Source organism: Prevotella sp. CAG:255 (assembly GCF_000431195.1).
GTDB classification, from domain to species: domain Bacteria; phylum Bacteroidota; class Bacteroidia; order Bacteroidales; family Bacteroidaceae; genus Prevotella; species Prevotella rara.
On record NZ_HF986761.1, the window covers coordinates 1 to 57,671 of the forward strand.

Annotated in this window: 41 protein-coding genes, 1 tRNA gene and 1 pseudogene (1 of these 43 running past the window's edge); 34 read left to right on the forward strand and 9 right to left on the reverse strand. The window is 50.8% G+C overall.

Features of this window, described 5'->3' with window-relative positions; translation table 11 throughout:
* Positions 1-272: 272 nt before the first annotated feature.
* The gene (locus tag QVO66_RS00490; RefSeq protein ID WP_021853400.1) at positions 273-5,147 is read right to left on the reverse strand and encodes a RecQ family ATP-dependent DNA helicase; all 4,875 of its coding nucleotides are present in this window, start codon (positions 5,145-5,147) and stop codon (positions 273-275) included.
* Positions 5,148-5,554: 407 nt separating this feature from the next.
* The gene (locus tag QVO66_RS00495) at positions 5,555-5,863 is read right to left on the reverse strand and encodes a macro domain-containing protein (protein WP_288172397.1); all 309 of its coding nucleotides are present in this window, start codon (positions 5,861-5,863) and stop codon (positions 5,555-5,557) included.
* Positions 5,864-6,358: 495 nt separating this feature from the next.
* Here QVO66_RS00495 and QVO66_RS00500 point away from each other — a divergent pair, with 495 nt between their 5' ends.
* From QVO66_RS00500 to QVO66_RS00525, 6 genes are all read left to right on the forward strand, one after another.
* Positions 6,359-6,670, forward strand: a complete 312-nt coding sequence (locus tag QVO66_RS00500; RefSeq protein WP_021853402.1) for a hypothetical protein — start codon at positions 6,359-6,361, stop codon at positions 6,668-6,670.
* Positions 6,671-6,930: 260 nt separating this feature from the next.
* Positions 6,931-7,362: a MarR family winged helix-turn-helix transcriptional regulator gene (locus tag QVO66_RS00505; RefSeq protein ID WP_021853403.1), complete on the forward strand. Its 432-nt coding sequence runs from the start codon at positions 6,931-6,933 to the stop codon at positions 7,360-7,362.
* 256 nt (positions 7,363-7,618) lie between these two features.
* Positions 7,619-8,950: a TolC family protein gene (locus QVO66_RS00510; RefSeq protein WP_021853404.1), complete on the forward strand. Its 1,332-nt coding sequence runs from the start codon at positions 7,619-7,621 to the stop codon at positions 8,948-8,950.
* Positions 8,951-8,962: 12 nt separating this feature from the next.
* Positions 8,963-9,997, forward strand: a complete 1,035-nt coding sequence (locus QVO66_RS00515) for an HlyD family secretion protein (protein ID WP_021853405.1) — start codon at positions 8,963-8,965, stop codon at positions 9,995-9,997.
* 5 nt (positions 9,998-10,002) lie between these two features.
* Positions 10,003-11,595 (forward strand): MFS transporter, encoded by a 1,593-nt coding sequence (locus QVO66_RS00520; RefSeq protein WP_021853406.1) that lies wholly within the window; start codon positions 10,003-10,005, stop codon positions 11,593-11,595.
* Between the two features lie 476 nt (positions 11,596-12,071).
* Positions 12,072-13,016, forward strand: a complete 945-nt coding sequence (locus tag QVO66_RS00525) for an NAD(P)H-dependent flavin oxidoreductase (protein ID WP_021853407.1) — start codon at positions 12,072-12,074, stop codon at positions 13,014-13,016.
* Positions 13,017-13,213: 197 nt separating this feature from the next.
* Here QVO66_RS00525 and QVO66_RS00530 read toward each other — a convergent pair whose 3' ends face one another.
* The 3 genes from QVO66_RS00530 to QVO66_RS00540 form a co-directional block, all read right to left on the reverse strand.
* Entirely contained in the window at positions 13,214-14,638 is a 1,425-nt protein-coding gene (locus tag QVO66_RS00530; protein ID WP_021853408.1) for an MATE family efflux transporter, read from the reverse strand.
* An 888-nt stretch (positions 14,639-15,526) separates the two neighbouring features.
* Positions 15,527-16,162 carry an FKBP-type peptidyl-prolyl cis-trans isomerase gene (locus QVO66_RS00535; protein ID WP_021853411.1) on the reverse strand — a complete coding sequence of 212 codons (636 nt, stop codon included), beginning with the start codon at positions 16,160-16,162 and terminating at the stop codon, positions 15,527-15,529.
* Positions 16,163-17,704: a glycine--tRNA ligase gene (locus QVO66_RS00540; protein ID WP_021853412.1), complete on the reverse strand. Its 1,542-nt coding sequence runs from the start codon at positions 17,702-17,704 to the stop codon at positions 16,163-16,165.
* Between the two features lie 912 nt (positions 17,705-18,616).
* Here QVO66_RS00540 and QVO66_RS00545 point away from each other — a divergent pair.
* The 6 genes from QVO66_RS00545 to QVO66_RS00570 all read left to right on the forward strand — a co-directional run bounded on the left by QVO66_RS00545 (position 18,617) and on the right by QVO66_RS00570 (position 26,248).
* On the forward strand, positions 18,617-21,352 hold the full coding sequence (locus QVO66_RS00545; RefSeq protein ID WP_021853413.1) for a DNA gyrase/topoisomerase IV subunit A: 2,736 nt from the start codon (positions 18,617-18,619) through the stop codon (positions 21,350-21,352).
* Entirely contained in the window at positions 21,339-22,223 is an 885-nt protein-coding gene (locus QVO66_RS00550) for a DUF3316 domain-containing protein (protein WP_288172398.1), read from the forward strand. Before QVO66_RS00545 ends, QVO66_RS00550 begins: the two co-directional genes overlap by 14 nt.
* Complete coding sequence (locus QVO66_RS00555) at positions 22,220-23,233, forward strand: S41 family peptidase (RefSeq protein WP_021853415.1); 1,014 nt, start codon at positions 22,220-22,222, stop codon at positions 23,231-23,233. Before QVO66_RS00550 ends, QVO66_RS00555 begins: the two co-directional genes overlap by 4 nt.
* Entirely contained in the window at positions 23,230-24,039 is an 810-nt protein-coding gene (locus tag QVO66_RS00560; protein WP_021853416.1) for an ABC transporter ATP-binding protein, read from the forward strand. The genes QVO66_RS00555 and QVO66_RS00560 overlap by 4 nt, the downstream gene beginning before the upstream one ends.
* Positions 24,040-24,194: 155 nt before the next feature.
* Positions 24,195-24,881 (forward strand): response regulator transcription factor, encoded by a 687-nt coding sequence (locus QVO66_RS00565; protein WP_021853417.1) that lies wholly within the window; start codon positions 24,195-24,197, stop codon positions 24,879-24,881.
* Positions 24,878-26,248 carry a HAMP domain-containing sensor histidine kinase gene (locus QVO66_RS00570; protein WP_021853418.1) on the forward strand — a complete coding sequence of 457 codons (1,371 nt, stop codon included), beginning with the start codon at positions 24,878-24,880 and terminating at the stop codon, positions 26,246-26,248. The genes QVO66_RS00565 and QVO66_RS00570 overlap by 4 nt, the downstream gene beginning before the upstream one ends.
* 32 nt (positions 26,249-26,280) lie before the next feature.
* Here QVO66_RS00570 and QVO66_RS00575 read toward each other — a convergent pair whose 3' ends face one another.
* Entirely contained in the window at positions 26,281-26,973 is a 693-nt protein-coding gene (locus QVO66_RS00575; RefSeq protein WP_021853419.1) for an MgtC/SapB family protein, read from the reverse strand.
* 200 nt (positions 26,974-27,173) lie between these two features.
* Between QVO66_RS00575 and mgtA the strand changes: the two genes are divergently transcribed.
* From mgtA to QVO66_RS00665, 18 genes and pseudogenes are all read left to right on the forward strand, one after another.
* On the forward strand, positions 27,174-29,819 hold the full coding sequence (gene mgtA / locus QVO66_RS00580) for a magnesium-translocating P-type ATPase (RefSeq protein ID WP_021853420.1): 2,646 nt from the start codon (positions 27,174-27,176) through the stop codon (positions 29,817-29,819).
* A 4-nt stretch (positions 29,820-29,823) separates the two neighbouring features.
* On the forward strand, positions 29,824-30,873 hold the full coding sequence (locus QVO66_RS00585) for a hypothetical protein (RefSeq protein WP_021853421.1): 1,050 nt from the start codon (positions 29,824-29,826) through the stop codon (positions 30,871-30,873).
* A gap of 809 nt (positions 30,874-31,682) precedes the next feature.
* Positions 31,683-32,627, forward strand: a complete 945-nt coding sequence (locus QVO66_RS00590; protein ID WP_021853422.1) for a DUF362 domain-containing protein — start codon at positions 31,683-31,685, stop codon at positions 32,625-32,627.
* A 190-nt stretch (positions 32,628-32,817) separates the two neighbouring features.
* Complete coding sequence (locus tag QVO66_RS00595) at positions 32,818-34,686, forward strand: TonB-dependent receptor plug domain-containing protein (RefSeq protein WP_288172399.1); 1,869 nt, start codon at positions 32,818-32,820, stop codon at positions 34,684-34,686.
* A 165-nt stretch (positions 34,687-34,851) separates the two neighbouring features.
* Entirely contained in the window at positions 34,852-35,028 is a 177-nt protein-coding gene (locus tag QVO66_RS00600; RefSeq protein ID WP_021853424.1) for a Sec-independent protein translocase subunit TatA/TatB, read from the forward strand.
* Positions 35,025-35,795 (forward strand): twin-arginine translocase subunit TatC, encoded by a 771-nt coding sequence (gene tatC, locus QVO66_RS00605; RefSeq protein WP_021853425.1) that lies wholly within the window; start codon positions 35,025-35,027, stop codon positions 35,793-35,795. The genes QVO66_RS00600 and tatC overlap by 4 nt, the downstream gene beginning before the upstream one ends.
* A 26-nt stretch (positions 35,796-35,821) precedes the next feature.
* Positions 35,822-37,327: a 4Fe-4S binding protein gene (locus QVO66_RS00610; RefSeq protein WP_021853426.1), complete on the forward strand. Its 1,506-nt coding sequence runs from the start codon at positions 35,822-35,824 to the stop codon at positions 37,325-37,327.
* A gap of 47 nt (positions 37,328-37,374) precedes the next feature.
* Positions 37,375-38,778, forward strand: a complete 1,404-nt coding sequence (locus QVO66_RS00615) for an aldo/keto reductase (RefSeq protein WP_021853427.1) — start codon at positions 37,375-37,377, stop codon at positions 38,776-38,778.
* Positions 38,771-39,184, forward strand: coding sequence for a DUF1893 domain-containing protein (locus tag QVO66_RS00620; RefSeq protein WP_288172400.1), 414 nt, complete (start codon positions 38,771-38,773; stop codon positions 39,182-39,184). The genes QVO66_RS00615 and QVO66_RS00620 overlap by 8 nt, the downstream gene beginning before the upstream one ends.
* A 31-nt stretch (positions 39,185-39,215) precedes the next feature.
* Complete coding sequence (locus QVO66_RS00625) at positions 39,216-39,734, forward strand: hypothetical protein (RefSeq protein WP_021853429.1); 519 nt, start codon at positions 39,216-39,218, stop codon at positions 39,732-39,734.
* A 657-nt stretch (positions 39,735-40,391) separates the two neighbouring features.
* On the forward strand, positions 40,392-40,784 hold the full coding sequence (locus QVO66_RS00630; RefSeq protein ID WP_021853430.1) for a hypothetical protein: 393 nt from the start codon (positions 40,392-40,394) through the stop codon (positions 40,782-40,784).
* 217 nt (positions 40,785-41,001) lie between these two features.
* Positions 41,002-43,050 carry a TonB-dependent receptor plug domain-containing protein gene (locus QVO66_RS00635; protein ID WP_021853431.1) on the forward strand — a complete coding sequence of 683 codons (2,049 nt, stop codon included), beginning with the start codon at positions 41,002-41,004 and terminating at the stop codon, positions 43,048-43,050.
* 67 nt (positions 43,051-43,117) lie between these two features.
* Positions 43,118-43,390: pseudogene (locus tag QVO66_RS13705) on the forward strand (heavy-metal-associated domain-containing protein); the annotation flags it as partial.
* Between the two features lie 430 nt (positions 43,391-43,820).
* Positions 43,821-45,323: a cobyric acid synthase gene (locus QVO66_RS00645; protein WP_021853433.1), complete on the forward strand. Its 1,503-nt coding sequence runs from the start codon at positions 43,821-43,823 to the stop codon at positions 45,321-45,323.
* Complete coding sequence (locus QVO66_RS00650) at positions 45,316-46,359, forward strand: aminotransferase class I/II-fold pyridoxal phosphate-dependent enzyme (protein WP_021853434.1); 1,044 nt, start codon at positions 45,316-45,318, stop codon at positions 46,357-46,359. The genes QVO66_RS00645 and QVO66_RS00650 overlap by 8 nt, the downstream gene beginning before the upstream one ends.
* A gap of 21 nt (positions 46,360-46,380) precedes the next feature.
* The gene (gene cbiB / locus QVO66_RS00655; RefSeq protein ID WP_021853435.1) at positions 46,381-47,313 is read left to right on the forward strand and encodes an adenosylcobinamide-phosphate synthase CbiB; all 933 of its coding nucleotides are present in this window, start codon (positions 46,381-46,383) and stop codon (positions 47,311-47,313) included.
* A 223-nt stretch (positions 47,314-47,536) separates the two neighbouring features.
* Positions 47,537-47,618, forward strand: a tRNA-Leu gene (locus tag QVO66_RS00660).
* 403 nt (positions 47,619-48,021) lie between these two features.
* Entirely contained in the window at positions 48,022-48,534 is a 513-nt protein-coding gene (locus QVO66_RS00665; RefSeq protein WP_021853436.1) for a hypothetical protein, read from the forward strand.
* A gap of 241 nt (positions 48,535-48,775) precedes the next feature.
* Here the strand turns inward: QVO66_RS00665 and QVO66_RS00670 are convergent, their stop codons facing one another.
* From QVO66_RS00670 to QVO66_RS00680, 3 genes are all read right to left on the reverse strand, one after another.
* Complete coding sequence (locus QVO66_RS00670) at positions 48,776-49,528, reverse strand: LytR/AlgR family response regulator transcription factor (protein WP_021853437.1); 753 nt, start codon at positions 49,526-49,528, stop codon at positions 48,776-48,778.
* 21 nt (positions 49,529-49,549) lie between these two features.
* Positions 49,550-51,508 carry a tetratricopeptide repeat-containing sensor histidine kinase gene (locus QVO66_RS00675; RefSeq protein WP_288172401.1) on the reverse strand — a complete coding sequence of 653 codons (1,959 nt, stop codon included), beginning with the start codon at positions 51,506-51,508 and terminating at the stop codon, positions 49,550-49,552.
* 896 nt (positions 51,509-52,404) lie between these two features.
* A complete protein-coding gene (locus QVO66_RS00680; RefSeq protein WP_021853439.1) occupies positions 52,405-53,415 on the reverse strand; it encodes an aspartate-semialdehyde dehydrogenase in 1,011 nt (336 codons plus the stop codon).
* A 137-nt stretch (positions 53,416-53,552) separates the two neighbouring features.
* Between QVO66_RS00680 and QVO66_RS00685 the strand changes: the two genes are divergently transcribed.
* The 4 genes from QVO66_RS00685 to QVO66_RS00700 form a co-directional block, all read left to right on the forward strand.
* A complete protein-coding gene (locus QVO66_RS00685) occupies positions 53,553-55,676 on the forward strand; it encodes a cation:proton antiporter (protein WP_021853440.1) in 2,124 nt (707 codons plus the stop codon).
* 48 nt (positions 55,677-55,724) lie between these two features.
* Entirely contained in the window at positions 55,725-56,492 is a 768-nt protein-coding gene (locus QVO66_RS00690) for an ABC transporter ATP-binding protein (RefSeq protein ID WP_021853441.1), read from the forward strand.
* A 66-nt stretch (positions 56,493-56,558) separates the two neighbouring features.
* Positions 56,559-57,404 carry a CvfB family protein gene (locus QVO66_RS00695; protein WP_021853442.1) on the forward strand — a complete coding sequence of 282 codons (846 nt, stop codon included), beginning with the start codon at positions 56,559-56,561 and terminating at the stop codon, positions 57,402-57,404.
* A gap of 81 nt (positions 57,405-57,485) precedes the next feature.
* Positions 57,486-57,671, forward strand: partial view of an NAD(P)-dependent oxidoreductase gene (locus QVO66_RS00700; protein ID WP_021853443.1) — the start only. It continues 708 nt past the right edge of the window; 186 of the gene's 894 nt are visible here — the first part of the coding sequence; it begins with the start codon at positions 57,486-57,488; the stop codon falls past the right edge of the window.

Consider the following 57,671-nt stretch of genomic DNA (forward strand, 5'->3'; position numbering starts at 1 on the left):
CTTTTTTTTCTTTCCCCACTATTTATCGGGTGAGCCGAAATAACTCCCTAAACCTGGGTAAAGATAAATACAATATTTCAAAGCTGAAATATTTTGCCTGGTAAATCTTATTATTTTAATGTTTTTTAAATTTAACATTTATAGCATTTTTAATTGCAATATGCTATACTTTGTACATATTTATTTACAAACTGAAAAAGGCATGAATAGGCTTTTCTGCCCATTTCTCAATACGACAGCACACATAAAATCGACAAATGGGGCACACAATATCACAAAGAAAGAATCATGTCCGCCAGCAGAACGGCAGTCTCAGCTTCATCCCTCGGAGCATCCTTCGGTTTCCATGCAACAATGAATCTTACCGATGCCGACCTGACACTGTAACCTCTGCTCTCCCACTCCGCAAGCGTTTTCTGCATATTGACAGACAACTTGGCCACAGGCATGCCGGCCGCATTATACAGAAAATGATTACCATATGTAAGCCTGTCGCCGCTACGCAAGGCAAGAACTTCGCTTTTACGGCCTTTGAAGAACTGCAGATACACATCTTTGTGAGAAAGCTGCAAGGCTATCTCCTCGGGCATGGCATACTGCTCTCGGTCTGTCATGTGGCAGTCAGCTCTCAGACGGTCAAAACAGTTGCCGTTGGTATAGACAAAGAGTCGCTGCTTAGCCCGCGTCATTCCTACATAATAGCGGCGCATCAGGCAGTCGTCTTTCGCATAATTGCCGGAGATAAGCATATACACATCGTCAAACTCACGGCCCTTTGCCTTGTGTATTGTCGATACAACGACATCGGCCCCAGACAGGTCGCAGAAATCTTCGACAGAAGACTCAAACACAAACTCCTTGAAATCGCTTAGATATTTAGTCTTGCTGGTCTGCTCAAAAAGTTCGATGCAACGCTTCAGATACACCAAACTTTTACTTCTTTCATAAAACGAGAATGTTTTCTGTTTGGCATTTTCCCATAAGTCATCCTGAATCAGCGGTGAAGTAACATGCTTGCTTATGTATTTCATGAAGTATCTCACCTCTACCATGTTCCAGAAGAGCATGCCTTCCATCGACTGTATCAGTTTACATCTTATGCCGTGTCTGCGCAGAATGGCGACAAGCGTAACCGTTTCTTCGTTTGTCTGTGTGAGTATGCACGACGAACCTTTGCCCTTATGCGACATCAAGCAGTCCACAAGCGGCTTATACATATACAAAGAATTGCAGTGGACGACCTCTACCCTACCGTCGCTTTCTTTCATCGACTTTATAGGCGTTACCTTCATTCTCCGGCTTACGTTACGCAAAAAGTCGTTAGAGAAATCAACCAAATGACGCTCACTGCGGTAATTCTCTGTCATTTCTATAAAACGGCTCCCCTCTTCCTTTGTCAACTGATACATATATTTAGAGTCAGACCCGCGAAACTCGTAAATGTTCTGGTCGTCATCACCAACGGCTATCACGCGCATGTCATCATTGGCATCCATCAGTGCCTTTACAAGTTTATATTCGTCGCCACTCATATCCTGCGCCTCGTCTATAACAAGCACCGTCTTGCCTATCTTTGACGGCTCCACCTCACCGTCGACAATCATCTGGGCCGCACGCCCAACGACATTGTCAACATCATCAAGATTGCCGATACGTCCTAACAAGTCAAAGCAATAAGAATGGAATGTCTTTATCTCAACAAAGTGGGCTGCGTTGCCAATCAGCTGCATCAGCCGCTGCTTAAATTCTGTCGCCGCAGCCCTCGAGAAGGTCAGCATCAAGAGCTGCTCATGCTTCACATCTTCAAGCAACAAAAGCGATGCCAGCTTATGAACGAGCACACGCGTCTTGCCGCTACCCGGACCGGCAGCCACGACAATACAGCGCGACTCTTTATCAGAAATAATTTCCATCTGCCGTTCCGACAGCTGTCCGAAAAGTTGCTTGTATTTCTTTGGCGTAAGATTGCGCTGCAGATCGTTAACTCTCTCACCCTTGAAATATTTTGATATAAACTTTTTATAATCCATCCGGAAATAGTCGCTGACATACTGCAAAGCCGCGTTATAGTCTTTCACCATCAGGTTGGCATACTCGCCGACGATATGCACCTGCTGTATCTTCTGCTTGTAAAACTCATTGAGCATGCGGTAATCTTCCTGCTTGAACCTCGATTTGGTGTCCTTTATTCTTTGTATGTTCATCGCGTTATAAAGAACAAGAAATCCTCCTTCAAGCTTGAGCGCGCCTATCCTCGACAGATACAGCAGAGCCTCTTCCACGTCATCTAGCTTTACATTATCTAACTCGGTGAAAAACGACTTTTGTTTTTGCTTTATATAATTAAGGAGTCCCACAACAGAGAACATAACCGGTTTGCTGCCCGACTTGTCGCCGTCTTTATCATCCACCTGTCCGTAAAGCCATTCTATCGCAACCTGGCATATCTCCATACGCTTTTCAAGACGCTTAATGGTCGACTCCATATCGCCCACACGCCTCAACTCCATGTTATGCTGTGCGTCCTCCTTCTTGCGCACATATCCTTTCACTGTCAGAAAATAAAGTAAGGTGCGTATGTCTTTCTCTTTAGACGTGGTTATGCCATAGTTCAAGGCATTGTCGTTAAACTGCTTGCACGATATGCGCAGCGGCTCATCGGGCAGACAGCTCAATATGTATTTCTCAAGTTTTTCAAATCTCGTCAGCAACAACATTGCCTTACGCTCTGAATCGCCTGCGTCAAGCAGGTATGCCGAGATGTCCCTGCTGTCGGCCAAGATGCCGGCCTGCCGCATACGCTCAACAACAGACACCACTTCGCTCTTGTTCAGTCCTAATATGTCTGCCAGATAGTCAATGCGCGACTCGCCCTCAGCGTCTCCGGCCTTGGCTATGTTTTTCTGCGATATAAGTGACTTTATTATTCTCACGGCTGTCTCCGTTTCGTCGCTGCCGAACAATACCGACGATGTTATGCGCTCTCTTGCCTCGTCCATGTTTTTCACGGTGATGCCTGTAGCATAAACATGCGGCACGTTGTTGCCCCTTATCAGATATCCGCTCTGCTCCAGCGTGGCGAGAGCCGTGCGCACGCGTGTTTCTATGTCATACACCGAATCGTCCCATCCGGCGCAACGAGCTATCTCCAATGCCGAACAGCTAACCTTAGTGCGGTGCTTTGTAAGATTCTTCACGGCTCTCCACACCTGTTGGATTTCGCTGATGCTCAGCTTTGTCTGATTAAGCAATATGAAATGCTTGTCCAGGTCGTTGTCATTATACAGCACGTAGCAGCGTGCCGTCAGTTCGGGGTCGCGCCCAGCCCTGCCGGCTTCCTGAACATAATTTTCAAGCGAGTCGGATATGTCGTAATGCACGACAAGCCCCACATCTTTCTTGTCAACTCCCATTCCGAAAGCCGAAGTTGCCACTATTATGCGCACCCTGCCGCTCATAAAGGCATCCTGATTGCTTATCTTCTCATCGGCATCCATCTTGCCGTAGAAAGGCAAAGCCTTCAGTCCGTCGGAAGTCAGCTTGCGCGCAAGGTCGACAGTGCGCTTTGTGCGCGACACATATACTATCGCAGGACAGTTGAATTCAGACACCAGCGACCTGAGCTTCAGATATTTGTCATTGTCGGTTTCGGCATATATAACCGAATAGCGCAGATTGGTTCTTGAGGCATTAGAGGCAAAAAGTTCAAGATTGATGTTCAGCGTCTTGCTGAAATAATCGCAGATGTCCTGTATCACTTTCTGCTTTGCCGTCGCAGTAAAGCACGACACGGGTATAGGCGTCTTGCACCTTTTTCTTTTCTGATATTCGCTGATAAACTTGCCTATGTAGAGATAGTCAACCCTAAAGTCCTGCCCCCATGAAGAGAAGCAGTGAGCCTCATCGATGACAAACCTTACCACATTGCGTGCTGTCAATATCTTTTCGATTGTCTTCGACCTTAGAGTCTCGGGAGAAATATACAGGAGTGAAGCGTCGCCGTCCTGCACTCTTTTTATTGCCAGCGAGCGCGATATAGGGTCAAGCAGTCCGTTAATGGTAACGGCGTCAGTTATGCCACGGTCAGCAAGATTGTCCACCTGGTCTTTCATCAGCGACTGCAAAGGCGAAATTACTACAGTCAGTCCGTGAACGGAACGGCCCTGCATCAGTGCCGGCAACTGAAACGTAAGCGACTTGCCTCCGCCTGTAGGAAATATGGCAAGCAGCGACTTGCCGTCTATCGCAGCCTTGGCAGCCTGCTCCTGAAGCGGCACTCCGTCGTAAGTGCGAAAACCGTCGTATCCGAAGAAAGTCTTCAGGTTATATCTCACGTTGAGCTTTGTGTTGCAGTAGTCGCAGCCTTCGCTACAGCTTGTCTCACGCAGCAACTTCATGACAAACTCAACGGCAGGATAATTCTTAAGCACCCATCCGGGAGTAACCGAACGATGGTCTGTAGTATCTATCAGCGCCAGCGCATACGCCAGTTCGCAGGGATACAGTCTTATCATAATGTCTATGTCTGCATTGCCGCAAATCATTCCTTTATATATGCTGCGCACAAGGTCTGCAGGTCTGTCGTCGACAGCCGTTGCACCAACCATCTTGAAAAATCCTTCAAACTCACGTTTATCTTTCAATAACGACGCAAACAGAATGCGCTTTTCTTCAGACAGCGAATTCCATTGTGCCACTTCGTCCATCAGCAAGTCTCTTGCCTTCTCGCAGTCGTTCACGGGATTGTTCATCTGCTCGCTCACCAGCTTGTCGTCTTTCACAAGTCTGTGATACGGACGCTCGGGAAAAAGCAACGGCGAAACATAGAGCGTGTCTACCAAAATCCATGGGCACGGCTCGTCTTCAAACAGATATTTTATGTCATGGTGTATGATGTTATGGCCGCACAGATAATCGACATCTTTCAGAAAACCGAGCAGTTCGCTTTTGGATGACTTATGAAACACGCCACCGTCATGGCGCAGCGCACCAATATCATGCACCTTATGGTCATTAAGCCCAATCTCAGTATCTATCACGGCATAACGCGGAGCATTATTATATGTTTCGGATGCAGTTTTTTGACTGAAGATTCCATTCTTATCCTCAGCCTTAATTCCCCGTATTAGTCTTTCCCATATTTTCATGCTTTCCAACCGTAAAAAATTTGTCAACGGTGCAGTCTGACGGCATCATCAATATGCCTCTATCTGCAAATATCCAATTATCAAGGTTACACTTATCTGATTGCAAGACTTGCAATAATTCTTTACAAAAATACAAAAAACTATTTTATTCACATTAATTCAACAAGATTTTATTCGAATTAATGCTACCTGCGCAAATTAACTCAAGCTGCTGCAATAACAGCTAATAATACTTATTATAAAAACCTATGCGAATAAAAATCAACAGGAAACCATGTTGCGTTATCTGAATTTACGAAACATCATACTGCCATATCCTGCCTTTCGAGAAACAAGATATGGCAGTATTATTTATAGAAGAGAGATGCTTTATTAGTAATTTCCGAATCAATTATGCAACCTATTGCTCATTCTCCCCCTTGGTAAGCCTCAACCACATATAAATCAACCATAGGATAACTACTTGCCACACGCTCGATACATCTCTTCACGTCATCCCACTTTAAGCCTCCTAATCCGGCACCTATCGCCGGCATGGCTATTGCCTTAACATCATTACAGACGGCCAAGTAAAGCATTCTGTCTAACGAACCTTCAATATACTCAATTTCAGCCCGGGTACGCCATGTAACCTGAGTTCCGAGATTATATATGTGTCCGCCGCCATAATCATAGTCGAACACATCTCCGGGACAAAATTCCCCTTCTTTACACAACTGCTTATACTTAACATACATATCCGAAAGCGACAGAAAGCATGGCTAAAATGTTCACGCTGATTTCCTAAAAATAACTCTATAACTTACGCATAAAAAGTGGCCCACTTTTGAGTGAAAAGTAGCCGAGTTACGGGTCGTAAACAGGCCACTAACAGTTTGAAAGTGAATACGCGTTGTTTTATTACACAAACGCCATATAAAAGAAATAAAAATATTAACCTTAAACATAATAAACAAAAAATGTTACGATTTTCACGCACTTTTTGTCTTATAATGAAACACTGGGCTTGAAATGACGCAAAAATGATAAGGAGAAAGCAGTAAGATGATGTATTGAACGACGGCAAAAACCGACATACGGACATTACTTTCGGCAGGCAAAAAAAGCCATAATAAGAAGATGCTTTGCCATAAAGCATGATTATGTTTTTTTACTAAAAAAATCAGAAAGCAATCAGAATTTATTCTATCTTTGCAAAAAAGCACAAGATTATGAAGAAACTCTATTTAATAACATTAATCTTCAACGTCTGCATCCAGTCTGCCGCATCACAAACGTCAGCTAAACAGAATGCACAACAGCCTGCTGACTCTATAAAAATAACAACGTGCAATGCCGGCATGACGACGATAAGAAATGTTCATCTTGGCAAGAAAGATTCTACGCTGCATAAACTAAAGGTGTATAAAATTGACAACAATGCCATAAAGACACCTAAATATGACGCATTTAAGGAGAGCATGAAAAGAAAGCCACAGGCCGTTGACTTGCTAAGAGACATTGCCGGACACATTATCAAATAATAGACAAACACAGAATTAAATAACCGGTATACGCCGAAACACCAACATCACGGATAAGCCAACAGCAGGATATGATGCCATAAAGCGTCGGCGCAAGACTCTTACAGATGATAAAATCCAAAGAAAAATGCCATGTGCCTATGAGCCGTTCTTGACTTAAGGCATGAAACATGGACATGAAAGAATTATTTAACACAAAAATTAGTACGCAATAGCAACTAATTCAAAATATAATATTACCTTTGCAAAAAATTTAAATTATGCCAAAGGAACTGTTAGGAACAACAATAGGAAAACTGCGCAACAAGCTGCACCGCCTGATGAAACAGCGATATGCTGCCGAGGCAAGCATAAAACTTACCGTTGAAGAGTTTATACTCTTGACAATGATAAGGGCTAAGACCGACCAGATTCTGCAAAACATTGCCATAGCAACAGGCAAGAACAAGTCGGTTGTGATGCGCATGATAGACTCGCTCGAGAAGAAAGGCCTCGTGAAACGCACCGTAAACCCGGAAGACAGACGCGAGAATCTGCTCAGCACCACAGACATGGGCGAACAGGTTGTTGCCGAATACCACAAAATTGAGAAGAAGCTGTCTTACGAATTACTGAAGGGCATACCCGAAGAAAAGGTGGAGGTGTTCTTCGAAGTAGTAGAGGAAATATCAAGGCGCACAAACAGTCTTTAACGCGATAAAGGCAGACTATCCGTAAAATAAAGCTCACATCAGCTGTTATATCTCAAATTCAGTCACCTAGAAGTTTAAGTCGTCCGCATTGCCCGGACCGCAGAAACACCAAGGCACACAATGCTTTAACCTGCGGCACAAAAGGCAACGAAGACAGCAACATAAAAGGTGACCGAAACATAACCTTATGTTTGAGCTTATTATTTTACAGAGATAGTTGCTATTGTAAACTATTTATATTATCAATAAAAATCAGATGAAGAATATAATTAAAAATGTTATTACGTGCCTGTTGCTGATTTGCCCGGTATCATTACACGCACAGCAGACAGCACGCATCATGAGTTTGAATGAATTATTCTCACTGGCCGACACGCAGAGCAAGACGATAAAGATTTACGAGTCGGTTGTAAGCGGTGCCGAGAAAGACATTTCGGTGGCAAAGAATGCCTATCTGCCCAGCGTGGAGTTCTCGGCATCGGCAACGTTCAACGGCAACGCATGGGTGGCCGACCGCGACTTTTCAAACGGACATTCATTTTCATCGCCTCATTTTGGCAACAACTTCGCAATAGAGGCCTCGCAGGTGGTGTTTGCCGGAGGCGCAATCCACTATAACATAAAGGCCCTGGAGATACAAAAGAGAATAAGGGAGTGGGAACTTGCCTCGCACAAGCAGGACGTTTACTTCCTGCTGACAGGTTATTATCTCGACTTGTACAAATACCGCAACCTGCTCACTGTGTATGACAGAAACATGGAACAGACGCGCCAGGTGATACGAGACATGCATGCACGCGAAGCTGCCGGAGTGGCACTGAACAACGATATCACGCGATATGAGGTGCAGTATCAGAATCTGCAATATAAGCGCACTGAGCTTGTAAGTTCGATAAACATCTGTAACGACAAACTGGTAACGATGCTCGAACTGCCTAAGGACACGGAGATATTGCCCGACACGACTCTCCTGTCGAGTAACATGCCTAAACCCGGCGAGGCCGAATTTCAGGACATAGCCTACAAGAATTCGCCTATATTAAACAAGAACAGACTTGCGCTCGACATGCTCAGCAAGAAGGAGAAAGTGATAAAATCGGGCTACATGCCGCAGATAAGCATCATAGCCGGCGACAATCTTAAAGGTCCTATCACATATGAAATACCTGTATTGGACAACAATATCAACACATGGTACGTAGGCGTGGGACTGAAATTCAACATAGGCAACATATACAAGCTGCCAAAAGACCTGTCGCGCCTGCGCTCTTCAGTGGAGCAGTCGCACAACGAACTTGCGTCGGCCGAAGAAAGCGTATCGCTCGACGTAAACGCCGCATATACAAGATATCTCGACTCGTTTGAACTTCTGAAGACACAGGAAAAGAGCCTTCAGCTTGCACGCGAGAACTACGACGTGATAGCCAACCGCTATGCCAACGACCTTGTGCTCGTGACCGACCTCGTAGACGCCGACAACCTCAGACTGTCGGCAGAGGTTCAGTATGTCAACGCACAGATAAACGTAATATACAATTATTACAAGCTCATTTACTCAACCGGTTCACTGAATACGATAATTAAATAACCAAAAATAATTATGAACAGAAAAAACAAAAAGATATTGCGCAACATCATCGTAATCGCAATAATTCTGAGCGGACTGACATGGGTCTGCTCAAAGTTCATACACTTCGGCAATGTTGAATACACCGACAATGCCCAGATAAGACGAAACATCATACCTATAAACTCGCGCGTGCAGGGTTTCATACAAAAGGTATGCTTCGATGACTTCCAGTTTGTACACAAAGGAGAGACTCTCGTAATCATCGAAAATTCTGAATATAAGCTGAAAGTAGAACAGGCAAAGGCCAACTATCAGAAAACCCTCATGGAGAACACGGCCATGGGAACGGCAATATCTACCACGGCAAACAACCTTTCGGTTTCTGACGCAAGCATAGAGGAACTGAGAATAAGGATGAACCAGACCGAAACAGACTACCAAAGATATAAGCAGTTGTATGCACAAAAGGCCGTTACACGCCAGCAATATGACAACGCAAAGGCCGACTATGAGGCTACGAAGGCCAAATATGACATGCTCGTTAGACAAAAGAAAAGTACATCGCTCGTAAAAGACGAACAGACACAGCGCCTTGAGCAGAACCAGACAAACATAGACGTGGCCAAGGCAGCAAAAAACCTGGCCGAACTGAATCTGTCGTACACCGTTATCGTTGCCCCGTGCGACGGTTACACATCACGCAAGGCCCTGCAGGAAGGACAGTTTATACAGCCGGGACAGACTCTGCTGTCAATAGTTGAATACGACAACGTGTGGATTATAGCCAATTATAAGGAAACACAGACGGCCAACATACGCGAAGGCATGCCCGTAAGCATAAAGGTGGACGCCGTGCCGGGCGTTGAATATCACGGCAAGGTAGGCAAGCTGGCCAACGCCACAGGCGCACAGTATTCGATTATACCGCAGGACAACTCTGCCGGAAACTTTGTAAAGATTGAACAGCGCGTTCCAATAAAGATTGTATTCACAAAGGAGAACAGCAAGGAAGCTATAGAACGCCTGCGCTCGGGAATGAACGTAGAATGTGAGGTTAAATACTAAAGCCTATGCCAGCACCTTCACCACAAGAAGTAGCAGCCGCAAGGCGCATAATGGTATGGAAAGACTTTGTGCCCCAGCCTCTGCGTTTTCCGCTGATAATATTTATAATTGTTGTCTACATGTTCTCCGGCGGCATATACATGTCGGCCGTGGCCGAGATGACCGGAACATGGGGCTGGATCAACGAAGACGTAATGATGGCAGGCTATGCCTCAATGACGGGACTTACGATGGCCTTTCCGCTGCTGTTCAGGATATTGTTCAGATTCACAACGCGTGACGTTCTTCTGTTCTCTGGTGCAGTGTTTATCATATGCGATTACATCTGCATGATATGCGACTTTCTCCCGCTTGTTGTTGCCCTGTCATTCATTAGCGGTTTCTTTAGAATTGTAAGCACTTTTGTATGCTGGAGCAGCATTCAGCTGAAGATTACGCCAAAGAGAGACTTTGCGGTGTTCTTTCCATTCCTGTTCACGTTTGTCCTCGGCAGCGTGCAGCTTGTCAACGTTGCCACGGGCTACAGCATTTATGCATTCGACTGGCAGGCCATGCACCGCATAACCATTGGTGCGTTCATACTTGTTTTCGCGCTGGTTTATTTCTGCATGCGCAGCAAGTTCCGTCAGGGTCCCTACATCCCGTTCAAAGGCATCGACTATCTCGGCGGAATAATGTGGACACTGTGGCTGTTCTGCATCATATTCATCTGCGTATACGGCGAACACTACGACTGGCTCGACGGCGAACCAATCCGCATAGCCATAGCGTTTGCGGTTATTCTGCTGCTGATGTGTCTGCAACGCGCTGCCACAATCAGGCATCCTTACATAAACATAAGGACGTTTTCGCAACACAACATGCTCTATATATTCATCCTGTTCGGGTGTATGACGCTGATGTCTGCCACGGCTACATCCACCCAGAACATATTTACCAGTTCGATTCTTGGATACGACGCACGCCACAATGCCGACCTCAACTGGGGCATAACGGCAGGAATAGCCGTAGGCACGGGCTTTTTCTTCATGGCTCTGACGAAGTGGAAATGGCGTATTAAGGACATCGTCTTAACCGGGTTCGTTTCTTTTCTGCTTTACCAGACGATGCTGTATTTCCTTATCGACCCTTCAACGGAGAAATACATGTTGTATCTGCCCATGCTGCTTAAGGGCGCCGGAGTGAGCATTGTGTACACATCGCTCACCTACGCCCTTGCCGGCTGCGTCACATTTGAGTATTATTTCGAGGCCATGTGTGTCATCGGATTTATCCGGACGAGCTTCGGCGGACCGCTCAGTTCGGCCATAATGACCAGGATTTTCAACAACGTCAAGCAGGCAAACACAGCCAATCTGGGCAGCTACATCGACCCGATGTACTACAACTGCGAATCGTTTCAGACTCTATACAGCGAGTTTCAGCGGCAAATGCTCATGGTGAGCCTTAAAGAGGTCTACGGATGGGCCGTGATAATGGCCGTGATAATCCTGCTCACCATACTGCTGTCTGACTATCGCGTTCACCTTGGCGCAAGGGCTAGTCAGATGCTCAGGCTATCGCAAATATGGAGGCAAGTGCGCCACAAGTCTGACTAATGTGCAAAAAGCATAACGGCACGGAGCCTTACAGACGGCAGCACAAGACACGGCAAATAAGCCGTCTGCCGGATATTTCTGCCGCAAATTACAGGTATGCTCTGAAAATGGCCGAAAAACCGTAACTTTTTCGCCATATATAGTTAAAGATTAAGCATTGGCAACATCAATAAGCATTATATATTAAGAAAACATCGCAGGTTTAGTTTCAAACCGTTAGTGGGCCGTTTACGACCTGTAAACGGCCCACTTTTCATGCAAAAGTGGGCCACTTTTTATCCGCAAACGACATACTAATTTCAGACTAAATGCAAGTTGATGAAACAAGGGACACACAACAAGCGGCAAGGCACGCTGCACTATAAATGAAACAAGGACACCGGACACCTAAAAAATAACGGCAAACACACAAGAATATCGCTGCAAAATCTTATCTTTGCAGCGATATTTTTATTTTACAAAAACAGAAAATGCTTATGAAAAATAACAGAATAACCGAACTTTTCGGCATTGAATATCCCGTAGTTCAGGGCGGTATGGTGTGGTGCAGCGGCTGGCGACTGGCTTCTGCCGTGAGCAATGCGGGCGGTCTGGGACTGCTCGGAGCCGGCTCAATGCACCCGGAGACGCTGCTTGAGCACATAAACAAGATGAAAGCTGCAACCGACAAGCCGTGGGGCGTTAACGTTCCGCTGATGTATCCCGAGATAGACAGACTCATGAAGATGATAATAGACGAGGGCGTAAAGGTTGTGTTCACGTCGGCAGGCAGTCCGAAGAAGTTCACCCCGATGCTGCACGAAGCCGGAATAAAGGTGGCTCACGTAGTGTCGAGCAGCAAGTTTGCCGCAAAATGCGAAGAGGCAGGCGTAGACGCTATCGTTGCCGAAGGCTTTGAGGCAGGCGGACATAACGGACGCGAAGAGACAACCACGATGACTCTGATACCGCAGGTGCGCAAGGCAACCACAAAGCCGCTCATTGCCGCAGGCGGAATAGCATCGGGCGAGGCTATGCTCGCAGCCATGGCTCTCGGTGCAGAGGGCATACAGGCAGGCACACTGTTCGCACTCACCGAGGAGAGTTCGGCGTCTGAAGAGTTTAAGAAGAGATGCACAGAACTTGCCGAAGGCGACACCATGCTGTGTCTGAAGAAGATTGCCCCCACCCGACTCATCAAGAATGCCCTATACACCAAGCTGGCCGAAGCTGAAGACAAGGGAGCCACAGCCGACGAACTGCGCAAGATTCTCGGCAGGGCAGCATCAAAACGAGGAATATTTGAAGGCGACATGGAGAGCGGCGAACTGGAGATAGGTCAGATTGCCTCAGCGATAAAGACGATAAAGCCTGTGAGTGAGGTGATGAAAGAACTTATCAGCGGCTTTGAAAAGGCAAAAGAAAGAGTTGCACTTCTGTAAGCCTCAACGCTTGTTTATCATCATTTTGCGGCAGAATAAAATGATTCTGCCACAAAATATTATACCCGTAAAACAATTCGTCATCCGCAACATCCTTATAAAGCGGCAACAAAAGTCTGCCGCATGATGTCACGGATGACGAATAAAATTATCAAACAATATCACGACGGACATCCGTCCGACATCACATATACATTTTATCCCAGCTTTACTTTGAGCCATCGTCCGCTGAACAGGCGCCATAAGAATATTGCGCCGCGGAACGTAAGCTCTATGGCCATCGCCATCCATACGCCGCGCAAGCCGTAGATAGGCGCAAGATAAGCCGCAAGAGTAAGGCGCACGAGCCACATGCTGGCAAGGTTCATGCAGGCAGGAACAAGCGTGTCGCCTGCACCGAGGCATACGCTGTAAGCCACTATCGAAGCGGCAAACATCGGTTCGGCAAAAGCCTCTATACGCAAGGCACCGATGCCCAGCTGGCGGATTTCTTCCACAGGCGTCATTATTCCAATCATCTGCGGTGCCGTGATATACATCACGACGCTTATGGCCGCCATGACAATCATGCCAAGGAATACGGTGCGGTAGGCAAAGCTGCGCGCCAGGCGCGGCTGACCTGCACCGATGCTCTGCCCAACAAGCGTGGTGGCAGCCTCGCCGATGCCGTATCCCGGCATGTAGCAAAGGCTCTCGGCGGCTATGGCAAACGTGTTGGCGGCTATGGCGAAGTTGCCAAGCGGGGCAACAATCATCGTACTTACGATCTGCGCACCGCTCATCATAATATACTGTGCGCCCATCGGCGTGCTTATCTTTGCTGCGTTGCGCAGATAGTCCCACAGCGGCGCAAAGGTCCATTTCTCCTTTTTCAGCATCAGTTCCGACGACCTGAGCGTTGCAAACCATATCAACATCACACCCGTAACGATGTATGCAAGAGCCGTTCCAAGGGCAGCTCCTGCCACGCCCATGCCCATTCCGGGCATCAGTATGTCGTAGCCAAGCACGGAGACGTGACGCGTGCTGAATATAAGGAAATAGTTGAACACCACGTCCAGAAGACACATCAGCACGCTGACGGCACTGGGCACGCGCATGTTTCCCGAACTCTTAAGCATGCTCGACGACAGTATTCCAAGCTGATATACGGGCAGCGACATGCAGAATATGGCAAAATAGCGCGACGCGTCGGGAGCGATATCGGCTCCTCCGCCAAGCCACAGGGGCAGCGGACCGGCTATGACAAGGCATATGGCGGTAAGGATGAGCGTGAAGAGCGCCGTGGCCATTATGCCCTGACGGAACACCTGGCGCGCCTTTACAAAGTCGTTGGCACCGATAAAGTGGGCAGCCTGCACCGAGAAGCCCATGGCAGCGGCCGATGTAAGACCGCCAAAGAGCCACGTAGTTGACTGTACTATACCTATCGACGCCGAAGCCTTGGCACCAAGCGAGCCAACCATCGACGCATCGATATATACCATCAGGGTGTTTGTCAGCTGTGCCAGAATGGACGGCACGCTGAGCTGGGCTATCAGATTGAGCATCTGACTGCCGTTCATCGTCTGGCCGTTGCGTATCATGGCCAGCAAGTCTTTTCCTTTATTAGCTGAAAACATCGTGCGAAATTACTACTTTTAAGATGAATAAACAAATTACGCGGACAAAAAACACGCGGAAATCTTTTATTAAAGACTTCCGCGCACATTATTCAGTTAATTCAATTTTCTAAAAAAAATGGAGGCTCATGCAATTCGTTTATGCTTTCCCTTACCCCCAATACCTGTTGCTGTATTCACAGCAAACAGGGTTAACATCCGTTACCTTAAACAATCTTTTTTATTTACCTTAATTACCTATGAAAACTTTTTCATGCCTCGCGGCATCTTTGTTATCCTTTACCAAAACAATCTTTCTCTTTACCTTAGCTTTATACCTATGAATTATTAATACCTATTGTTTTGTTTTGACGATGCAAAGATACTGCTGTTTGCGCACACAACCAAACATTTCAAGCATTTTATGCATCAAAACGCATGTTTTTTGACATAAATCAAAATCAGCATACGGGATGTTGATTTTTACATATTATTTGATTACACAAAACGCCACGCTGCGTCAGCACTGCCATGCCTTAACACACATGCGGACAAGAAAAGCAAGGCACGACGGGACATTGCAATACATAAAGCAGGAAAAGAAAAAGCATGAGGACAAAACACAAAGACATATACATAATGAAATAAAGGCGCATACATAACAAATTCAAGGTATAGGCATAACCTTCGAACATACCAACGCTTACCAACCGTGTATGTTTACATAATAGATTTAAGGTGTATGTATAACAGTAGAACGCACAAACGCTACCGACCATACGTGTTTACATTACAAAATTAAGGTGCATGTATAATAAAATTAAGGCATATACATATATAATATAATGTAAAAGGGACGGAAGCGGCATAATGCCGTCCGTCCCCAGGAACATTATCTTTACGTAAGTGTTATTCTGTTATCCACTTGCCTTTCTTGGCATACCACGGGTCTGGCGTAACTCCCGGACGATAATATGCCACGAGGGCTATATCGAACACCAGCGTGCTGTAAGCCGGAATACCGGTGCTTCCGGTTGATCCGTAGCCCAGCTGATAAGGGATATAAACACGCCAGCGGTCGCCTATGTGCATATACTGCAGCGCTGTGGTGAAGCCGTCTATAAGGCCGCCTACATACAGCTGGCGAGGAAGAGCTGTATGAGGGTTGAACTCTCCCTCATAGCTCTCGTCGAACACATATCCCTCGGAATAAGAAGTTGAGGGCAGGAGGCGTCCGCGATAGTGCACCAACACAGAGTCGGTGAACATTGGGCATCCGCTGCCTGTTCCTTCCTCGAGCACCTCTACCACGATATGGTCGGCATATCCGGCCGGTATGGTGTCCTCAAGCGAGTAGTTTCTGATAATCTTCCAGCTGCCGTCCTCAATGCCCATAGCCTTCTCGTAGATATTGTCAAAATAGGCCTCGTTGCGGTTTTTCCAATCTGGAAATTCCTCAACGGTGTCTTCGTTCTCGCTGCAGGCCATGAAGCACAGCGGTGCAATAAGCAGCATCAGAAGGGCAAAAATATTGTACTTCTTCATTTATTGTATCTTTTTAAGAAGACTTGCAATGCTTACCTTATCCTCAATAATGCCGTTGAGCTCGTCGATGCTGACTCTCTCCTGCTCCATTGTGTCGCGGAAGCGCAGCGTAACGGTGTTGTCCTTCAGCGTGTCGTGGTCAACGGTTACACAGTAAGGCGTACCTATTGCGTCCTGACGGCGGTAGCGCTTGCCGATAGAGTCTTTCTCGTCGTACTGGCAGTTGAAGTGGAACTTTAGGCTGTTTATTATCTCGCGTGCCTTCTCGGGCAGTCCGTCTTTCTTTACAAGAGGCATCACGCAGAGCTTGACAGGAGCCAGGGCTGCGGGCAGCTTGAGCACAACGCGTGTCTCGCCGTTCTCGAGTTTCTCCTCGCAGTAAGAGTGGCACATGATTGAGAGGAACATACGGTCAACGCCGATAGACGTCTCGATGTCATACGGAGTGTAGCTCTCGTTGGTCTGCGGATCGAAGTATTTGATTGAGCGGCCTGAGAACTTCTCATGCTGCGACAGGTCGAAGTCGGTGCGGCTGTGTATACCCTCAACCTCCTTGAATCCGAACGGCATACGGAACTCGATGTCGGTAGCGGCGTTTGCATAGTGGGCCAGCTTCTCGTGGTCGTGGAAGCGGTAGTTCTCTGCGCCGAAGCCGAGGGCCTGATGCCACTTCATACGTGTCTCCTTCCACTTTTGGAACCACTCGATCTCTGTTCCGGGCTTAACGAAGAACTGCATCTCCATCTGCTCGAACTCGCGCATACGGAAGATAAACTGGCGGGCAACAATCTCGTTGCGGAAGGCCTTGCCTATCTGTGCTATGCCGAAAGGTATCTTCATGCGGCCTGTCTTCTGCACGTTAAGGTAGTTTACGAATATACCCTGTGCTGTCTCGGGGCGCAGATAAATCTTGCTTGCGCTGTCGGCTGTAGAGCCCATCTCGGTTGAGAACATGAGGTTAAACTGGCGCACGTCGGTCCAGTTTTTTGTTCCGCTGATCGGGTCGACGATGCCTTCGTCGAGTATTATCTGCTTCAGCTCGTTGAGGTCCATGGCGTTCATTGCCTCGCTGTAGCGCTCGTGCAGGGCGTCGCGCTTCTTCTGGTTGTCGAGCACGCGTGGGTTGGTCTCGCGGAACTTAGCCTCGTCGAAAGCCTCGCCAAACTTCTTGCGGGCCTTCTCCACTTCCTTGTTTATCTTTTCCTCGTATTTTGCTATCTGGTCTTCAATAAGCACGTCGGCGCGGTAGCGCTTCTTTGAGTCGCGGTTGTCGATGAGCGGGTCGTTGAATGCGTCAACGTGTCCCGATGCCTTCCATATCGTTGGGTGCATAAAGATGGCCGAGTCGATGCCCACGATGTTCTCGTGAAGCAGCACCATGCTCTTCCACCAGTATTCCTTAATATTGTTTTTCAGTTCAACACCGTTCTGTCCGTAGTCGTAAACTGCGGCCAAGCCGTCATAGATGTCGCTGCTCGGGAACACGAATCCGTACTCCTTGCAGTGAGACACTATTTTCTTAAAAACATCTTCTTGTGCCATTGTTGTTTATTTACCTTAAATTTTTATTTCACAGAAAAGCCCTCTGCGAGGGCAACAAAAAGTTATCGTATAAACACTTTTGCGTGCAAAGATAATGCAAAGCTACCGAAACACAAAACTTTTTCACACACATTATTATATTTATTTCATCCTTGGCCCGTGCCGGAGGATGCCTGCCGCCATGCGGCGCGTTATGTTTATTTAACACGGAGACGGCTGCCGGTTTTTCGTTTTTCTTGACAATATAAATTTGTGAAATAGAAAACTTACGCCGAGAGATATGGGTTCGCGGACGGCATAAACGCCATGAAACGACCAAAAAACGGCATCCTGAAACATGAAATGCGGCCTTTCATGATGCAAAAGCATGCCTTTTGGCTACCGAAACATGGCCTTTTGCAGTGGAAAAAACAGTGTTTTACACCACAATTTGCGGTATTTTACATTATCTCATGCCGCCGCAGACCGCGCAAACAAACATAAACAACTGATTACCAAACACTTACACAAAACATGATTTATGCCGGTTTTTCATGTCTGAAGCCGGATTCTTGAGCAGCACGGGCATTCTGAGAGCGTCAAACGGACGGCGACGGGCATTTCCGGTTAACTTTATTTAACCTCGCACAGACCGTCCTCAACGGCATCTCAGCATAAGGCCGCGCTGCCGCTCCTTATATAAAAAATAAAATATTTATTTTGCATTGTCTCCGATTTTAGCTATCTTTGCATAAGATAAGCGGCATCTCAGCATAACACTTAAACATGTTTCAACAAACAAGTTTAGTGGTTCTGCGTTCGATTTGCATTATCTTTGCATAAGATAAGCCGCACGAAGGCATCAAGCTAAAACAAGCCGGGCTGCAAAAGCCACACCGATTTGCATTATCTTTTCTACAGACATACATCATCATGGACGACAATATTAAAGACCCCGAAAACATAGAAGAGCAGGACATGCCCGTTCAGGACGACAGCAACGACATCGAACCCGAAAGCCACTCTGACTATAAGCCGGCCAACAGGTTTGACGCCTCTGCCGTGCATCATCTGAGCGGAATGTACCAGAACTGGTTTCTCGACTACGCATCATACGTTATCCTTGAGCGTGCCGTGCCCCACATCGAAGACGGACTGAAGCCCGTTCAGCGACGCATACTGCACTCTATGAAGCGCATGGACGACGGACGCTACAACAAGGTGGCCAACATCGTGGGCCACACCATGCAGTTTCACCCTCACGGCGACGCATCTATAGGCGACGCGCTCGTGCAGCTCGGACAGAAAGACCTGCTCGTAGACTGCCAGGGTAACTGGGGAAACATACTCACGGGCGACCGTGCCGCCGCTCCGCGATACATCGAGGCGCGCCTGTCTAAGTTTGCGCTCGACGTGGTGTTCAATCCTAAGACCACCGAATGGCAGCTGAGCTACGACGGCCGCAACAAGGAGCCTATCACGCTGCCGGCAAAATTTCCGCTGCTGCTGGCACAGGGAGCCGAGGGCATAGCCGTGGGATTGTCGTCAAAGATTCTGCCGCACAACCTTAACGAGATATGCGACGCCGCCATAAGCTATCTGCACGGCGAGCCGTTTACGCTCTATCCAGACTTCCCCACCGGCGGAAGCATCGACGTGAGCAAATACAACGAGGGACAGCGCGGGGGCACGCTGAAGGTGAGGGCAAAGATAGAAAAGCTCGACAGCAAGACGCTCGTGATACGCGAGATACCCTTCGGCAAGACCACAACTACGCTTATCGACTCGATACTCAAGGCCATCGAGAAGGGCAAGATAAAGGCACGCAAGGTGGACGACAACACGGCCGCACAGGTGGAGATACAGGTGCACCTGGCTCCAGGCGTGTCGTCAGACAAGGCCATCGACGCCCTCTACGCCTTCTCCGACTGCGAGATAAACATCTCGCCCAACTGCTGCGTAATCGAAGACAACAAGCCGCAGTTTCTGACCGTGAACGACGTGCTGCGCCACTCTACCGACCGCACCATGGCCCTGCTGCGCAAGGAGCTCGAGATACGCAAGCATGAGCTGCTCGAGCAGCTCCACTTCTCGTCGCTCGAAAAGATATTCATCGAGGAGCGCATCTACAAAGACCGCAAGTTTGAGCAGGCTCCCGACATGGACGCAGCATGCGAGCACATCGACAACAGGCTGACGCCGTTCTATCCGCAGATGATACGCGAGGTTACAAAGGACGACATCCTGCGCCTCATGGACATCAAGATGGCACGCATACTGAAGTTCAACAAGGACAAGGCCGAGGAGCTGATAGCCAAGATAAAGGCCGAAGTGGACGACATAAACCATAAGCTGAACAACATGGTTGAGGTTACGGCCGACTGGTTCAGATATCTGAAGGAGAAATACGGAGCCGCACATCCCCGACTGACCGAGATAAAGAACTTCGACACCATCGAGGCTACAAAGGTCATCGAGGCCAACGAGAAGCTGTATATCAACCGCAACGACGGCTTCATAGGCACCGGACTGAAGAAAGACGAGTTTGTGTGCAACTGCTCCGACATCGACGACATCATCATCTTCTACAAGGAAGGCAAGTATAAGGTGGTGCGCGTGGCCGACAAGATATTCGTTGGCAAGAACATCCTGCACGTGGCCGTGTTCAAGAAGAACGACCGCCGCACCGTCTACAACGTTGTCTACCGCGACGGAAAGCAGGGCAAATACTTCATGAAGCGCTTCTGCGTGACCAGCATTACGCGCGACCGCGAATACGAGTTCACGCAAGGCACGCCCGGCTCGCGCGTGGTTTACTTCACCGCCAACCCCAACGGCGAGGCCGAGGTGATAAAGATTACGCTCGACCCGGCACCGCGACTGAAGAATATCTTTAAGGAGAAAGACTTCTCTGAGGTTGCCATCAAGAGCCGCGGGGCAAAGGGCGTGGTTATGACACGCTTCAACGTGCACCGCATATCGCTCAAGAGCCACGGCCACAGCACGCTGGGCGGACGCAAGGTGTGGTTCGACCCCGACGTCAAACGACTCAACTACGACAGCCACGGACGCCTGCTCGGCGAGTTTAACGAGGACGACAGCATACTGGTGGTGCTCGACAACGGCGACTTCTATCTCACCAACTTCGACGCCAACAACCATTATGAAGACAACATAAAGATTATCGAGAAGTTCGACGAGCACAAGGTTTGGACCGCCGTGCTCTACGACGCCGACCAGCAGGGCTATCCTTACCTGAAGCGATTCACCATGGAAGCCACCAAGCGCAAGCAGAACTACGTGAGCGACAACCCGGCAAGCCGGCTCGTGGCGCTCACCGACGAGCCTTATCCGCGCTTCCTCGTAACCTTCGGAGGACGCGACGCCTTCCGCGGCACGATGGAGATTGAGGCCGAACAGTTTGTAGGCGTAAAGGGATTCAAGGCCAAAGGCAAGCGCATAACCAACTGGGAGACGGAGAGCATAGAGCAGCTTGAGCCGGCACAACAGCCAGAACAGGAGCCTGAAGACAGCACACCTGAAGAGCAGCCGGCTGAAGAGACACCGCAACAGGAGAACCTCGACCCCGATGCAGGCAAGAGCCAACAGCAGGTGATAGACGAGATTACAGGACAGCTCAGCCTTTTCAACGACAATGAAGATAATTAAGCTATTAACGCTCGCGGCCATGCTTGCCTCCTCTGCGGCGGCATGTGCCCTGCCCTGCGGCAACGGGCCTGAAGACGGGACGACGCTGCACGGCAGCCTCAACACAGGCAACGTATATGCCCCCGACACCATAAGGAACAACAAGATTATAACCAACGCCCAGATGATAGGCATCGGGGCGGTAAACATTCTAGACACTTACCTCTCGCCCGAGAAGTATCGCGGCACCGAGCTGCGCTACATTTCACACACGCTGCGCGAGCGCAGGGACAGCCGCTGGTCGCGCCTGATAGTACATCAGGGCAACATGTCCTACAGCGACAACCGCTCGGGCAACGGCGGCGAGATAGCCGGAGCCTACACGTTCAGCTACGGCGTACACTACAACTGGAACTTCTTCGACGGCAGCCTCAACGTCAAGGCCGGCGCACAGGCCGATGTCAACGTTGGCTTTCTCTACAACACGCGCAACAGCAACAACCCTGCGCAGGCACGCCTGTCGCTCAACATATCGCCGTCGGCAGCCGCCACATACCGCTTTCGCCTGTGGCAGCACAACTACTCGCTGCGCTATGAGCTTAGCGTTCCGCTCATGGGACTGATGTTCAGCCCCAACTACGGACAGTCGTACTACGAGATTTTCAGCCGCGGCAACTACGACCACAACATCGTGCCTACCACCTTCGGCAGCACGCCGTCGCTGCGCCAGATGCTCACCTTCGACTTCTCGCTCGGCCGCACCACGCTGCGCCTTGGCTACATGGGCGACTTCCAGCAGGCCAGGGTGAACAACCTGAAATATCATTCTTACTCTAACATGCTGCTCATCGGCATTGTCAGACAGTTCAACATAACTAAAATAGTACCATGAGAAGAGTCTTAAACTTTCTGCTTCCGCTCATCGTGGCACTTGCCGCCGTGTCGTGTGTCGACGAAGAGGAGTACAGCGACGACCCGCGCGGCAACTTCGAGGCGCTCTGGAAGATAATGAACGAACACTATTGCTTCTTCGACTATAAGAACAGCGAGTACGGACTCGACTGGAACGAGGTGTATGCGCGCTACAGCCGGCAGATAGACGACGGCATGACGAGCACCCAGCTGTTTGAAGTATTGGGCAACATGCTCGGCGAACTGCGCGACGGACACGTCAACATGTACGCCTCGTTCGACCAGTCGCGCTACTGGAGCTGGAAGGAAGACTATCCCGCCAACTTCAGCGACTCGCTGCAACGGCGCTATCTTGGCACCGACTACAAGATTTCTTCGGGCATAAAATACCGCAAGCTCGACGACAACATAGGCTACATCTACTGCGGATCGTTCTCCAACGCAATAGGCAGCGGCAACCTTAACGACATACTGATGGACCTCGCCACGTGCAACGCTCTCATCGTTGACGTGAGAGACAACGGCGGAGGAATGCTTACCTCGGCCGAAACCCTGGCGTCGCGCTTCACCGACGAGGAGATTCTCGTGGGCTACATGCAGCACAAGACAGGCCCCGGCCACAACGATTTCTCCGAACCGGAGGAGCAGAAGCTGAAGCCTTCGAGCGGACTCAGATGGCACAAGCCCGTGGCCGTGCTCACCAACAGGGCCGTGTTCAGCGCCGCCAACGAGTTTGTCAAGTATATGAAGTGCTGCCCCGGCGTAACCGTCATCGGCGACAAGACGGGCGGAGGCGCAGGCATGCCCTTCAGCAGCGAGCTGCCCAACGGCTGGTCGGTGCGCTTCAGCGCATGCCCCATGTACGACCGCGACATGAACTGCACCGAGTTTGGCATAGAGCCCGACCATAACGTACAGCTCACCGACAGCGACTTTGCCAAGGGCCGCGACACAATAATAGAATATGCACGCAACATCCTTAACCAATGAACAACAGCAACACTTCTGACACAATAAGGCTCGACAACCTTACCATAGGATACAAGACACACGACGGCATACGCACCGTGGCAAAGGACATCAACGCTTCTATAAAGAGTGGCAAGCTGACATGCCTCGTCGGGACCAACGGCATCGGCAAGTCTACGCTGCTCAGAACGCTGTCGGGATTTCAGCCACGGCTTGACGGAAGCATTGTCATCAACGGCAGCGAGCTGTCGGGCTACACTCCGCGCGACCTCTCGCGCATAGTCAGCGTGGTGCTTACGTCGAGGCCGTCGTCGATAAACTTCACCGTAGAAGAGATAGTGGCACTTGGCCGCACGCCCTACACCGGATTCTGGGGAACGCTCAATGATGCCGACAAAGAGATTGTAAGCGAGAGCATCAGGCTTGCCGGAATATCCCATCTGGCCAAGCGCAACGCAATGTCGCTAAGCGACGGAGAGCGTCAGAAGATGATGATAGCCAAGGCACTTGCACAGCAGACGCCCGTGATAATGCTCGACGAGCCCACCGCCTTTCTCGACTATCCGAGCAAGGTGGAGACAATGCTCCTGCTGACACGTCTGTGCCGCGAGGAAGGCAAGACGATATTCATGTCGTCGCACGACCTCGAACTCGTCATTCAGCTTGCCGACATCTTATGGGTTATGGAGCAGGGCGGCACCATATCTGTAGGCGCTCCCAAGGCTCTCGCCGACGAGGGAACGCTCAGCCGCTTCATCGAGCGCACCGGCATAATGTTCGACAAAGAGGCAATGCGCATAACCGTATGCAAGAGCGGCGCCGACTGACATTTTAAGACGATATTAAAACTGCAGGCATACACATTAGTATGAATATGTATGCCTTGCTTAAAAAATTCCAAGAATTTATATTTTTTGTACACACCTGTGATAAGTCGTGATTAATTATTAAATTTGCATCAGAAACATAAAGTTCATAAGCCATGCAATCCATACTTATCATAGAAGATGACAAAAGAGTGGCCGACCTGCTGAAAGCTGGACTTGAGGAAAGCGGATACCATACAATGGTGGCATACGACGGTGCCATGGGGCTGCGGCTGTTTGCATCCAACAGCTTCAACCTTGTGCTTTCAGACGTTATTCTTCCAAAGCTGGACGGTTTTGAACTTTGCAAGGAGATACGCAAGACCAATGCATCTGTACCCATACTCATGCTGACAGCCCTTGGCTCTACTAACGACAAGCTCGACGGTTTCGATGCCGGAGCCGACGACTACATGGTTAAGCCTTTCGACTTCCGTGAGCTAAACGCACGTATCAAGGCGCTGCTTAAGCGCAACACCAACATCGCGACAGAGCAGCCCGAGGAGCTGAAATATGCCGATCTGACGATAAATCTCAAAAGAAAGGAAGTCTGGCGAAACGGGGTAATGATAAAGCTGTCGCCCAAGGAGTATAACCTGCTGCTGTATCTGACAGAGAATGCCGAGCGCGTTATAAGCCGCACGGAGATTGCGGAGAAAGTATGGAACACCCACTTCGACACTGGTACAAACTTCATCGACGTTTACATAAACTATCTCCGCAAGAAAGTTGACAAGGAATTTGAAATCAAACTAATACACACAAGGCCGGGAATAGGCTTTATCTTCACCGACAAGCCATGAAAATACGCACAGCCCTGACATTAAAGAACACATGCGCCACGGCAGCCGTTTTCCTGCTGTGCACAATATTAATCTATATTGTCAGCGAACATACCCGTAGCAAGACCTTCTTTCATGACCTGAGAAGCGAAGCCATAACAAAGGCACATCTGTTCCTGCAGAACAAGGTTGACCCAAAGACAATGCAGGACATCTACCTTAACAACAAGGAATTTATCAATGAAGTAGAGGTTGCCATTTACACGCCCGACTTCAAGATGCTGTATCACGACGCTGTGCAGAACGATATAATAAAGGAAAACCGCCAGATGATAAGCAGCATCCTGAACAAGAAGGAAATAGAGTTTTATATAGGCAAATATCAGGGCATAGGCATGCTCTACACCCTCAACGGCAAGAACTACATCGTAACGGCTGCCGCCTACGACGGCTACGGATATGCCAACTTGACAAAACTGAAGAATGCGCTGCTCGTCTTGTTCATCATAGGTCTAACCCTGCTGTTCGCAACAGGCTACATACTTGCACGCACTGCGCTGCGCCCGATAAGGGAGATTGTAAAGGAAGCAGACATCATTACCGCGTCGCAAATATCAAGAAGGCTGCCCGTAAAGAACAGAAAAGACGAACTCGGCGAGCTTTCCACCACATTCAATGCCCTTCTGAACCGCCTCGAAGTTTCGTTCAACGCACAAAAGATGTTCGTCAGCAACGTATCGCACGAGCTGAGAACTCCGCTTGCAGCCCTGATTGCCGAGCTCGACATAGCATCTCAGAAAGAACGCAGCTGCCAGCAATACCGCACGACAATACTAAACGCACTTAACGACGCAAGACGCATGACCAAACTGATTGACGGACTTCTTAATCTTGCCAAGGCCGACTATCAGCAGGAACAGATAAAGATGGAGCACATACGCCTGGACGAACTGCTGCTCGACGTCAGAGAATTTATCCTGAGGGCACACCCTGATTACCATGTAGAAATAATATTCGAACAGGAAGAAGCCGAAGACGACAGCCTGATAACCGTAAACGGCAACCATTATCTGCTGTCGATAGCATTCTCAAACCTCATCGAGAACAACTGCAAATATTCGGCCGACCACTCCTCGTTCATACAAATATCCTATTGGGACAAATGCGCAGTGGTGCGCTGTTCTGACGACGGTATGGGAATGTCTGACACCGACAAGCAGCATCTTTTCAAACTGTTCTACCGCGGCGAACAGGAGAAAGTGGCCGAAGGTCACGGAATAGGCATGGCCCTTTCACAAAAGATTATCCGTCTGCACAGAGGCGATATCGCCGTACATTCGGAAAAAGAAAAGGGCACAACCTTTATAGTAGAGCTTCCGCACATATAGCTGCAACCGGAGAAGGGCGCCAGCACGGACAGCTACAATTCGCCGCCACGCAGTTCACGGCGATGCCAGCCTGCACTTATAACGCCGGCATGAGCCTGCAGCCGCCGTATTATCAGTTCTGACAAAGTCCTGTCATCACCACGTGCCTCAAAATCACAGAACACGACAAACACGCCATCAGCCTCCTTATAGAACAGCTCATTGACCCTTGCCTCGCCAAAAAGCAAGGTGTTCGTTATAATATTCCTTACGGCGTCAAGCGACTCCTTATCACATTCCACCTTTACGGTCAGCGACGCCGCCCCCTCAAACTTTGTTTCGATAAAATGGCATAAAGGCCTGAAAAGGCAATGAGTGACAAGTACACAGGCAACAAGGACCGCCAGCTCAGAGAAGAAGCCGACTCCGGCAAGGGTTCCGCATGCGGCAGAACACCATATCGTGGCAGCCGTATTGAGTCCTCTCACGTTGAATCCGTCTTTCAGAATAAGTCCTCCGCCCAAGAAGCCTATGCCCGAAACTATCTGCGCCGCAACTCTTGAAGGGTCGCCGTTTTGAGACGTTATGGCATACGACAACACCGTGAAAGCGGCAGACCCTACAGAAACAAGAATGTTGGTGCGCAGTCCGGCGTTGCGCTGCCTGCACTGACGCTCCAGCCCGATCAACGCTCCGGCAAGAAAAGCGCTGCCCATCCTTATCAGATAATCAACAAACAGAATCATAAGTTTTTTATGCAAAGTTAGCCCTGCGGCAGCAGAACGGCTGTTAGAAAATCATTAGACCCGGATTAAAATTTTATTAGAACTTTCTCTAATGATTTTCTAATACCGTTCTAATGACATTCTAACGGCCTTACAGAAAAACATTTCCGACTTTTGCAGCGCAAAAAACAATAGTATTAATCTAAAAACACGGATACGCTATGTGGAAGAAAACGCGCAAGATGAAATTAGAATTCAATGCCGAGAAGATTTTTCTGGCATCAGAACTGCCTATGAGCTCTGTGTTCAGCTATTTCCAGACAGCCCCGCAGGGCCTGAACAATGAGGAAGTGGAAAAAAGACAATCGCTTTACGGAAGAAACGAAGTGGAGCATGAAAAGAAGATGCATCCGCTGACAATGCTTATAAAGGCCTTTATAAATCCCTTCATCGGAGTGCTTACGGCTCTGATAATCATTTCGTATATTATTGATGTATATATCGCCGCTCCCGAGGAAAAAGACTTCACGTCGATAATTATCATAGCCTCGATGGTAATACTCAGCACCATTCTCCGCTTCTGGCAGGAATACAAGGCCAGCGTGTCGAGCGAGGCGCTGCAGAAGATGGTCACCAACACATGCACCGCTAAAAGAGACGACGGCACGGAACACGAGATCGGCATATCGTCGCTCGTGCCCGGAGACATCGTGAAACTGGCGGCAGGAGACATGATTCCGGCAGACATACGCATCATAGAGACGAAAGACCTCTTTGTAAGTCAGGGCACACTGACTGGAGAGTCGGAGGCTATAGAGAAGAGAGCGGAGGCAAGCGGAGGCGACAGCCGCGGGCGAAGCATAGTGGAACTCGAGAACATCTGCTTCATGGGCTCCAACGTGGTGAGCGGCTCTGCCACGGGCATCGTTGTGTCCACAGGCAACAACACGTATCTCGGCACCATAGCCCGGAGCATTGCCGGCCACCGTGCCTCTACCGCCTTCGACAAAGGCATTGCCAAGGTGAGCATGCTGCTCATACGCTTCATGCTGATAATGGTTCCGTTTGTATTTCTGGTGAACGGTCTGACAAAGGGCGAATGGCTCGACGCCTTCCTCTTTGCGGTGTCTGTAGCCGTGGGCCTTACGCCCGAGATGCTTCCGATGATCGTAACGGTCAACCTGTCGAAGGGAGCCGTTGCCATGTCGCGCAAGAAGACTATTGTGAAAGATCTCAACGCCATACAGAACTTCGGAGCCATGAACATACTGTGTACTGACAAGACCGGCACGCTGACCTGCGACCAGATTGTGCTCGAGAAGTATATAAACGCCGACGGCACAAGCGACAACAGCAGACGGATACTGCGCCACGCCTACTTCAACAGCTTCTTCCAGACAGGCCTGAAGAACCTTATGGACAAGGCCATACTGTCGCATGTAAGGGAGCTTGAGATGGAGTCTGTCAGGGAGAGCTACAAGAAGGTGGACGAGATACCCTTCGACTTCACGCGCCGCAGGATGTCGGTAGTGGTTGAAGACGTCAGCGGCAAGAGACAGATAATAACCAAGGGTGCAGTAGAAGAGATGATGCAGATATGCTCGCACACCGAAGTGGGCAACAGGGTGATGCCTTTTACGCCTGAATTAAGGGCCAAGGCTTACGAGATAAGCAAGCGCATGAACCGCCAGGGACTGCGCGTGCTGGCCGTGGCACACAAGAGTTTTCTGAGCAAGGAGAACAACTTTGCCGTTGAAGACGAGAGCGGCATGGTGCTTATAGGCTTCCTGGCATTTCTCGATCCGCCCAAGCAGTCGGCGGCCGGAGCCATAAGGCAGCTCCATGCCCACGGAATAGAGGTGAAGGTGGTGTCGGGAGACAACGACGCCGTTGTGCGCACGATATCAAGACAGGTGGGCATCGACACGACAAACGTGCTCACCGGTGCGGAGCTGAGCGCCATGAACGACGAAGAAAAGCGTGAGGCTGTGGCCAGGACAAGGGTGTTTGCCAAGGTTACGCCCATGCAGAAGACCGAGATTATAGCTCTGCTGCAGACTCAGGGCAACACGGTAGGCTTTCTGGGCGACGGCATCAACGACGCTGCAGCCCTGCGTCAGTCGGACATAGGCATATCTGTTGACTCTGCCGTAGACATAGCCAAGGAGAGCGCCGACATAATACTTCTGGAAAAAGACCTCATGGTGCTGGAGAACGGCGTGATAGAAGGGCGCCGCACCTTCGGCAACATAATAAAGTATGTGAAGATGACCGCCGGCTCCAACTTCGGCAACATGTTCAGCGTGATGGCCGCAAGCGCCTTCCTGCCCTTCCTGCCTATGCTCCCGATACACCTGCTCGTGCAGAACCTTCTGTACGACATGTCGCAGACGGCCATACCGTTCGACCGCATGGACGACGATTATCTCAGCAAGCCGCGCCGCTGGGACGCCTCCGACCTGAGCCGCTTCATGATATACACGGGGCCCATAAGCTCCATATTCGACATCACCACCTATCTGCTCATGTGGCACGTGTTCGGGTGCAGCTCGCCCGGTGCACAGTCGCTGTTCCAGTCGGGATGGTTTGTAGAGGGACTGCTGTCGCAGACACTCATCGTGCACATGATACGCACCAAGAAAATTCCGTTCATACAGAGCCGCGCATCGTGGCCGGTGATGTGCATGACGCTGGCGATAATGGCGGCAGGAATAATAATACCCTTCACGCGCTTCGGCTCGTGCATCGGCCTTACGCCCCTGCCTCTGTCCTACTTTCCCTGGCTGGCGGCAACGCTCATAGCCTACTGCGTGCTGACGCAGGTCGTGAAGGAATGGTATATCAGGCGGTTTAAGAGATGGCTCTGAGCAGATGAACAAGATTGCATGCCTCATCATCGCGGCGGCGGCATATGGCTGCTGCCGCGCCACGGCACAGGACATCAGCGCGCAACTTACAGCCGAGATGCAGGCCGACGCCGGGGGACACACCAACGTGTCGAGCCTGCTGCGCATTGACTTCACGCAGCCTTTATGCAAAGGCGTAAGGCTCGATATGGCTGTCATAAGCATAGCAAGGACGCGCAGCGGGGGCATAGACGGCAGCCGTCAGGGCTTCTCAAACATCGACGAAGACAACACCACGCTGGCTCCGGCCGTGGCCGGACTGACCTTTACATCGGGCGGCAGCATGCTGTTTGCCGGCATACGCAACATGAACGAAGACTACTTCACGTCGCACTTCATGTCTCTGTTCACCAACAGCTCATGCGGCATATTCCCAACCATATCGGCCAACTACCGCATAGCCAACTATCCGCTGGCATCCATGGGCATTCACCTTGAGCGGAAAATAAGGGAACTGACCATAATGGCATCGGTCTACAACGGCGTGGGATACAAGAGTTTTTCGGGCCGTCAGAATGTTTTCAGGCTTTGTCCTGAATCCGACGGCCTGTTTTCAATATTATCCGTAAATTATCAAAACAATGGCAGCACTTTTAATATTGGAGCTAACCTGCATTATGGCAATAACGTGCCTTATGAGGAACTTGCAGGCACCGCGACGGCAGAAAAGGCGCAGAAGACGCAGAAGAAGACAGCAACAGGGGCTGTATGGGGATATGCCGAACTGATGATTGCGCCACGGATGTGCGCCATCATGCAGTATTCGGCCAACCCGTCAAAGGGCGTCATCTGCCGGAGATATGCAGGCATAGGACTTGTAAGGACGATGCGCAATGCCGAACTGGGCGTCTTTACCGATCGCGCCGTGTATAAGGACGAAACCGAATGGGCGGCGGAACTTACGTGCCGGATAAACTGCTTAGGCAGGGGATATCTGCAGCCTGCGATACATCTGATAAAGAACTCTGACGGGGCTTACTGCGCAGGACTGCTGCGGATGAGCTACACGATATGAACCGACGATGCTGACCGTGACGGCGGAGCATGGCGGCTGTATAACGCCACGCATCATCAGCTGCATGTCAGCAACAGAAATGCGTGCCGTAGTGCATGTCTGAAATGCGAAAAAAACGTACAAAACGCCAACCGGTTAACGCCTCCAGAATAGCGATGCTCATCACGGCGCTGCGGTTTTGGCTAAAAAACAGCCAAAATAAGCATCTTCAGTTAAGCCGTTGATATATTGCGCTTTACATATTTTACGCCGTCAACCGGCAGCTTTAAAAAGTGGAAATCAGGCATTTTTTATGCCAAAAGCTATGCTTTTGCAACACAAAATGTGCCCTTTGAGCATTCAAAACGTATGCTTTCAAGGCACAAAAAGTGCCTGCTCTGCATCATCATCACGCCAAAACGCAAACAGATGTTAACAAAGCAGCATCCTACGCCCTACCCGTTTAATCTTCATTAACTTTCATTTTTCCAGATAAGAAAAAACTTTTGTCCTGATATTTTACTTCCGGACATGCCGGCGGCAGCATAAATCTGCAACGCGAATGCAACGGTCTGAAGCCGGCAGCGGCACGCATACGTCATCAGCCGGTGAGGCAGACCGATGCATGCCGTTATCGGTAAAAAAGACGCAAAAATAGGCATTTATGTAAAAATGGTACTTTTTTCTGTAATACGGATAGCGCGTCAACGGGATAATAAATATAACTTTGCAGAGCAAAGAGCAGCCGGAGCATTCACGGCAGACTGGCATACGGCAGCGCAACCGCTACCGGCAGGGACTGAAGAAACAACAAATAACACTATATGTATATGAAAACGTTAATAGCATTGGCAGCCGCGCTGCTGTTCAACTTGTGCGCGCAGGCTCAGCCTAAAGTTTACTTTACCAAAGAGATTTCGCCCGAAGCACTCGTGCGCATATACAAGGCCCTGGGCAAGGAGGCCAAAGGCCGAGTGGCCGTAAAGATAAGCACGGGCGAGGCCGGAGGCAACAATTATCTTAAGCCTACGCTCATACGCAACCTCGTAGACGAGGTAGGCGGCACCATCGTAGAGTGCAACACGGCATACGCCGGCAGCCGCAACACGTCAGAGGCTCACTGGAAAACGATACACGAGCACGGCTTCGACTCGATCTTTGCCGTCGACATCATGGACGAATACGGCGACATTAGGATTCCGGTGAAGGACAAGAAGCACATAAAATACGACATCGTGGGCGCACATCTGGCCAACTACGACTTCATGATAAACCTGGCCCACTTCAAGGGTCATGCCATGGGAGGCTTCGGCGGAGTGCTTAAAAACCAGTCGATAGGCGTGGCATCGAGCGCAGGCAAGGCGTACATACACACCGCAGGCAAGGTGCAGAGCCAGGAGGAACTGTGGAACAATCTGCCCGCACAAGACTATTTTCTTGAGAGCATGGCGGCAGCTGCCCAGGCCGTGGCCGACTATTTCGACGGAAACATCATCTACATCAACGTGATGAACAACATGAGCGTCGACTGCGACTGCGACAGTCATCCTGCCGCTCCGGCCATAAAGGACATGGGCATAATGGCATCGCTCGACCCCGTGGCACTCGACCAGGCATGCCTCGACAAGATTTTTAACCACAAAGCCTCTGCCGGCGACGACAACAAGCCGCTCATAGAGCGCATCAACCGCCAGCACGGCACATACATAACCGACTATGCGGAGAAGATAGGGCTTGGCAGCAAGACCTACACTCTCGTAGATATAGACAATTAATAACTTCTTCTACAACTGAATGAGCCGGACGGGACCCGGCAGAACACCTGCTCAAATAGCCAGAATCGTTGAAATACCGACTGACAAGTCGAATCCTAATTTTGTCCTCCAACAACGGCTGACCGCAGGAGCCGGCATCTGCCTGTCCCACCGGCTTTTATCACAGACACATCATCAGCAAGACAAACTTATGAACAAGACATTATTTTCAGCCTTATTCATCGCCTTAACTGTTACAACATCAAACGCACAGACCGACTCGCTCACATATCAGCTCGACAACATTGTCGTAACGGGCACGCGCAGCACAGCCAGCATAGGACATCTGCCTGCCACGGTTACGGTGGTGGGCCGCGAGACTCTCACAGAGACTCAGCGCACAAGCGTGCTGCCCACCCTTGCCGAATATGTGCCCGGACTGTTTGTAACCTCGCGCGGAATGCTCGGCTATGGCGTAAGCGACGGTGCTGCCGGCACTATTTCAATGCGCGGACTCAGCAGCTCGCAGGGCCGCTTCATGGTGCTCATCGACGGCCATCCGCAATATCAGGGCATCTTCGGCCACTCCATAAGCGACTCTTATCAGACCATGCTTGCCGACCATGTCGAGGTGATGCGCGGCCCGGCCTCAACGCTCTACGGATCCAACGCCATGGGCGGAGTTATAAACATCGTAACCAGAAAGATGAAGTCAGACGGCGTAAAGACCGACGTACATCTCGGCGGAGGCTCTTACGGCACATTCCAGGGCGAGCTGACCAACCGCATAAGGAGCGGCAGGTTTTACAGCGTTGTGTCGGGACAATATGCCCGCACCGACAACAACAGGCCGCGCATGGGCTTCGAGCAGTATGGCGGATACGTCAAGCTGGGCTACGACATGTCGCAACATTGGTCGGCATACGCAGACATCAACCTCACCCACTTCAACGCCTCTTATCCCGGAAGCGTGCAGGTGCCCGTTTATGACGCACGCCAATGGATTACGCGCGGCGTGGCATCTGTAGTTGTGAGCAACGACTACGGCAGCACATCGGGAGCCGTCAGTGCCTATTACAACTTCGGACGGCACAAGATCAACGACGGATATGAGGACGGCGAGCAGCCCAAGGACTATTACTTCAGGTCGGACGACGCCCTCGCCGGACTGTCCGTATACCAGAACATCAGGCTGCTGCGGGGCAACCTGACCACCATAGGACTCGACTATCAGCACATCTACGGCAAGGCATGGAACCGCGACAGGGCTTCGGGCGAGACCACTTCAGTCATAGGTCATGAGAATGAGAACGAGATAGCAGGCTACGTTGACATAAGCCAAGATCTGCTTTCGTGGCTCACACTGAGTGCCGGAATACGCCTCGACCACCACTCGCAGTCGGGCACTGAGTGGATTCCGCGCGGCGGCATTGTGTCGAGAGTTATAAGAAACGGCGAGATAAAGGCCATGGTGAGCAAGGGTTTCCGCAATCCGTCGATACGCGAGATGTATTTCTGGAAGCCCGCCAACGACGAGCTGCGCCCCGAACGCATAATGAACTACGAGCTGTCGTGGTCTCACAAGCTGCCGTCGACAGGCCTAAGCTACGGCGTCAACCTCTATTACATGAAGGGCAGCAACATCATCCAGCAGCAGATGGTGGACGGACGGCCTATGAACGTGAACACGGGAGCCATTGAAAACAGCGGTGCCGAACTCGACCTTAGTTGGAGAATAAACAGCTGCTGGCAGGTGAACGGCAACTACAGTCTGCTGCACATGCACAATCCTGTTGTGGGAGCGCCCGAGTCTAAGCTGTGGCTCGGAGCTAACTATAAGTCGGGACGATGGAACGTAAACGGCGGACTGCAGTATCTCAGCGGCCTTTACACCCAGACCGGCGCCGACGAAGTGAAGGAAAACGTTGCCCTGCTCAACGCCACCGTAAGCTACAGAGCTTGCCGCATGATGCAGCTGTGGGTAAAGGGCGAGAACCTTCTGGCACAGAAATATGAAATCAACTACAGCTACCCTATGCCAAAGGCAACGTTCATGGCAGGCGTAAACCTGTCTTTCTAAATGTAGCCGCCAGGTCGAACGATATCCCAGACATTCACTGCCGGCTAAAAGCGGATTACAGAATAATAAAAAAAACATAAACTTACACCGCCTAATGGGCGCAAAGAGAGAGAATAAAAAGAATTTATATTATTTTTGCATTGCGAACAAAACAAGAAAAACATTATGATTGGAACACCTGAACTTATTTTAATCGTGCTGGCGCTGGTGCTGCTCTTCGGCGCAAAGAAGATACCCGAACTGATGAAGGGTCTCGGACAAGGCGTCAAGAGCTTTAAGGACGGCATGAACGGCAAGATAGACGACACTGCTGAAGACAAGGAGAAGAAGAAGGACGAATGAGCAACGCTGAAAGCAACAGCGGCACGCCGCAGACGTTCTGGGATCATCTCGAGGAGTTAAGGGGGTGCATCCTGCGCATGCTTGCGGCGGCAGCAGCGGCAGCGGCCGCAGCCTTCGGCTTCAAGGAAGAGCTGTTCGGCATAGTGCTTGCTCCTGCCGACCCTGACTTCATAACCTACAGGATACTGGGCGCGGAGCCGTTTAAGTTTCAACTGATAAACACCGGGCTGACAGAGCAGTTCATGATACATCTGAAGACGGCGCTGGCCGCAGGTCTGCTCATAGCCTCGCCCTACATTCTGTATCTGCTGTTCAGATTTGTGTCTCCGGCCCTGTATGACAACGAGCGGCGCTACTCTGTAAGCATCACCCTTTGGGCCTACGCCATGTTCCTTATGGGCGTTGCCGTCAACTATTTTGTAGTGTTTCCTCTCACCGTCCGTTTTCTCGGCACCTATCAGGTAAGCGCTGCAGTGATGAACATGCTCAGCATAAGCTCGTATATGGACACCCTCCTGGGCATGAGCCTCGTCATGGGCGCCGTGTTCGAGATACCGGTGATAAGCTGGCTTCTGGCCCGCTTCGGACTTCTGAAGGCCCGCTGGATGTCACACTATCGCCGCCACGCCATAATAGTGATACTCATCCTTGCCGCCGTGATAACGCCTACATCCGACATGTTCACCATGCTTATCGTCTCGCTGCCTATATGGCTGCTCTATGAGGCAAGCATAATGATAGTGAGAATTACCGAAAAGAAACAATAATAATCTGAAAACAATATCTATAAACCATGCTAAGAAAAATAAGAATCTTGCTGGCAGCAGTAACCTTCACTCTGATTACGCTGCTCTTTCTCGACCTGACAGGCTCGCTGCACGCATGGCTCGGATGGCTGGCCAAGATACAGTTCTGGCCTGCCGTGCTGGCTTTGAACGTGGCTGTAGTGGCCGGTCTTCTGATTTTAACACTGATATTCGGGCGCATCTACTGCTCCGTAATATGTCCGCTGGGCATAATGCAGGACCTCATATCTGCCCTGCACGGCAGACGAAAGCGCAACCGCTTCAGCTTCTCGCCCGAAAAGCGCTGGCTGCGCTACGGCGTGCTGGTAGTGTTTCTGGCGTCATGCGTTGCCGGAATCAACGTAATCGTGTCGCTGCTTGCGCCCTACAGTTCTTACGGCCGTATGGTCAACAGCATCTTGCGCCCCGTATGGACGGCAGGCAACAACGTGCTGGCATCGCTTGCCGAGCGCATGGACAGCTACGCTTTCTACAGCGTTGACGTGTGGATGCGCAGCCTGCCTACGCTCATAATTGCCGCCGTGACGTTCGTGATAATTGCCGTGCTGGCATGGCGCGGGGGCAGAACTTACTGCAATACGATATGCCCCGTTGGCACAATTCTGAGTTTCTTTGCACGTTTCTCGTGGTTCAAGGTCAGCATTGACGGCGACAAATGCGTAAGCTGCCGCCTCTGCGAGAAGAACTGCAAGGCGTCAGCCATCGACGTAAAGACCGGCCGCATTGACTATAGCCGCTGCGTGGTGTGCGGCAACTGCATAGGCAAATGTAATAAGGATGCCATAAGATATGTTCACCCGGCTAAAGCTGAGGCACGCAAAGCTGAAGCCAAGCATGAAGGAGGAAACGAAAGCAGCAGCATTGACAGCGGCAGAAGATCGTTCCTGCTCGGTGCTGCAATGGCAACTACGGCTGCCGCGCTGGCTCAGGAGAAGAAGAAGGTGGACGGCGGACTGGCTGTCATTGAGGACAAGGTGCAGCCCGAACGCGCCACGCCGATAACTCCTCCCGGCTCTATGTCTGCACGCCACATGGCCCAGCACTGCACGGCATGCCAGCTCTGCGTGTCGGCATGCCCCAACGACGTGCTGCGCCCGTCGTCTGACTTGTCAAAACTGATGCAGCCGACAATGTCGTATGAGCGCGGCTACTGCCGCCCCGAATGCACCCGATGCAGCGATGTATGCCCTACGGGTGCCATCAAGCCGATAACACGCGAGGACAAGTCGGCCACACAGATAGGACATGCCGTGTGGATAAAGAAAAACTGCGTGAGCGTTACTGACGGCGTTGCCTGCGGCAACTGTGCCCGCCACTGCCCCGTGGGAGCCATAACGATGATACCGCTCCACCCCGGCACCGACTCAAAGCTAACCATTCCTGCCGTGAACGAGGCGAGATGCATCGGCTGCGGAGCGTGCGAAAACCTCTGTCCGGCACGTCCGTTCAGCGCCATCTATGTTGAGGGACACGAAGTTCACCGCACGGTATAGCTTCACCCCGATGTCTCTTTATCAACAACTAAAAAACAATTACCGTTATGAGTAAAGACATAAACAGAAGAAGTTTTCTGAAACTGCTCGGAGGCGGAGCCGTGGCCACATCGGCACTGCTCACCGCCTGCAAGGGCAACGACAATAAATCCACTGCCGCCAAGGAACCGCCCAAGGGCAAGATGACCTACCGCACCAACCCCAAAACCGGCGAGAAGGTGTCTATCCTGGGCTACGGCATGATGCGCCTGCCGGTGGTGGGAGGCAACGCCAAGAAGAAAGGAGGCGAGATTACGCCCATAGACCAGGAAATGGTGAACCGCCAGATTGACTACGCGCTGGAACACGGCGTCAACTACTTCGACACGTCACCAGCCTACTGCCAGGGACAGTCGGAGCGTGCCACGGGCATTGCCCTGAAGCGCCATCCGCGCAACAAATACTTCATTGCCACCAAGCTCTCTAACTTTAACCCCGAGACATGGACGCGCAAGGCATCTATCGAGATGTTTGAAAACTCACTGAAGGAGCTTCAGACCGACTATGTCGACTATATGCTGCTGCACGCCATCGGTGAAGGCAAAGACTCGCTTGCCACATTCAACGGCCGCTATATGGACAACGGCATACTCGACTGGCTCGTGGAGCAGCACGAGAAGGGACGCATACGCAACCTCGGTTTCTCGTATCACGGCGATGTCAAGATATTCGACCTGATGCTAAAATGGCACGACGAAGGCAAGTATCATTGGGACTTCGTGCAGATAGAGCTTAACTATCTCGACTGGAACTACGCCAACGAGATCAATCCCGTGAACACTGATGCCGTATATCTCTACAACGAACTGAAGAAGCGCAACATACCGGCAATAATCATGGAGCCGCTGCTGGGCGGACGACTCGCCAACGTGCCCGACCCCATCGTGGCCAAGATGAAGGAGCGCGAGCCCGAGAACAGCGTGGCCAGCTGGGCATTCCGCTTTGCGGGCACTCCCGACGGCGTGCTAACCGTGCTGAGCGGCATGACGTATATGGAGCACCTGAAAGACAATCTCTGCACCTACTCGCCGCTGAAACCGCTCACAAAGGAGGAAGAGGCGTTCCTGATGGAGATTGCCAACGACATATACAACCTGGACACTATACCCTGCAACGCATGCAACTACTGCATGCCCTGCCCCTACGGCATAGACATACCGGCGGTGCTGTCTCACTATAACCGTTGCATTAATGAAGGCAACATACCCAACAAAGGCTGTCAGGACCCAGACTACCGCCGTGCGCGCCGCGCCTTCCTCATAGGCTACGACCGCAGCGTGCCGCGCCTGCGCCAGGCATCCCACTGCATTGGCTGCGGCCAGTGTGTTGAACATTGTCCGCAGGGCATCAAGATTCCGGAAGAGATGCACCGCATTGACAAATTCGTGGAGGAGCTGAAGCAGAATGGATAAGCTCATCAGCATGCTCGGCCATGACGGCTGCCGCGGAGTGATGCGCTCACCGGGCGGCAAGACCATTGTGTTCAGACGCAGGGGCGTGGCAGACCTCTTCGATGCCGTAACCTCTCATCCCGACCTTACACAGGGCGCCTCGGTGGCCGACAAGGTTATCGGACTTGGTGCGGCTTTCCTGCTCGTCAAGGGCGGCGTGGCCGAAGTATATGCCGAAGTCATCAGCCGGCCGGCTGTCAGCAAACTGCAAGATGCCGGAATAAGCCTCAGCTACGGCAAGACTGTAGACCACATAATCAACCGCGAAGGCACCGGAATATGCCCCGTTGAACAGCTTACAGCGGAAGCCAAATCACCCGACGAGGCATGGAAACTAATTAAAGAATTCATAAAGCGTAATTCATAATTAATAAATCATAATTCACAATTCATAATTAATGGAAACAACAATATCACAGATACAACAGCTCAGCTACCGCGAAGGCAAGACCTACGCCCTGGCTGCTGCGTTCGTGGCAGGCAATATCCTGCTGCCTCAACTGTGCCACATGCTGCCGCAGGGCGGACTGGTGTGGCTGCCAATATACTTTTTCACGCTCATTGCAGCCTACCGCTACGGCATCACCGCCGGACTGCTCACGGCCATAGCCTCGCCGTTGGTAAACAATATGATGTTCGGCATGCCGCCGGCACCCATGCTGCCGATAATATTAATAAAGTCGGGCCTGCTCGCTCTTGCCGCTGCTGCCGTTGCATCGCGCTGCAAGAAGGTAAGCATAATAGCCGTGGCCGCAGCTATTGTTATATATCAGGCCATAGGCACAATGGCCGAATGGGGCATGACAGGCTCGATGGCTGCCGCCCTTCAGGACCTGCGCCTCGGCTGGCCCGGTCTGCTCATTCAGCTGTTCGGCGGATATGCCCTGCTGAAACTCATGGCACGCAAGGCCCGTTGACAAGACAACGCACAGCATATCGCAGACAAAAAGCCAAGATAATAGGACAAGAAGTCTTTTTAGATAAAAATCTGCCACTCGCCACATCTGCAAGTAACTCCCCAAAAAGTTACTTAAAGATGTGGCGAGTTGTTTTTTTACTTCATCACGAAACACCCAAAAGACGCCTGCCAAAACAGCCTGTCATATAAAAGGGCAAAAAATCATAAGAAAAACGCACCGTTTTCATTAACAAACGCTCAAAACAAAAGCAAATAAAACGCCGACCGTAAGCAAAACAAGACGTATTGCTTTCAAATCATTAACCTATCGTTTACGGGTCGGAAACGGGCCACTTTTGATGTAAAAGTGGCCCGTTTTTTCATCAAAAACAAGTGCTTTATAACTCCCCAGACATACGTTCTCAAGATATGCCCGAGCTGCCTGCGATTAATACGCAATCTGCATATACCATTTTCTCACTGCATCCGCAATATTATCAGCACAAAACAGCTATACCGAAATCAGTATTTTGTCTGTGAAGTTTATAAAAAAAATTAATTTGCTTTGCATTGTAAGGCTCATGCTATATATTTGCACAAAAAATTTTCATTAACGCAGCAAGGGCTGATGCAACATCCCGGCTTGTTTAACACTGTCACATAACGCACAAAAGAAATGATGAAACGCCAAGGCAACATACTGATATGCATGCTGCTGTCACTGATGATGGTGGCCGGCGGAGCTGGTTTTGTGATTGTGAAATGCTGCTGCAAGGGCAACACGGTGCAGACCGAATGCAGCAGCACATGCTGCCGGCAGTGCGACAGGCTGCACATGGAAGCCAAGTCGTGTGCCGAAACAGTGGTGATGAAGCTGTGGCCGACAACCACGGGACAGCAAAAGCCGGCAAGCGTGCCTGACGCTCAGGCCACGATGCTGCCGCCATACAGCATTGCCTCATACTGTCAGGCGCCCGCTTCAGCATATCTCATCAGCCGGTATGCGCCAAGACTGCTGCACGCTCCGCCACGGCTATATCTGGCCATGATAAGAGTGCTGATAATCTGACTTTATCCTGTTTTTTTATCATAATATTTTTTACTTACCCTTAAGTCAGGCGCCCAAGCATGCGCGCCTGACCATATCATGCCTGGCTGAAGCCTCTGCTGCAACGAGGGGCCACCAAGGCACGACGGGGGCGACAAAGACATAACGGCTGAGGCACAGACAGCACGCAGCCAAAAACTAAAGAACAATAAAAAACGGATAAAAGCAAGAATTACAGATGAACATAAGACTTACTGCTGCAGGAGCCGCACTGGCTGCCTGCACCACAATATGCGCCGGCAACGGCACGGCCTCACTGGCCACAGACAGCATAAGCCATAACGACAGCATACACCGCGAAAGCTCGCTGGGCGAGGTGGCTGTGGTGGCGCGCCGCGCCGGAACGACACGTATGGGCGGAGCCGTTAACGGATTCAACCTGAACCGCGAGGAGCTGTTCCGCGCGGCATGCTGCAACCTTGGCGAGAGCTTCACCACAAACCCTGCCGTAGACGTGAGCTACAACGACGCCACGACGGGCGCAAGGCAGATAAAACTGCTGGGACTGGCCGGCACCTACGTGCAGATGATGACCGAAAACATGCCCAACTTCCGCGGTGCGGCAGCGCCCTATGCGCTGGGCTACGTGCCCGGCCCATGGATGAAGGGCATACAGGTGTCTAAGGGTGCGGCGTCGGTGAAGAACGGCTACGAGGCCATAACAGGACAGATAAACGTAGACTACAAGAAACCCGAGGACGAAGAGGGCATAGAGGTAAACCTCTTCGGCGACACAAAGAGCCGCATAGAGGCCAACGCCGATGCCAACCTGCACATAAACAAGCAGCTGAGCACGGAGGTGCTGATGCACTACGAGAACAGCTTTGAGAATCACGACGACAACGGCGACGGCTTCTACGACAAGCCGAAGGTGGAGCAATATAACCTGCAGAACAGATGGCTCTGGGCAGGAGAAAAGTATATATTCCACGGAGGCATAGGCGCACTGAAGGAGCACCGCAACGGCGGACAGACAGGCCACCGCGGCAACGACGGCGCCGAACTGTTCAGGATAGGGCTCGACACGGAGCGGTATGAGGCCTACATGAAGCACGCCTTCATCATAGACCGCCACAAGGGCACCAACATAGCCCTCATGGCATCGGGCTCGATGCACATGCTCGACGCCGGATACGGACACAAGACATATGACGTGAACGAGAAGAACGTGTATGCATCGCTGGTGTTTGAGACCAACTTCACCAAGATGCACAACCTGTCGGCCGGACTGAGCCTCAACCACGACTATCTGGGACAGACCGTGCGCATGGTGAACGACAAGGAGGCATCGCCCGTAAGGATGAACGAGAAGGAGACCGTGCCCGGCATATATGCCCAATATACATTCAACCTCGACCACCGGCTGACAGCCATGGCGGGCATAAGGGCCGACCACAGTTCGGTGTACGGCACATTCGTAACGCCGCGCCTGCACCTGAAATACATGCCCACTGACATACTTACGCTGCGCCTCTCGGCTGGCAAGGGCTACCGCACACCGCACGCTTTGGCCGAAAACAACTATCTGCTGGCGAGCGGACGCCGGCTCGTGATAGACGACCTTGAGCAGGAGGAGGCATGGAACTACGGGGCGAGTGCCGCACTGAACATTCCGCTGCTGGGCGAGACGCTGAAGCTCAACGCCGAATACTACTACACACGCTTCATGGCGCAGGCCGTAACCGACTATGACACCGACCCGGGCGTGATACACATAGGCAACCTGAACGGCAAGTCGTATTCACACACGCTGCAGATAGACGCCACCTACCCCATATTCAAGGGCATGACGCTCACGGCAGCCTACCGTCTGAACGACGTGAAGGCCACCTACGGCGGCCGACTGCTCGAAAAACCGCTGACAAGCAAATACAAGGGACTTATCACGGCATCATACAAGACGCCGCTCGGCCTGTGGCAGTTTGACGCCACGCTGCAGCTCAACGGCGGCGGCCGGATGCCCGATCCTTACGAACTGCCGGACGGTACAATGTCGTGGAACAAGCGCTTCGGCTCATACGAGCAGCTCAGCGCACAGATAACGCGCTGGTTCCGCCACTGGTCGGTATACGTCGGAGGCGAAAACCTTACCGGCTTCACCCAGAAGACATCTATCTACGGCGCCGACAATCCATGGGGCACGGGCTTCGAGCCTACGCTTGTATGGGGCCCCGTGCACGGCCGCATGTTCTATGCCGGAGTGAGGATAAACATCGGAAGGATGTAGTAAGCCGAACAATGTACAGACAAATTATTATACAAAAAATAAAACCAAACAGATAAAACAGAAAGTTATGAAACGACATTTTTTATTATTGACATTGGCGCTATGCGCTATCACAAGTTTTGCCAAAGACATCAAGACCATCATCGTAACCACAAATCCGCAGATGCACTGCGAGGCATGCGAGAACAAGATTAAGAGCAACATGCGCTTCGAGAAGGGCATAAAGGCAATAGAGACAAACATTAGCCGGCAGGAGGTTACACTGACCTACGACGCCGACAAGACAACGCCCGAAAAACTGATGAAGGGCTTTGAGAAAATCGGATATACGGCTACTGTTAAGACCGGCTGCGACAAGAAGCAAACTTGCTGCGAGAAACAGCAGGCAAGTTGCGGACCAAAACAGAATTGCTGCGACAAGGCACAGACGGGCTGCAGCAAACAACAGGCAAACTGTGAGAAAAAACAGAACTGCTGCGACAAGCAACAGACAGGATGCAAACAAGACTGCAAAAATTGCAGCAAAACCGAATGCTGTAAGAAGAAGTAAAACGCAGACAGGCTGATACATAAATAACTCAATGGGGGATGCAACTGCCGGATTAAACATCGGCAGACGCATCCCCCGATTATTTTATATTTGCCTGATTGACCGTATAAGTTACACGGCAGTTTTCAACAAAAAAGCGCAACACAGCAGTATGTTCTGATTTTTATCCGTAACTTTGCATTTCGGAACATAGATAAAATCTTACTTAAGGAAAGTAAAAATGAAGAAACTTCACCCCATAATGTTCGCAGGAACAGGCAGCGACGTAGGCAAGAGCGTTGTGGCGGCCGGTTTCTGCCGCATATTCAAACAGGACGGATACTGTCCGGCACCATTTAAGGCGCAAAACATGGCGCTCAACTCTTATGCCACGCCCGACGGGCTGGAGATAGGAAGGGCGCAGGCCGTGCAGGCCGAGGCAGCAGGACTCAGTCCGCATACGGACATGAACCCGCTGCTGCTGAAACCGCAGACCGACAAGACGTGTCAGGTGGTGCTCAACGGACGGCCAATAGGCAACCGCGACGCCTACAGCTACTTCAACCCCAAGGGGCGCGACGTGCTGCGCAACGAGGTGAACGCCGCATTCGACAGACTCAACAGCCGCTACAATCCTGTTGTCATGGAGGGCGCCGGAAGCATATCGGAGATTAACCTGCGCGAGACTGACCTCGTGAACATGCCGATGGCAATGTATGCAGGAGCCGACGTGATACTCGTTGCAGACATCGACCGCGGGGGAGTGTTCGCCAGTGCCTACGGCTCGGTGATGCTTCAGCGTCCCGAAGAGCGCAAGCGCATAAAGGGCATACTGATAAACAAGTTCAGAGGCGACATCAGACTGTTTGAACCGGGCGTCAAGATGATTGAGGAACTGTGCGGAGTGCCCGTCATAGGTGTGCTGCCCTACTTCAAGGACATCTTCGTAGAGGAGGAAGACAACCTGCAGCTGGCGTCGAAGGCACGCCATGCATCCGGCAACGGCAAGGTGAGCGTGGCAGTGGTGCTGCTGCGCCACATAAGCAACTTCACTGACTTCAACATGCTTGAGCGTGACAGTCGTGTAAATCTTTATTATGCCGACAGCGCCGAAGACATAAGCAAGGCCGACATCATAATAATTCCGGGCAGCAAGAGCACCCTGGCCGACCTCAGCCTTCTGCGCAAGAGCGGCATGGCACAGGCCATAATCAAGGCAGCCGAAAGCGGAAAGACCGTAGTGGGCATCTGCGGCGGCTATCAGATGATGGGCACGATGATAAGCGACCCCGAAGGCATTGAGGGCAGCATAAGCGGCATGCCCGGACTGGGACTGCTGCCCATGCACACCGTGATGAACCGCGAGAAGACGACAAAACAGGTAAGATTCGGACTCAACGGCAGCGGCAGCTGCGACATGGAGGGCTACGAGATACACAACGGGCGCACCGAGGCCGACAGCGGCAGCAGCATAAGGCCGCTTTGCACACGGCAGGACGGCACGCACGACGGATGCATCGCAGGCGAAAGGTGCATGGGAACTTATATCCACGGCATATTGGACAACAGCGGATTTGTTGACTTTCTGCTGAGTCCCTACACACAGGAGGAACACTCAAAGAGCGAAACGGACAACTGGAAAGAGTTTAAGGACGAACAATACGACAAACTAGCTGACCTGATACGCCGCAACGTGGACATGAAACTGGTTTACGAAATTCTGCAAAACGACAACGATGATTAACGGACACGGAGACGACCTATATAAATATAATGTGGAGGTGAAGTCGAACTTCAGCTCTAACATCTACTCGCACGCCGACCTGAGCGGTCTGAAAAAGTATCTGGCCGGCCGCATGGACGTAATAGGCAGCTATCCCGAGCCTGAACCTTACTCGCTCGAAAAGGCTCTGGCTGAAGAATGTGGCATAGAGGCGAACGAGATTATGGTTACCAACGGAGCAACCGAAGCCATCTACCTGGCGGCAAGGCTCACAAACGAGAAACTTGCCGGCAGCGGCATCAATCTGATCAGCATGCCGACATTCAGCGAATATGCCGACGCATGCAGGATGGCCGGAGGCAAGACCATGAGCAGCGAAAGCGGATACAGAGGCGAGGCAACTCACTGGATGTGCAACCCTAACAACCCTACGGGCACCGTTATCGGCGGAAAAGAACTGCTGAACATAGCCGCAGAAAGCAAGGACGACATCTTCGTGATAGACCAGAGCTATGAACACTACACCACCCTCAAGCTGATTTCTGACCGCGAGGCTGCCGACGCTGGCAACATCATCCTGATACACTCCATGACAAAGCAGTTCTGCATACCCGGACTGCGGCTCGGATACGTAACGGCAGCGCCGCAGCTAATCGGCCGGCTGAAGGCCCTGCGCCATCCGTGGAGCGTAAACGCACTGGCCATCGAGGCGGGACTTTACCTCATACAGAACAAAGAGAAGGCGATATCTGATGTCGGCGGCCTGCTCGACGAGGCACAGAGACTGAGAAACGAGCTGAACAAGATTGACGGAGTGAGCGTCAGACCAACGATGACAAACTTTATGCTCGCAAGCCTTAAGGGGCGCAAGGCAGCCGACCTGAAGGAGTTTTTGGTGAACAGCTACGGTATACTGATACGCGACGCGTCTAACTTCGAAGGACTCGACAGCTCGTATTTCAGGGTGGCGGCACAGACACGCACCGAAAACGACATGCTCGTAATGGCGATAAAAGACTTTATGAGTCACGACCGTTACAGACAACAAGACAAATAACTCTACTGCATAAGGAACAAAATGACACCTATAATATCAATAATAGCCGGATGGACGGCCGACCGTCTGCTTGGCGACCCAGAGCGTCTGCCCCACCCCGTCGTGTGGTTCGGCAAGGCCATAGCAGCAGGCGAACGCAGGCTAAACAAAGGCAGCCACCGCAAAGCAAAAGGAGCCGCAATGTCTGTCTCGCTCACTATAATCACCTTTGCCGTTACGGCGGCGATAATAATGCTCGCCGAGATGCTGTCGCACACGGCAGCCATCATCATCCAGGCCTTGCTGATATTCTATTGTCTTGCCGGACAGACGCTGATAAAAGAAGTGAAGGGCGTGTTCGAGGCACTCGACAGGTCGCTCGACTGCGGACGCAAGCAAGTGTCGAGGATTGTCGGACGCGACACATCACAGCTTACCGACAACGAGGTAAGAAAAGCAGCACTCGAAACTCTTGCCGAAAATCTCAGCGACGGAGTAATCGCTCCGGTGTTCTGGCTCATAGTTCTCGGTGTGCCGGGCATGATGGCGTATAAGATGATAAATACGCTCGACTCGATGATAGGCTACCGCACCGAGCGCTATAAAGACTTCGGTATGGTGGCGGCGCGCACCGACGACGCAGCCAACTTTCTGCCGGCACGGCTCACGGCGCTGCTCATGGTGCTCATGTCCGGAAGGCCCGCGCTGCTCAAGTTTGTTGCAACAAACGGACGTAAACATGCAAGTCCGAACAGCGGCTACCCCGAAGCAGCCCTGGCAGGAATACTAAACTGTCGCTTCGGCGGAGGGCACACCTACTTCAACGAATATTTCTACAAGCCCTACATTGGCGACAACGAACGGCAACTTACAACTGAAGACATGAGAAAAGCCGTAAAGATAAGCCGCAGGACAGAGCTGGCCATGCTGCTGATAACACTCGCGGCGGAAACCGCACTTGCGGCAATAATATAAAGACATAGGCCCCTCAATCCGGATAATTGCAAGCGACAAAACATCGGTAAAACGGCAACATACATAAGAAAAGGAACACCTGAAGAATAAAAAATAGTCAAAAACCCATAAATATCCTTGGTTTTTACACAAAAAGGATGTACCTTTGCAAAAGTTTTTGCGAAAAGCTCAAAACATGACGTAAACGCTCATGCTTTATGCCGCAGCAAAACATAAAAAGTCTGCGCCTGTGGCGGAATTGGTAGACGCGCTAGACTTAGGATCTAGTGTCCCGCGACGTGTAGGTTCGAGTCCTATCAGGCGCACAGATATTAAAAAGAGGTGAAATGTCTTCAACGACTTTTTACCTCTTTTATTTTTTATATATCACCCAAAACAACACTTCCGTTTATCAGCCTTGCCCTTGGATATAGGCACCCGATATACAAAAAAATGCAGATTTGATGATTAATTTACGACCTGCGCCCGTGTATCCGACTGAACATTTGCATCATTTTATCTACGCCGACTTGTAGAAATAAGGCATCTTGATTTCAGTTCTCTTCACTCTATTTTTCGACCAAATAAGCCATAAGACGGCAGTATAAGCACATTTTGATACAAAAAAGTATATTTAACTTACATTTTGTGTTTGTCATTAAAAAAGAATTCGTATATTTGCGGCATAGAGTTTTAAATCAAGTATTATTAACCAAAAAAGAATCGACTATGAAAAAGATTTTATTGGTAGCCCTTTTTGCAATAGTTGCAATAGGCGCAAGTGCACAGAAGAACATCACTATATGGTGGGGTGGAAACGTTTCTGACGTTGACGGCGACTTCAACACGAAGTCTGAATTTAAAGCTTTGAATATCGGTGTATCTTATACAGCTCCAATTGACAACTCGTTCGACTGGTCGGTAGGTGCTGCTTATGTTACTAAAGGATGCAAGGACTGGGATCCGGGCTTCATACAGCTCGAAGGAAACGGTGCGTGGAACTTCGTTAAGGGCGGCGACGCCAAGGTTGGCCTCTTCACCGGTCCGTATGTAAGCTTCCTCGTTGCAAAAGATGACATGGAAAGCGCCAACACATTCGACATCGGATGGCAGGGAGGTGTGGCAGCAGCCTATAAGTTCCTGTCGTTTAAGGTTGGATATGAATACGGCTTCTGCAATCTTGTTGATGAGATTGACGGAAAAGCAGGCGACTTCTTCTTCAGAGTTGGAGTTAACTTCTAAGATAATATAAAACAAAAAAAGGCGTCCGACCAAAAGTCAGACGCCTTTTTTATTTTTGCATAGACCACCATAAACATGAGTTGCAATCTACGAACATTAGTTGCCTGCAACGAATCTGCTATGCAGGCCGATGGTTATAATATTCAATGCCGGCCTAGTTTCACTGCGCCCATCAAGTATTTTACAACCGACATAAGAACTGTATGCGCCATAAAAAGGCCCATTATCATGACCGGCAGACTTATAACGCACTGAAACGTTTGATAAGTTTGCGGCGATAAAAGCGGCCCACCTTGACATAGTCGATATTGTCAAACGGCGGATAAAAGCGGCAGATGTTGTCGCACACCTCCATAAGATAGTTGATGTTGATGATGTATTTCTGGCTTACCTGTATGAAGCTGCTGTCAATGCCTAGCAGCACGTCCTTGTTGACATTGCGCTTCAGGCGCATGGGTTTGTCGCATCCGGCAGCCACCGCCATCCATACCCGCGTGTCGTGATCGTAGGAAAACACGCAGATGTCGCGTATCTGCACCAGACGGAAGTCAACGGTATTAGTGTAGAACAGCAGTTTGTCGTTGCCGTTTTTTATGATGCTGTCGTCCTTTATCACCGCGGCCTTCTCGCTGTCGCGCTCCTCATAGAAGCGGCTTATCACGGTGTCGAGTTCCTTGTCGTCAACAGGTTTTAGCAGAAAGTCGAACGCCTTGTTGCGGAAAGCCGGGAGCATATAGTCTGTATAGGCGGTGTATATCACCACATGGCAAGGCCACTCGGCCAGATCGTTAAACTGCGAGAGAAACTCTATGCCGGTCATGTCGGGAAGCTCAACATCGAGAAAGAGCAGGTCGGGCTTGTGTCTCATTATCATGTCGAGACCCTCCTCGCCTGTTCCGGCAGTGGCAACGACGCTCACATCGGGATATTTCTGCAGCTTGTCCACCAGGTTGTCTATTGCCGCCTGAGTGTCGTCTACGATTATTGCGTTCATAATATACGGTTGTTTGCTATACTAAGAATTTTTTAGTCCAAGCGGCAAGCTCAGCGATACCTCGCATCCGGCCACCTTGCCGTCATCGCCGGTAAGGTTTCTTATGCCTAATCTTATCTTGCGCTTGTTGTTACGGTTAATTATGTTTATAGAACTTCTTATCACCTTGAGTCCGGTGCCCGTAGAGTTAGGGTCGCTGTGGCGTATGTCGAACCCGGCGCCATTGTCGGTCACGGCGATGTTGCAGCGTGAGCCTTCCATCACAACGCTCACCCTGAGCGACTTGTGTCCGGCTCGCCTTTTCAGTCCGTGCTTAATGGCATTCTCAACGAGTATCTGTATGAACATCGACGGCACCATGACATTCTGAAGCACATCATCCGGCGGCGCCTCGACGCTGAACTCGAAGTCGTCGCCTATGGACGAGCGCTCCACGCTGATATAATAGCGCACAAAGCCCAGTTCCTCCTTAAGCGACACGTAATATTTGTCAGACATCTTCAGGTTGGCCCTTATCAGCTTGGTCAGTGCCATCAGTTCGTCAGCGTCACGGCTTCCGGTCTTTGATATGCTGTTGTTGAGCACGTTGAAGATGAAATGTGGCGATATGCGGCTGCGGGCATTGGCCAGCTTAAGCTGCATGAGCTGCATGTAGGTCTGCAGCCTGCGCTTGCGCATGTATGTCAGCAGATAGAGGAACAGCAACACCAGCATGACGGCAGCCAGCGCCACCACATACATCACCCATCGCACCCTGCGTATGTCGGCGTCCTTGCCCTGCAGCACAATCTGATGATGCAGCTTCAGCGTGTCCTGCGTGTATCGCATCATAATTTCCGACGTACGCATATTTGCGGTGTTATGCTTGAGCGAGTCGTTGCGCTCAATGCTCCCCATAAGGTTTTCGTATGCCTTCTTATAGTTTCCGGTCTTGGCATAATACTCGCGCAGATAGCGCTGACGTATGTTCACAAGGTTGAAGTCAACCACGGTGTTGATATTTTCCGCCTCGAGTATACGTCTGACCTCATTGACATCACCTTTTTTCAGGGCAAGGCCTATGCGTATTGTGTGGCAGTAATATATCGCCATGTCGTCGTTTATGCTGCCGAAGAAGGTTTCTGCCTCGTCGAGATACTTGTATGCCTCTGCCATGTTGCCGAGATTGAGATATACGTCGGCCATGTTTACCTTGCACAGATACATCTCGTAGCTCTGCTCCATGCGGCTCTGCTCAAGCAGTTTCTTGAGCCTAAGGAATATGGCCAGGGCCGACGGATAGTCTTCGGCGTAATAGTAATAGTTGCCGTAGTTGTTAAGGAAGTAGAGCTTCAGGTTGAGCGGCATTAGTCCGAAGTTGCGGTCGGACACCTGATAGCAACGCAGAGCCTCCTTGAAGTCGCCCAGATTGAGATATATACGGCCAAGCCCCATATACAGGCTAACGTTGGTCTCCTTGGGCAGGCGCAGCGAGTCAGAAAGATAAAGGGCCCGTCTGTACCACATGGCGGCATGCGGCATGTCGTTGACTGCCACGTAGGCATCGCCGAGATTGGCGCATACGTCAGGCAGGCGATACTCCATGTCGCTGCCCATGATACATTCGTACGACTTATGATATAAATCTATTGTCTCGTGCGGATTGTAATGAAACTTGTGATAATATGAGCCCTTGGCATTATATAAGAAGCCCATCATGCCCCTTACGCGCGGCGTGGGCTTCTGCCGCTTCAGGAATCCGAACGGCCCGTCCCAGTTGAGCCTCATCGTGTCGGGCGAATCGAGCGACACTCTGTAGCGCAGCCAGCGCAGGTAGAAGTCGTAATAGTCGAGGCTGTCGGCAGCATTGGCCATGCCCTCACGCATGGTGCGCATGACATATTCCGACTTAACGAATATCGAGTCGTCAAGACTCTTCAGAGCCGCCTCATGCTCCGGCGTGCGCTCATCGCCGCGCTTTCCGTCGTCTGAACACGACATGACCGACATGCACAGCAAGGCGGCAACCGCCGAAACGGCCGCCAGCCTGCACAACGAGGTACAGGCATGAACATATAAACTGATAGCGCCGGTCACTTTCACTTACGCTGAAAATCTCTTAAACTTATGACTTCAAATAATACAAAACCGACACAAAGTTAACAAAAAATTACTTAAACAGGTATCTTTATTTGATTAAATTACGGTTATTGTTAATGTTTTGAAATGTATTTCAGCAGATTTTAGGGGTAAACAGCCATAACATGTAAACGTCTGGTTTACAGACATAAACGCATTCTTCATGATTTGCACATACAGACGACCCTATCTTCAGGCTATAACGCCCCACCCGACCTGGCCGCAGCAGGCACAATAATGCCATGAATAATACTGCTGTATGGGCACATTATGCCGTACTGATTCACGGCCGTTATCATACGTAGATGTAAAAGACGGCAAATCAGCCTGCAAAAGGTGGCCTTTCATGATGCAAAAGACGGTCTTTTAGGCTCTAAAAGGGCACCTTTTACAAAGCCACTGATATTCAGCACGTTACAATCAGTCTGTCAACATGCCGACAGACTTGCACTACTATGGCGGAAACTCTGCCTCACAGCATCGCAGAAAGGCGAAAAATCACCGGACGGCAGACTTATCGCCCGGAGCCTTTCTGCCGGCAATCCTTACGTCATCATCCTGCTACATGTGCATAGCTGCAATCCGTACGGCAGGCGTGCCTTATCTCTGTATATCAGAAACGCGTCAACGACAGTCTGCCATTAGCCCCGAGACGGACAATAATCAAGGCTGCCGCCATAAGAAAACGACAATGCCCGGCACAGCCGCTAAGGCCGTGTCCGGGCATTGAATCTGTTTATCAGAATGCTACATTAAAATTATTTCACGTTTCCTACCTTTATCAGATATTCGGCTATCTGAACGGCATTGAGCGCAGCGCCCTTGCGTATCTGGTCGCCGCTGAGCCAGAATGTCAGTCCGTTCTCGTCGGCCAGGTCTTTTCTTACACGGCCAACATATACGTCGTCCTTGCCTGCTGTGTCGAGCGGCATGGGATAAACCAGGTTAGAGGGATCGTCCTCGAGCGTTACGCCGGGAGCAGCGGCAAGAGCCTTCTGTGCCTCCTCAACGCTGATGGGGCGCTCTGTCTCGATCCACACTGACTCAGAGTGGGCACGGAGCGATGACACACGCACGCACATGGCAGAACACTTAACGTCGCTGTGCATAATCTTGCGTGTCTCGTTAAACATCTTCATCTCCTCCTTGGTGTATCCGTTGGGCTGGAACACGTCTATCTGAGGAATTACGTTGTAAGCCAGCTGATGGGGGAACTTGCTCACGGTTACGGGCTTGCCGTCGATAATCTCCTTATACTGCTGCTGCAGTTCGGCCATAGCCGCAGCACCCGCGCCGCTAGCGCTCTGGTAGCTTGCTATGTGTATGCGGCGTATGTGGCTGAGCTGCTCGAGCGGCTGCAGAACCACCACCATCATTATTGTCGTACAGTTAGGGTTGGCAATGATGCCGCGCGGACGCTTGAGGGCATCCTCGGCGTTGCACTCAGGTACAACCAGAGGCACATCGTCGTCCATGCGGAACGCGCTCGAGTTGTCAATCATCACGGCTCCATACTTTGTTATGTCGGCGGCAAACTCTTTTGAAGTGCCGGCTCCGGCCGACGTGAAGGCTATGTCCACGTCCTTGAAGTCGTCGTTATGCTGAAGCAGTTTTACCTCATACTCTTTTCCCTTAAAAACATATTTCCGGCCTGCCGAACGCTCTGAACCGAACAGCACAAGGTCGTCAAGCGGAAAATTTCTTTCTGCGAGAACGCGGAGGAACTCTTGTCCAACAGCGCCGCTCGCGCCAACAATTGCTACTTTCATTTATCGCTTATTTTTATTACAAAATATATTAATCTGCTAATTATTCGGTACAAAAGTACAACTTTTAGCCCAATCACTGCAAAAATATGATTTTTTTTTGCACTTTTGCATATAGATTTGCAACATAACGAATATTTATGCCGGATATATCGCAATTTTTCCCCATAACAGCCCCGACGTTGATATTCTTCGTCGTGCTGTGCATCATTCTCTTCGCACCCATAATAATGGGCAAGCTGCGCATACCCCATATCGTGGGTATGGTGCTGGCCGGAGTCATCGTCGGGCCCCACGGGTTCAACATCCTTGCCAAGGACAGCTCGTTCGACCTGTTCGGGCATGTGGGCCTCTACTACATCATGTTCCTTGCAGGACTCGAGATGAACATGAGCAACTTCAGAAAAAACAGGCTGCGGACGTTCACTCACGGCATCATGGCCTTCGTTATACCTATGGCCATGGGCTTCGTGTTCAACACGGCCGTGCTGAAATACAGTTTCTTAACATCGGTGCTGTTGGCCAGTATGTATGCCTCTCACACGCTGATAGCCTATCCGACCATCCTGCGCTACGGCCTGTCCAACCAGCGCAGCGTCACGATAGCCGTGGGAGCTACGGCCATCACCGACACGCTTACGCTGCTCGTGCTTGCCATTGTGGGCGGAATGTTCAAGGGCGAGATAACCAGCAGCTTCTGGATCATGCTGTTTCTGAAGATTGCGGTGGTGTTCTTCATCATAATATTCTATTTTCCGCGCATTGCCCAGTACTTCTTCCAGAGGTATGAAGACAACGTCACGCAGTTTATCTTCGTGCTGGCCATGACGTTCCTCGGCTCGGTGATGATGGAGATGATAGGCATGGAAGGGCTGCTCGGCGCCTTCCTTACGGGTCTGGTGCTCAACAGATACGTGCCCAACATATCGCCGCTGATGACTCACCTTGAATTTGTGGGCAACGCCATATTCATCCCCTATTTCCTCATCGGCGTGGGCATGCTCGTCAACGTCAAGATACTGTTCGGCGGACTGGGCACGCTCGAGGTGGCAGCAGTGATGATTGTGGTGGCCCTGTCGAGCAAGTGGATAGCATCGCTGTTCACGCAGAAGCTGTTCGGCATGCGGGCCATTGAGCGCGAGCTGATATACGGCTTGAGCAACGCGCAGGCAGGAGCTACGCTTGCCGCAGTGCTCGTGGGCTACAACCTGATATTGCCCAACGGCCAGCGGCTGCTCAACGACGACGTGCTCAACGGCACTATCATACTTATCCTCGTTACGTGCATATTCAGCTCGTTCACAACGGAGCGTGCCGCCAAGAAAATAGCACTCGAGACCAAGAGCAGCCTGCCTAAGGACGAAACCGCTGACGACGAGAAGATAATGATACCTATGAGGTATCCTGAAACGGCCGAAAACCTGATTAAGATGGCTTCGCTGATGCGCAACCGCAAGCTCAACCGCGGCGTGGTGGCGCTCAACGTGGTCTACGACGACGACAATCGCCTGATGTATCAGGAGCGCGGACGGCAGCTGCTGGAGCACATAACCAAGGTGGCCAACTACTCGGGCATGATGGTGCAGACGCAGGTAAGAATAGCCACAAACATCAGCAACGGCATAAAGCACGCCTTCATGGAGTTTAACGCGTCAGAGCTTATCATGGGCATGCACATACGCCAGGAGGTGTCGAAGAAGTTCTGGGGCGAGTTCATACAGAGCATCTTCAGCGGTCTTAACCGCCAGATAACCATCGTGCAGTGTCTCACGCCGCTCAACACGCTGAGACGCATACAGGTGGCCGTGCCGTCGCGAGCCGAATACGAGCCGGGATTCTACCGCTGGCTGGAGCGTCTCTCGCGCATGGCCGAGAACCTTGAGTGCCGCATACAGTTCCACGCAAAGCGCGAGACGCTGTCGCTCATCAACGAGTATATACAGAACCGCCATCCTAACGTGAGGGCCGAATACACATACATGGCCCACTGGAACGAGCTGCCGGGACTGGCCGACAACGTGAACGAAGACCACATGTTCGTGGTTATCACCGCACGTAAGGGCACCATATCATACAAGAACGCGCTTGAGCGTCTGCCGGAGGAGATTACGCGATACTTCGCAGGCAAGAGCCTCATGATAATCTTCCCCGACCAGTATGGCGAACCGCTGGGCGCAATGACCTATGCTGAGCCTCAGCATCACGAACAGCCTAGCGCATACGAGGTGCTGCTGACATGGGTAAGGAAAAAATTCAAGATATAAACAGCTCTCTACATAACGACAACAAGCAAACAAAGAAACAGAAAAAACATGATAGATATAAAAGGCATAACCAAGAGCTTCGGCTCGCTGCAGGTGCTTAAGGGCATCGACCTGCACATAGGCAAGGGCGAAGTGGTGAGCATCGTCGGACCGAGCGGTGCCGGCAAGACCACACTGCTGCAGATAATAGGCACACTCGACAAGCCCGACAGCGGACAGATAATAATAGACGGCACCGACGTGAGCCGCCTTAACCGCAAAAAGCTGTCAGAGTTCAGAAACCAGCGCATAGGCTTCGTGTTTCAGTTTCACCAGCTTCTGCCTGAGTTCACCGCGCTCGAGAACATCATGATACCTGCCTTGATTGGCGGAAAATCGCGCAGCGAGGCAAAGAAGAAAGCCGAAGCCCTGCTCGACTTCATGGGACTGGCCGACCGCGCAAAGCATAAGCCCAACGAACTCTCAGGCGGCGAGAAGCAGCGTGTGGCAGTGGCACGCGCACTGGTAAACGACCCTGCCGTTATTCTTGCCGACGAACCGTCGGGCAGTCTCGACTCGAAAAACAAGGAGGAACTGCACCAGCTGTTCTTCAGTCTGCGCGACAAGCTCGGACAGACATTCGTGATTGTAACGCATGACGAAAACCTGGCAAAAATTACCGACCGCACCATAGCCATGCGCGACGGAATGCTCGAGACCGACGTCAATGCCGCAGCCGACGCAGCAACGGCAGCAAGCAGCAGCACCGCCACAACCGACAACGACACGGACGGAGCTGACCGTGCGGACGAAAATGCCGACGGCAAGGCCAAATAAGACGCAGAAAAGACCTGCGAGGCAACAAACATCTGTATTAATAAAAATCAAACACCGATAAAGAATATGGACTTCATAAAACTTGGCGACTACAACCTCATGAAGGTTGTCAAGAAAGTAGACTTCGGTATGTATCTCGACGGAGGCAACGAAGGCGAGGTGCTGCTGCCGCAGCGCTACGTGCCCGAAGGATGTAAGGTTGGCGACGAGCTCAACGTGTTTATCTATCTCGACAACGAAGAAAGGCTCGTAGCCACTACGCTCACGCCGCTGGCCAAGGTTGGCGACTTTGCCTTCCTCAGCGTGGCATGGGTGAACGAGTATGGAGCCTTCCTCAACTGGGGACTGATGAAAGACCTCTTCTGCCCGTTCCGTGAACAGAAAATGAAGATGGAAACAGGCAAAGGCTACATCGTGCACGTACACCTCGACAGCGAGAGCTACCGCATAGTGGCCTCGGCCAAGATAGAGCGCTACTTCAGCAACGAGCAGCCCGAATACAGACAGGGCGACGAGGTGAGCCTGCTGGTATGGCAGAAAACCGACCTCGGATTTAAGGTGATAATAGACAACAAATATCCGGGACTTGTCTACAAAGACCAGATATTCAAGGATATACACACCGGCGACAGGATGAAGGGATACATAGGCACAATAAGACCCGACGGCAAGATAGACGTGACGCTGCAGCCTACGGGACGCAAAATGACAACTGAATTCAGCGAGGTGCTCCTGCAATATATGAAGGAACACGACGGCGTGTGCCGCCTGACAGACAAGAGCCCGGCTGAAGACATCTACAAAACCTTCCAGGTGAGCAAGAAGAACTATAAGAAAGCCGTGGGCGACCTCTACAAGCGCAGGCTTATCTCTCTGTTCGACGACTGCATAGCGCTCACACAGGACGAATGACAAAAGCTCACGGCAGCACAACAGCAGGTCTGCCGTGGCGGAAACGATAAAAAAGTATATTATAAGTAAAGGCTAACGACAATGAGAAAATTCAGAAAATTAGTGGCAATAGAGCCGATAAAGATGATTCCGGAGGCTATAGACAGCCTCGGGCGGTATGCCGACGAGGTGATCACCCACAGCGATATGCCACAAACCGCTGATGAGACAGCAGCACGCATAGGCGATGCCGATGCCGCGCTGGTAAGCTTCACTACGGCCATAACC

What these genes read in the sequence shown, in the direction of transcription:
- QVO66_RS00490 (WP_021853400.1), bottom strand. Translation starts at nt 5,147, where the DNA reads ATGAAAATATGGGAAAGACTAATACGGGGAATTAAGGCTGAGGATAAG.
- QVO66_RS00500 (WP_021853402.1), top strand. Translation starts at nt 6,359, where the DNA reads ATGAAGAAACTCTATTTAATAACATTAATCTTCAACGTCTGCATCCAG.
- QVO66_RS00505 (WP_021853403.1), top strand. Translation starts at nt 6,931, where the DNA reads ATGCCAAAGGAACTGTTAGGAACAACAATAGGAAAACTGCGCAACAAG.
- QVO66_RS00510 (WP_021853404.1), top strand. Translation starts at nt 7,619, where the DNA reads ATGAAGAATATAATTAAAAATGTTATTACGTGCCTGTTGCTGATTTGC.
- QVO66_RS00515 (WP_021853405.1), top strand. Translation starts at nt 8,963, where the DNA reads ATGAACAGAAAAAACAAAAAGATATTGCGCAACATCATCGTAATCGCA.
- QVO66_RS00520 (WP_021853406.1), top strand. Translation starts at nt 10,003, where the DNA reads ATGCCAGCACCTTCACCACAAGAAGTAGCAGCCGCAAGGCGCATAATG.
- QVO66_RS00525 (WP_021853407.1), top strand. Translation starts at nt 12,072, where the DNA reads ATGAAAAATAACAGAATAACCGAACTTTTCGGCATTGAATATCCCGTA.
- QVO66_RS00530 (WP_021853408.1), bottom strand. Translation starts at nt 14,638, where the DNA reads ATGTTTTCAGCTAATAAAGGAAAAGACTTGCTGGCCATGATACGCAAC.
- QVO66_RS00535 (WP_021853411.1), bottom strand. Translation starts at nt 16,162, where the DNA reads ATGAAGAAGTACAATATTTTTGCCCTTCTGATGCTGCTTATTGCACCG.
- QVO66_RS00540 (WP_021853412.1), bottom strand. Translation starts at nt 17,704, where the DNA reads ATGGCACAAGAAGATGTTTTTAAGAAAATAGTGTCTCACTGCAAGGAG.
- QVO66_RS00545 (WP_021853413.1), top strand. Translation starts at nt 18,617, where the DNA reads ATGGACGACAATATTAAAGACCCCGAAAACATAGAAGAGCAGGACATG.
- QVO66_RS00550 (WP_288172398.1), top strand. Translation starts at nt 21,339, where the DNA reads ATGAAGATAATTAAGCTATTAACGCTCGCGGCCATGCTTGCCTCCTCT.
- QVO66_RS00555 (WP_021853415.1), top strand. Translation starts at nt 22,220, where the DNA reads ATGAGAAGAGTCTTAAACTTTCTGCTTCCGCTCATCGTGGCACTTGCC.
- QVO66_RS00560 (WP_021853416.1), top strand. Translation starts at nt 23,230, where the DNA reads ATGAACAACAGCAACACTTCTGACACAATAAGGCTCGACAACCTTACC.
- QVO66_RS00565 (WP_021853417.1), top strand. Translation starts at nt 24,195, where the DNA reads ATGCAATCCATACTTATCATAGAAGATGACAAAAGAGTGGCCGACCTG.
- QVO66_RS00570 (WP_021853418.1), top strand. Translation starts at nt 24,878, where the DNA reads ATGAAAATACGCACAGCCCTGACATTAAAGAACACATGCGCCACGGCA.
- QVO66_RS00575 (WP_021853419.1), bottom strand. Translation starts at nt 26,973, where the DNA reads ATGATTCTGTTTGTTGATTATCTGATAAGGATGGGCAGCGCTTTTCTT.
- mgtA (WP_021853420.1), top strand. Translation starts at nt 27,174, where the DNA reads ATGTGGAAGAAAACGCGCAAGATGAAATTAGAATTCAATGCCGAGAAG.
- QVO66_RS00585 (WP_021853421.1), top strand. Translation starts at nt 29,824, where the DNA reads ATGAACAAGATTGCATGCCTCATCATCGCGGCGGCGGCATATGGCTGC.
- QVO66_RS00590 (WP_021853422.1), top strand. Translation starts at nt 31,683, where the DNA reads ATGAAAACGTTAATAGCATTGGCAGCCGCGCTGCTGTTCAACTTGTGC.
- QVO66_RS00595 (WP_288172399.1), top strand. Translation starts at nt 32,818, where the DNA reads ATGAACAAGACATTATTTTCAGCCTTATTCATCGCCTTAACTGTTACA.
- QVO66_RS00600 (WP_021853424.1), top strand. Translation starts at nt 34,852, where the DNA reads ATGATTGGAACACCTGAACTTATTTTAATCGTGCTGGCGCTGGTGCTG.
- tatC (WP_021853425.1), top strand. Translation starts at nt 35,025, where the DNA reads ATGAGCAACGCTGAAAGCAACAGCGGCACGCCGCAGACGTTCTGGGAT.
- QVO66_RS00610 (WP_021853426.1), top strand. Translation starts at nt 35,822, where the DNA reads ATGCTAAGAAAAATAAGAATCTTGCTGGCAGCAGTAACCTTCACTCTG.
- QVO66_RS00615 (WP_021853427.1), top strand. Translation starts at nt 37,375, where the DNA reads ATGAGTAAAGACATAAACAGAAGAAGTTTTCTGAAACTGCTCGGAGGC.
- QVO66_RS00620 (WP_288172400.1), top strand. Translation starts at nt 38,771, where the DNA reads ATGGATAAGCTCATCAGCATGCTCGGCCATGACGGCTGCCGCGGAGTG.
- QVO66_RS00625 (WP_021853429.1), top strand. Translation starts at nt 39,216, where the DNA reads ATGGAAACAACAATATCACAGATACAACAGCTCAGCTACCGCGAAGGC.
- QVO66_RS00630 (WP_021853430.1), top strand. Translation starts at nt 40,392, where the DNA reads ATGATGAAACGCCAAGGCAACATACTGATATGCATGCTGCTGTCACTG.
- QVO66_RS00635 (WP_021853431.1), top strand. Translation starts at nt 41,002, where the DNA reads ATGAACATAAGACTTACTGCTGCAGGAGCCGCACTGGCTGCCTGCACC.
- QVO66_RS00645 (WP_021853433.1), top strand. Translation starts at nt 43,821, where the DNA reads ATGAAGAAACTTCACCCCATAATGTTCGCAGGAACAGGCAGCGACGTA.
- QVO66_RS00650 (WP_021853434.1), top strand. Translation starts at nt 45,316, where the DNA reads ATGATTAACGGACACGGAGACGACCTATATAAATATAATGTGGAGGTG.
- cbiB (WP_021853435.1), top strand. Translation starts at nt 46,381, where the DNA reads ATGACACCTATAATATCAATAATAGCCGGATGGACGGCCGACCGTCTG.
- QVO66_RS00665 (WP_021853436.1), top strand. Translation starts at nt 48,022, where the DNA reads ATGAAAAAGATTTTATTGGTAGCCCTTTTTGCAATAGTTGCAATAGGC.
- QVO66_RS00670 (WP_021853437.1), bottom strand. Translation starts at nt 49,528, where the DNA reads ATGAACGCAATAATCGTAGACGACACTCAGGCGGCAATAGACAACCTG.
- QVO66_RS00675 (WP_288172401.1), bottom strand. Translation starts at nt 51,508, where the DNA reads ATGTCGTGTTCAGACGACGGAAAGCGCGGCGATGAGCGCACGCCGGAG.
- QVO66_RS00680 (WP_021853439.1), bottom strand. Translation starts at nt 53,415, where the DNA reads ATGAAAGTAGCAATTGTTGGCGCGAGCGGCGCTGTTGGACAAGAGTTC.
- QVO66_RS00685 (WP_021853440.1), top strand. Translation starts at nt 53,553, where the DNA reads ATGCCGGATATATCGCAATTTTTCCCCATAACAGCCCCGACGTTGATA.
- QVO66_RS00690 (WP_021853441.1), top strand. Translation starts at nt 55,725, where the DNA reads ATGATAGATATAAAAGGCATAACCAAGAGCTTCGGCTCGCTGCAGGTG.
- QVO66_RS00695 (WP_021853442.1), top strand. Translation starts at nt 56,559, where the DNA reads ATGGACTTCATAAAACTTGGCGACTACAACCTCATGAAGGTTGTCAAG.